This window comes from Mycobacterium sp. NGS41 (genome assembly GCF_059812725.1).
The window spans coordinates 1-56731 of the sequence record NZ_JCALDF010000010.1 but is presented as its reverse complement, the minus strand read 5'-3'; the positions used below and the strand labels follow the sequence as shown (position 1 = coordinate 56731).

Here is a 56731-nt window from a genome sequence, read left to right as displayed (position 1 = left end):
TTTCACGCATTCGAAGCGGAGAAACGCAATGGATTGGTTGGAAATCGACCATGAGGCCCGCGAGGACGCCGTCGTCGTGCGCGTCAAGGGCGATGTCGACTCCAGCGTGGTCGAGCGACTGACCGGTAACCTGCTCGACGCGCTGGATATGGCGAAAGCTCACCCGGCCCGGCTTCTGGTTGTCGACTTAGAGCAGGTGAGCTTCTTCGGAAGCGCCGGATTGAACGCGGTGCTCGACAGCCACCAGCAAGGTACGGCGACCGGGACGGCTGTTCGGCTGGTGGCCAGCAACGGTCAGGTGCTGCAACCGATCGAGGTCACCGAGCTGGACCGAATTCTTGACATCTACCGGACGCTGTCCGACGCGTTACGGGGCGTCAAACCTTTCGTCGACCCTGGGGACGACGATGAACGCGGATACGCCGGCTGACCTGGTCAGACCTCTTCCATCGCCTCGCCGAGCTCCTCCAGGAGCTTGTTGTGATGGTTGCTCGCCAAGATGTGCCCGGCCGCGATGACCAATGCGACCGGCCAGTCGATGAGTTCGAACGCGGCCAAAGCGGCCAGACCGGCGTAGTAGGCGATTTGCTCGGGCCGCGGTATCTCCACCGGACCGACCACCGGCAATTTCATGGCGAAGGTTTCGCCCTCGCGGATCTGCTGCACGGCGTCACGCTGTGACGTCGACTGTCGCGTCTTCTTTTCCGCCATCATTTCCCTTTCGGTAACTAAGGGTTTGCCACCGAGCCCGATCGTGCGGTCACCGTGGGACATATGTCGAGGACCGACCAACTGGCCGATCCGCTGATTTCGCCGATCGCGTCGCTGCTGAATGCCCCGTTGCTGCAACTTTATGCGCTGTTGTGGCGCGCGGGCGTGGTGGAGATTGTGGAGACTCAGCGGGAGGCTCCTCCTCGTCGCGCGTCGGGGCGGGAGCCGTCTGGCGAGGCGGAGGATCCTGAGGATGGTCGTCTGGTTGCTTCGGGGCGTCGAACACCCGGCTGAAGACGGCCACGCCGATGGTCGCGGCGGTGGCAGCGCCCAGCCCCTGGGCCCATCCGAGCGGGCCGAGCGGGGTGCAGCCGAACAGCTGACTGACGCCGGGAATGCTGATCAAGATCCCCACACCGGCAAGTGAGCCCAGCGCGGTGAGTACCACCATCGGCGCCTGGGACTCGAGCAGCGTCTGGCCCAATTCGGCCCCTATCAGCGCGACCAGAGCCACGGTGGATGCGCGTTGCGGCAGCGCGGTCAACGCGGTCAGCCCGGTGAGCCCGGGGGGCCCGTTGAAGCCCGCCATTGCCCATGCCGCGGTCGCTGCTGCAGCTGTAGCGACGCCGCGGATGGCGACGGCGTTCCACAGCGCAGGCTGATCCACGCCGCGCAGTTTGGGATCCACCGTGCTGCGTGGCTTGCTGACCGCGAGGGCGGCGGCCGGCAGCGCGTCGGTCATCGTGTTGACCAGCAGCAGCTGGCGAGTGTTCAGTGGCGAAGTCCCGGTGATCGCGCTGGCGATGATCGCGAAGATCACCTCACCGGCGTTGCCGCCGAGCAGCACCGAAACGGCTGCCTGCACCCGTCGCCAGAGCTGGCGCCCTTCTTCGACCGCTTCCAGAAGTGCGTCGATACGGCCGTCGATCAGCACCACGTCTGCCACCAGGTGGGCCGGGTCGCTGCCGTGTGCGACCACGCCGACCCCGACCGTGGCGGCCCGGATGGCCGCGGCGTCGTTGGCCCCGTCGCCGACCATCGCGGTCCGCACACCGGCGTTCTCCAGCGTCTGGACGACCTGCACCTTGTTCTCCGGTGTCATCCGGGCGAATATCACCCGTTCGGTCACGACGTGCTCTTGGTCCTTGCGCGACAGGGCATCCCATTCCGCGCCGGTGATGACCTGCTCGGGACTCACTGACAGGCCAAGCTCCGCGGCAATGGCCTTCGCGGTGATCGGGTGATCGCCGGTGATCAGTTTGATGCCCACCCCTTGCTCATGCAGGGTTGTGATCAGGCCGGCGGACTGCGGGCGCGGGGTATCGGACAAGCCGAGGAATCCGGTGAGGGTCAACCCGTCTTGGCAGTACTCGGCGATGTCGTCGGGGTTTTCCTTTATTGCCTCGGCCTGCTTGGCCGTCAGTGTGCGCTGCGCCACGGCAATAACCCGCAACCCGCGGGCAGCCATTTCAGCGACAGTGCTGTCCATCAACTTGTCATTGCCCGATGCGGCCAGGACCACTTCGGGTGCGCCTTTGACGGTCAGCTCTCTGCCCGTCGCCGACGCTGAGAAAGCCCTGCCGGAGCGGAACGGGAGGTGGGCGACAGGCGTGTCATCACCCTCGGCGAACGCGCCCGCCGCGCTAGCGCCCTCGACGATGGCGATATCCGTCGCATGCGCCTGCACGCCGCCCTTGGTCGCCGGCGCGGCGTGCGCCGCACAACGCAACACCTCCGCTTTCAAGGCGTCTTCCGTTTTTCCGGCGGCCCAGTCGCCCGACGCCGGGCGAACCTCCGACACCCGTAGCCGGTTCTCGCTGAGCGTTCCGGTCTTGTCGAAACAGACCACTTCGATGCGGCCGAGCGCCTCCACCGACCGCGGAACACGAACCAGCGCACCGAACTTCGTCAGTCGTCGGGCTGAGGCAGCTTGCGCCAGCGTCGCCACCAGGGGCATGCCTTCGGGGACCGCGGCGACCGCGATGGCGATGGCGCTGGACACCGCGTGCTGCAACGGGATGCGGCGCACCAGTCCGAGCGCGCCGACCAGCGCGCCGCCGGTGATGCTGACCGGGAGTGCCCGTGTGGTGAGCTGGCCGAGCTGGTGCTGCAGGCCGATGTCCGACGACAGCTCACCGGAGATGAGATCGGCGGCGCGACGTTGCTGGGTGTCGGCGCCGACCGCCGTCACCAGCGCGACCGCGGTGCCCGCCACCACTGTGGTGCCGCCGAAGAGCATGCAGCGACGCTCGGCAAGCGGGGCGCCGGGCGTGGCCTCGACCTGCTTGTCCACCGACAGCGACTCGCCGGTGAGCGTCGACTCGTCGACCTCGACGTCGACCTCGTCGATGATCCGGGCGTCGGCGGGCACCACCTCATGGGTGCGCACCTCGATCACATCGCCGGGCCGCAGGTGCACGGCATCGACATCGATATATGTCCGCTCGCCGTCGCGACCTGTGATCACCTTGCGCGCCGGCGGGATCTGCAGGGCCAGCAGATGGCTCAACCGCTTTTCGGCGCGCAGCCGCTGGGCGGCGGCCAGGATCGAGTTGCCGGTCAGCACCGTGCCGACCAGCACCGCGTCGACGGGCGAACCGAGTATCGCGCTGGCAGCCGAGCCGAGCGCCATCACCGGGGTCAGTGGGTCGGACAGTTCGGCCCGCACTGCCTTGGCAAGCTGCCAGAGCGCCTGCATCGGCGTCTGGGACGGTTGCGTGCCGCCCCGCCGATATGGCTGGTCAGTGGTGTGCTCGTCGGCCAGGACCTCGGGAAGGGTCTTGCGGACCTGCTCGACCGACATTGCATGCCATTCGTGCACCTCTGCCGGGCGTGGAGTGTCGGCATTGAGGATTCCGCGGGCGAGAAGATAGCCCGAGAGCAGCCCGGCCGCCGCGCCGACGTTGACCGTCTCGGATCCCAGATTGCCCCGGACGCCCGGAATCATGAAAAGCGAGCCCATCGCGGTGGCGCCGGCCGCAATCCCTGCGCCGCGCTGAGTCGCGGTTTTGGCCGCGGGCAGCGCGTGCAGGACCCGCCAGGCAGCCGTTAGATCCGGCAACAGCAGATCGGCATTCCAAGGTGGTGCGCCTTGCTTCGGCATCACACCCAGCGCCAGGTTCGCGGACGAAATCGCTTGCGCGGCAGACGATGACAATACGGCCACCGTCCGGCCGGCCTGCTGCAGGTCGGTTACCGTGCCGGCCAGCGCGTCGTCGATGGACTTGGTAGTCCCGCTTTTGAGGGGCCGGATGTCGTCGAACGCCGTTCGCAACTCGCCCAGTACGTCGACGTCGACGGTGATCAGTTCCGCGCCGCTGTGGTGTGCCTCGGCGACGACGCCCGCGGCCAGTGGGTCGTGGGCGGGCAGGAATTGCGCCTCGACCTTGCCATTCGGGCGGCTACCAGATATGCCGCGCACGGCGCGCCAGCCTGGGCGCACGTTGTTCTTCTCCAGCATGAGCTGGGCCTGGCTCCATGCCGCGGACAAATCGTTGTCGTCGGCGCCGCGGATGCTCGCCACCCGCACGATGTCGGTACACAAGACCCGCGGGTCGATGACGATCGCGTCGACTTTGTCCAGCCGGCGCAGGCTCTCGGGCCGCATCGGCAATACCGAGTGCCGGTCGGCCAGCCCGCGGGCAAGGTTCGCGGCGAATGCCTCGGGCGTGGTCCGGTTGGCCTTGGGGGTGGTCACCTGCACCGCGGTGGCGGCCATGTTCACGGTGCGGGTGCCGAAGCCGATCGCCCCGGCGCTGACGGCCTGGAGGAGGGCGAAACGACGCACGCTGCGTTCCATGCTCCTCGACGGCTGTGGCCGCGGCGACAGGTACGTGGGTGGCTGGTCTGCGTGTTGCGCCAGCTGCGGCTCATGCAACTCCCAGGCCTGCGCTTCCGCGCGGACCTCCGCGGCTTTCAACGACTGCATCGTCAGGCCTATCGCCAACGACGTCGGAGCTTGCGACAGGGTTTGGCTGGTCGCCTGGACCAGCGTCATCACCGTGTCGGTGGCGGGGCCGCCGATGCGGTCCTCGAGCCGGCGGCGTAGCCAGGGCTGGTAGTCGAAGAACGTGATGCCCGCGGCGATGGCGACCGGCAACCGCGGCAGGCGCGTCGCGCGACCGGCGAGCGCTATGCCCAGCCCGGCCGCGTTGGCGGCCACGGTCAACGCTCTGATGGCCATCACGACGCCGTCGCCCGGCAGACTGCCTGCCAGCATGGACTCGTCTTGCCTTGCAAAGGAACGTCTTTCGGCATCCTCGACGATGCGGCACAGGTCGCGCAGCGCGACGTCCTGATCGTCGAAGCCGACGACCACGCGCGACAGCGGGTAGTTCAGGCTGGCCGACGTGACCTTCGGGTGGGCCCGGACCGCGTCGAGCACGACGCGTCCGAGTCGACCGTCGTCGGTGCCGTCGAGCCCGCGCACCTCGATCCAGGCGCGGCTTTCGCCGCGCCAGCAATGGCGGCTGAGGGTCTCACGCGACAGTTCGCCGGAAAGAACCCTGGCCCCTTCGCGCAGCGGGATGGTGGCGATCTCGACGCTGGTCTTGGCTATGGTGCCTGCGGTCTTGCTCAGGGTGTCCGCGACGGCTGTCGCGGTTGTGACCGATGCGGTGGTGAGGGCGGTGGCGGTCTCGACGCCCGACGCGAAAACGCGCAGCGGCAAAGACCGGCTTATCGACGTGGCAATGCTCAATTGCTGTCTGCGCTGCCGATTAGTTGGTGCTGCGCAAGTTGGGGGCACCCGCCCGCCGACCGGTCGTCTTCTTGGCAGCAGACTTGGCCGGTGTCTTGGCGGGTTTCTTTTGCGGCTGGGCTTTTTCGGCCGCCGGTTTGTCGGGCACCGGGGCGAGTTTCGCCTTGGCCGGGGAGGCGGATTCCTCAGGCTTCTCGCTCAGCTTGCGCAAGACCAGCGCACCGCCACCGACCGCCAACAGAATCGGCCACTCGACGAGGCCGGTAAAACCAAGCGCACCGATGGCCAGCGCGGCCGCCGCCGTCGACTTGCTGCCGCTGCCGATGCCTTGCTGAATGCCCTCGGCGGCTCCCTTGACGCCGCCGACAACTCCATTAATCGCGGCGCCCCCGATAGCACCCGCGGCCGCCGTGGTCGCCGATGCAGCTTGATTAACTGTTCGACCAACAGTGCGGACCGCTCCGCCGACGAAACTCATGATCAATCACTCCCTGGCTTTAACCCTTTATATACCTCTGCGTCAAACGCCCACAGCAACAAAAGGTTGTTCCTGGCACGTTTCAAATAAAAGCCTGCCACGTTACAAACTTGCAGACAATGAAGGCCGGTCAGGGGCGTGCGCGCCGTTACGTGACTCAGCTGGACCGCACTTCGACCAGCACCGGCGCATGGTCGCTGGGGGCGTTGCCTTTGCGCTCCTCCCGGACGATCTGCGCATCGGTCACCCGGTCGGCCAACGCCGGTGACGCCAAGATGAAATCGATGCGCATACCGCGATTCTTCGGGAACCGCAGTTGGGTGTAGTCCCAGTACGTGTAGACCCCGGGCCCGGGGGTGAAAGGCCTTACCACATCGGTGAATTGGGCGTCGACGATGGCGTTGAACGCCGTCCGCTCCGGCTCGGAGACGTGTGTGCAACCGGCGTAGTACTCAGTGCTCCACACATCGTCGTCGGTTGGGGCGATGTTCCAGTCGCCGACCAGCGCGATCGCCGCGGTGGGATCGTCGCGCAGCCAGTTCTCGGCCGTATTACGCAGTGCGGCAAGCCAATTCAGCTTGTATGTATAGTGCGGATCGGCCAGGTTGCGACCGTTGGGCACGTACAGGCTCCATACCCGCACGCCTCCGCAGGTGGCGCCCAGCGCGCGGGCTTCGGCGGTCGCGGTCACCTCGGGCTTACTGCTCCACGTGGGCTGGCCGTCGAAGCCGATCTGCACGTCGTCGAGACCGACACGGGATGCGATCGCGACGCCGTTCCACTGGTTGAACCCGACGTGGGCAACCTCATAGCCGAGTTCGAACAACGGCAGGGTGGGGAACTGGCTGTCGGAGCACTTCGTCTCCTGCATGGCCAGCACGTCGACCTCGGCGCTGGCCAGCCAATCGACGACGCGGTCCAGGCGCGTGCGGAAGGAATTCACGTTCCAGGTGGCCAGCCGCAGATGCGACTGGCCGCCGTCAACCGTGCCGTCGGGCATGGCTAGAGATTATCGGGGGGCCGGACATAGCGGCGCCGATGGTGCAGCCGGAAACCGAGCGACTCGGCCATCGCGATCGCGTGCGTGTCGTCGTCGCCGGCTCGCAGGTAGGCGCGGGTAGCGCCGCGATGGGCTGCCCAGGCCAGCACTGCTTCGGCCGTGTGCACGTCGGTCAGCCCTACCCACCGCGTCCCATCGGGCGCATCGCTCACCGGCGGGCGCGTCGGGGTGGCGTCGCGATCGTCGTCGAGCGTCGCGGCCATGTGACGTTCGCCCACGTCGCGCACCAATATGCGTTCGGTGCGTTCGGTGGTCATGTCCCCGGGCAGTCGCAACAAACGATCGGGGAGGACCAGCCGCGGTGTCAGGTCGCGGTCCTCACACCACGCGACGATGGCCGGGATGGCAGCGGCGCGAGCCGAAATATCCAGCGGCACTGCCGAATTGGCTTCAAAGTCGGCGCCGCTTCCGGCTCGCAGCAGCCAGCCGTCCAGCCAGGTCTGTTCCACCCCGGGCCACGCCGCGGCCACGGCGTGTTCGAGCGACCGGATCTGCGAAGTGCGCACCGGTGCGTCGGTGAGAACCCGCAGCGCCACCGCGTCGGCGGGGGCAAACTCGACGACCGCACCTGCCTTGGTCCGCACCCGCACCACCGGATCGATCGCCAGCAGATGGCCGACCGCATCGGTCAGCGGCGGGACCGATCCGGCGGGACGTCGGTAGCGAACCGTCACCCGCGTTCCGAGGTCCGGCCACGAAATCATCAGTGACCGAACGGGTCGGGTCCTTCGCCCGGCGTCCACGACAGGCCGGGAACGCCCCAGCCGTGTGACTTGACGGCCCGTTTCGCGCTGCGGGCATGCCGGCCGATCAGGCGGTCCAGATACAGGAAACCGTCGAGGTGCCCGGTCTCGTGCTGCAGCATACGGGCGAACAGGCCGGTGCCCTCGATGGCGACCGGGCTGCCGTCGGCGTCGAGCCCGGTCACCCGGGCCCACTTGGCACGACCGGTGGGGAATGACTCGCCGGGAACCGATAAGCACCCTTCGTCGTCGTTGTCCGGGTCGGGCATGGTCTCGGGTATTTCGGAGGTCTCCAGGACCGGGTTGACGACCACGCCGCGGCGGCGGGCCGTCATTCCGCGGTCGTCGGCGCAGTCGTAGACGAACAACCGCAACCCGTGGCCGATCTGGTTGGCGGCCAGGCCGACCCCGTGCGCGGCGTCCATTGTCTCGTACATGGTTGAGATCAATCCGGCCAACTCCGGCGGGAGCGATCCGTCGGCGGCGACCTGAACCGGCGTCGTAGGAGCGTGCAGGACGGGATCTCCCACAATGCGGATCGGAACGACTGCCATGGTCGGCTAGCTTAAGGCGTGCCCGCGGCGGGGAGCGGCGGCGGGCAATCCAAGTAAGTCTGCCGACTCGCGGGTCTGCATTCCGGCGCAACACTTGTCGGCGTGGTTCAATATTCGCCGAAACGTGCCCGTATGTAGGTCAAGTCATAGAGCAAGAGATTCGCCGGAAGGGCCCAGGGGAAGCGATATGGACAGCGCCATGGCGCGGGCAAATCGATCGGGGGACGACGCTGACATCGCCGACGGGCTGACCCGCCGCGAACACGACATTCTGGCGTTCGAAAGGCAGTGGTGGAAGTTCGCCGGTGTCAAGGAAGAAGCCATCAAAGAGTTGTTCTCGATGTCGGCGACCCGCTACTACCAGGTGCTCAACGCGCTGGTGGATCGGCCCGAAGCGCTGGCCGCCGACCCGATGTTGGTCAAACGGCTGCGGCGGCTGCGCGCCAGCCGCCAGAAGGCCCGCGCGGCGCGTCGCCTGGGCTTCGAACTGACCTGACACCCGTGCGTCTTCGCAGGCGCTTTTGCAGGTTCTGGCCGTCTGCTGGCTACAGTGAACTCGATGAACACGCGTGTGCCCGACTCTTCGGGGCTGCCCCTGCGAGCCATGGTGATGGTGCTGTTGTTCCTCGGCGTCATCTTCCTGCTGCTCGGGTTTCAAGCGCTGAGTTCGTCGGGGAACTCCGATGAAAACTCCTCGTCGCCGTCGTCGGCGAGCAGCAGCGCCGCCCCGGCACCGAGCTCGACCAGCGCCAAGCCCGCCGCGACTCAGGTCGAAGTGAGGGTGCTCAACGTCACTCAGATAGAGGGCGTGGCGCGGCGCACCGCTGATCAACTCAAGGCTGCCGGTTTCAACGTCGCCGAGCCTGGCAACCTGACGCCGTCGCCCCCTGATGTGACAGCCACCACGGTCTACTACGACGCCGAGAGCGAAAAGGCCACGGCCGATGCGGTGGGACAGAAGCTGGGTGCACCGGTCCAAAAGCGAATCCCCGCACTCGCCGATCAGCCGCCCGGCGTCATCGTCCTGGTGACTGGCTGAGGCTTCTCGGCTTTTCGTGTGAACTGACGGCGTTCGGTGTGAACTGACGGCGTTCGGTGTGAATTGACGGCGTTCGGTGTGAATTGACGGCGTTCGGTGTGAACGTAGGGCGGGATCCAGCCGATTTTTGCGCCGTGGTTTCACTCGCGAAGCCGTGGTTTCACTCGCAAAGCCGTGGTTTCACCCGCAAAGCCGTGGGTTCACGCGCAAAGCCGTGGGTTCACGCGCAAAGCCGTGGTTTCACTCGCAAAGCCGTGGGTTCACGCGCAAAGCCGTGGACTCACTACGCAGAACGCTTCGGCGCGCATCGTCGCCAGGCTAGGCTGCTCGCTATGCCTATCCTCGCCGGTCACCGCACTGCCGCCATGTCCGCGCTGGCCGCGGCCAGTTGTGTCGCGCTGCTCAGCGCGTGCTCGTCACCCCAACAGCCGTCGACGACACCGGGCACCACGCCGCCGGTGTGGACCGGATCGTCCGCGCCGTCGTCGGAGCACTCGGCCACCCCGAGCACATCGGCTGCGCCGGCGGGGCAGAGCTTGACCGCGCATCTGAAGGCCGCCGATGGCGGCGAGGTCGCGACGGCCGAGTTCGTGTTCAACAACGGCTATGCCACCATCACGATCAAGACGACCGGCACCCAGCTGAGCCCCGGCTTCCACGGCGTGCACATTCACAAGGTGGGCAAGTGTGAGGGCGACTTCTCGTCCGCCGGTGGTCACTTCCAAAAGCCTGGACACACTGGACACCCCACCAGCGGTGACCTGACCTCATTGCAGGTGCGTGGGGACCATGGCGCACTGTTGGTGACCACCACGGACGCCTTCACCATGAACGATCTGGTGACCCCTGAGAAGACCTCGATCATCATTCATGCCGACGCCGACAACTTTGCCAACATCCCGCCGCGCTACATCCAGAAGCAAGGTGGGGCAGAGGGTCCCGACGAGGCCACGAAGAGTACCGGTGACGCCGGCAAGCGGGTGGCGTGCGGTGTCATCGGTGCCGGCTAGCGGACCGGTCAACAGGGCAACTGCCCATATCGATTTCGCCAGCTCACCGCGGCCGACGGTGGGTGTGGAGTGGGAGTTCGCGCTGGTCGACGCGCAGACTCGTGACCTGAGCAACGAAGCCACCGTGGTCATCGCCGAGATCGGCGAAAACCCGCGCGTACACAAGGAATTGCTGCGCAACACCGTCGAAATCGTCAGCGGCGTCTGTGAATCCGCCGCCGAAGCGATTGACGATCTGCGCGACACCTTGGGCCCGGCCCGCCGGATCGTCCGCGACCGCGGTATGGAGCTGTTCTGCGCCGGCACGCATCCGTTCGCGCGGTGGTCCAGGCAGGAGCTCACCGACGCCCCCCGCTACGCCGAGCTGATCAAGCGCACGCAGTGGTGGGGCCGCCAGATGCTGATCTGGGGAGTACACGTGCATGTCGGAATCTCCTCGGCGGCAAAGGTAATGCCGATCATGACGTCACTGCTCAACTACTACCCGCATCTGTTGGCGCTGTCGGCTTCGTCACCGTGGTGGGGCGGCGACGACACCGGCTATGCCAGCAATCGGGCGATGATGTTTCAGCAGTTGCCCACCGCCGGTCTGCCGTTCCACTTTCAGACTTGGTCGCAGTTCGAAGGCTTCGTGTACGACCAGAAGAAGACCGGCATCATCGACCATATGGACGAAATACGTTGGGACATCAGGCCGTCGCCGCATCTTGGCACGCTGGAGGTGCGGATCTGCGACGGCGTGTCGAACCTGCGCGAGCTCGCCGCCCTGGTCGCGTTGACGCATTGCCTGATTGTCGATTTGGATCGCAGGCTCGACGCGGGCGAGAAACTGCCGACCATGCCCCCTTGGCATGTGCAGGAGAACAAGTGGCGTGCCGCCCGCTACGGCCTGGACGCGGTGATCATCCTGGACGCCGACAGCAACGAGCGACTGGTCACCGACGATCTCGACGACGTGTTGAACCAGCTGGAGCCGATTGCAAAGTCGTTGCACTGCACCGACGAACTCGCGTCGGTGGCCGACATCTATCGGCAGGGCGCGTCGTATCAGCGGCAGCGGCGGGTGGCCGAGGAGCATGACGGCGATTTGCGCGCGGTCGTCGACGCATTGGTCGCCGAGTTGGAGGCCTAGCCATGGCGGAAGTTGCCGCGCGCGCGATGTTTCCGCTCGAGACGGCGTTGCTGCCCCATCAGGATCTGCCGTTGCGCATCTTCGAGCCGCGTTACAGCGCGTTGGTCCGGCACTGCGTTGAGACCGGCGAGCCGTTCGGTGTGGTGCTGATCTCGGCGGGCCGCGAAGTTGGTGGCGGTGACGCGCGTTGTGACGTCGGAGTGCTGAGCCGGATCGCGGCCTGTGTCGATCGCGGCGCGGGCCGGTACTCGCTGCAGTGCCGGACCGGTGAGCGGATTCGGGTGCTCGACTGGCTGCCTGACGATCCCTTCCCGCGTGCGACGGTCGAGCTCTGGCCGGACGAGCCTGGTGATCCCGTGATCGAAGCCCAACTCCTGCAGCTCGAAGACCGGGTGATGGCGTTGTTCAAGCGGATCGCGACTGCCCGCGGCGCGCAGCTGCCGGGCCGCGACGTGCTGCTGGACTACGGTGAAATCGACCGCCACGACGCGGGGGAGCGGCTGTTCGCGCTGGCGTCCCGGGTTCCGATCGGGCCGGCCGACCGCTACGCCGTGCTATCGGCGCCGTCGGCCGCCGATCGGATGGTCGCGCTGACCGAAGCCGTCGAATCCGTGGCCGCGGCCGTGGAGTTCCAGCTGTCCGACTAGTCCGGCGAGCAGAGGCAAAAGCCCCCTCACGCCCGGCGTGTCAGGGGCTTTTGCCTCTGCTCGGCCAGCGACTTCAAGGTGAGCAATTGCTTGCGCATCATCACCAGGTCGCCCAACGCGAGCACACGCGCCAGCGGGCGGGGCCCGGCGAACAGCACACGCGCGTGCAGCCGAGCGCCGGCGCCGTCGGGCCGGATCGCATAGGTCACGGCAACACCTTTGGACACCAGGGTGATGTGCTCGTCTTCGACGAACGATTGCAGCGCGAACAAGGTCATGAAGCGCTGTCCGACTTCGAGGTGAACCAGTTCCGGGTCACGCTCCGCAGGACTGCGTCGGCCGAAGTTGTCCAGAAGGTCGTAGCTGTAGGGCGCCACGCGAAGCTGACACAGCCAGGCGAACACGATCGACGGCGAAGCGTCGATGCTGATCGCGCGGTCCGCCTGGAAGCCGCGACGACACAGCGCATCGCAGGGCAGCGCGCCGGTTCGTTCCGATACCCTGGTGCCCCAGGTAGCGCCGGGAATCACGACAACGATCTCCTAACTTGCAGCCATCCGAGTCAGGCCACGACGAGCGCTGCGCTCCATCAGCCGCGGTGCAACGATCCGATGCAGCGGGCCGATCATCGCCCACACCGTTCGGGCGGCGATTTTGTGACAAAAATGCAGGCGAGTGGTGAGTACGGCGCGCCCGTCCTGGCGTCGTAGCGTCAGTTGGCCGCGCATGAGCGGCCCGCCCGTCGTTAACACGATCTCATCGTGATCCGAACGCGTGATCGGCCAGCCGATTATGTGCTCAGGTGAGGAATACGGACCCAGGCGAAATCTCAGTATGTGGCGGTGAATCCACAACACAAGGTTCCCCAACGCGCCTGGCTCCTGACCCAGCGCGTCACGGAACGCCCGTTCGGCACTCCGCACGTCGCCATGAAGGATGGGGACCTCGAAGACGTCCACGTAATCGGCCTCGCCGGTTGCTGCCCGCTCGGCGAGCGCTTGTGCCGCAACCCTTTTCAGCGTCCAGCGCACCGCGACGCGGTGTCCGCCACTGCCGATGACCAGCGCGCGATAGACCTTGCCGTGCAGCCCGGGAAAGGCGGCCCAGGTCAGCGCCCGCAGGCAGGTGCCGTCGCCGACGCCGTCCATCTCGAACACCCAGCGGTAGATCGCGAACGGGTGTCGCCCCTTGAGCTCCAACCGTTCGGGCGCCGTCGCTTCGTCGAGCACAAAACCGAATGGCACGGTCGACGGGTCTTGCGGATCGCGGCACATCACACGCAGCAGGGCCGACCACACTTCCTCCGGCGATGCGTCGATTGAGATAGCATGCTCATCGATATAGGGCAATCGTTCCATATAGAAGGACTGTACTAGATCGTGGCACCTCCGCGGAAGCATGAGACCGATGTGATCCTCGACGCAACGCGGGATCTGGTGCTCACGCACGGCCCGCGGGCGGCCAGCGTGGCGGCGATCGCCAAGGCGAGCGGCGCGCCGGCCGGGACGCTGTATCACCGGTTCGGCAACCGCGACGGTGTGGTGACCGCTGCCTGGCTTCGCGCACTCGAGCGCTTCCAGTCACTGGCGCTGGCTGCTCAGGCGAAGACTGCGCTGGATACCGCGACGGCAATGGCCGTGTCGGCAGTCAGTTTCGCGCGTGAGCTTCCGGACGACGCGCGACTGCTGTTGAGCATCCGGCCCGACGATCTGCGCGACGGCAAGCCGGACGCGGCGTTCCGGCAGACCCTCGCCACGATGAACGCGCCGCTCATCGAGCGGGTGCGCGAGCTGGCCCGCGACCTCTACGGCAACAGCGATGCGCGGGCGGTCGATGCGGTGAGCAGAGCCGTCGCCGATCTGCCGTACGCCGTGGTGCGGCGTCATGCCCACGACGATCCGATGCCTGACTGGCTGGAGTCCGATGTCGCGGCGGCCGCCCGGGCGGTGCTACAGAGCTTTGGCGGGACCGGTCGGTGACCGATCTTGATCGCCCCGACCGGGCGGGTCCTCTACCGGCACCAAGGGCAGTGCGGCCAGCGGGAACAAGCCCGACACCGCGAACGCCAGCGGGTAACCGGCCACCATGATCAGCTCGGCGAACACCGGTGGCGCGACGGCTACTACCAGGCGCTCAAAGGTGTTCTGCTTGCCCAGTGCCCAGCCGCTCCAAAACGGCCCGGCGATCTCCGGGATCTTGGTGAACGGCAGCCCATTGTCGCCCGTCAGCGCCGCGGCGACGACCATGACCGCCACGCTCAACCCCACGTCCAGCTGATCGGTGAGCGCCAACGCCATCATCACCGCTGCGGTGACCACCGCGAGCTTGCGTACCGGCCGCATCCGCGAGCCGATCCGGTCCGCCCATCGCCCGGCCGCAATGCGGAACAGGGCGCCCAGCAATTGCGACAGGCCGATCAGCACGCCGGCCCAGGTCATCGACAGGTGATGCTTGGTGGTGAACCAGATCAGCATGAATGTCAGCACCACGGGTTGCGGCATCATCAGCATTGCTGAGGCAAAGTGGATGCGCCACAACGCTGTTCCGCGGTAAAGCTCAGCCAGTTCGTGCATGTCGACATCGGATCGCTCGTCGCGCGGCGGGTCGTGAATGCTCAAAGCGCTCGCCACCGCCGCCAGCGCACACAGGCTCGCGGGAAATAACAGCGCCACCGCGAAGTTTCGTCTCCCCAGCTCGGGAATCACCAACGCGGCCACGGCGATACCCAGCGGCTGTGCGGTCTGCCGTATCCCCATGGCCAGGGCCCGCCGATGCTCGGGGAACCAGCCGGTGACCAGCCGGCCGCTGGCCGTGATGCAGCTGGCGGCGGCCATGCCGCCGAGCACCAGAAACGTCCCGACCAGCACCATCGAATGCACGGACGCCGCGGTGAAGCCGGCCACGGCGGTCAATCCCAAGCCCAGCGAGAGCACTATCCGCTCGCCGAAACGATCCAGCAGGTGACCCCAGCCGATCAAAGTGAGCATCATTCCGACACTCGGCATCGATGACAGCAGAGCTGCCTGTGCCAGGCTGTGGCCTTCTTTGGCGAGCAACGGAATCAGGAAGGCTACGCCGTTGATGAAGACGTTGGCCGACAGTGTCGCGGTCTGCGACACCAGCAGCATCGACCAGCGCCGGGCCGCGCTTACTTCTCGTGCGGCTTCTTCCGTCGTCATCGCTGGCTGCTCTCTTCAAAGTGCGCCATTGTGCGCCGAGTCGCGTAGGCGACCGCGCTGACGGCGAACATCGCGGCCGTGAGCATTAGCCACCTACCGAGAAACGGCTCTTGGGTGAGTCCAGTGTCCTGGAAGTACTTCGTCGCGCCCTGCTTGATGATGTCCGGCAAGAAAATAAGCATCAGCAGCGCGGAGCCAAGCGCCGGAACCCGCACGTAGTTGAGCGCCGGCACTCGAGATTCGCGCCGCTGTTTCGTTCCGATGCCTAGGAATCGGTCTGCCAACGCGTACAGCGGAAACAGCACCAGGTCATGGAAGATAATCGCCGCGGCGAACCACAATGTCATCGATTTCCACCACGTACCTTCCGGCTTCCACAGGGTGGATGGCTGGGCCGTGACAACCAGGTAACCCAATAGCGCGAATCCGGACAGCATGGTCAGTAGGTGTACCGGGCCAGACCCATACAGGTCGCGGAAAACACTTGTCGCCCGGGACATCTCAGCCCACCTCGAAGTTGATGGAGCTCACCCATTTGGTGTTGTGCACTCCAGGAAGGGCGGGCACGATGATCCGCGCCGGGTAACCGTGATCGAGTGATAGGTCGGCGCTGTTCACCCGCAGCGCCAGCATGGCATCGGGATCGGCGATCTGGTTTCGCTGCAGGGTGGCACGGTTGAAGTAGCCTTCACGTCCGAGCGACGACACCAACGCCGAACGCGGTGCGGGCACACCGGCCAACTTAGCCAGCTCGGCCAGTCGCACTCCGCTCCACTCTTGCGTGGTCGACCAGCCCTGCACGCACGCGATAGGCAGGCGCGCGCTGTGTTGGTTCATCGCGAGCAGTTCGGCACGCTGCAACACCACCGGCATCGGACCCCCGCGAAGGGTAAGCCGCCAGCTCGCACCGGTCTCTGCAGGGTCGACGTCGACACCGGCAGCCGTCTTGTTGATCCGAAAGTCGTTGGGCCCCTTCCCGGTCGTGTCGCCGGTGGGGAGCATCAGCGGTAGGTGGCGAGCGACACCGCCGATCGTTTGCCCCGCGGTAACCAGGGCCGTCAGCAGTACGCCACCGCCGACCAGCCCGAGTGCACCGCGGCGGCTCATCGTCGGCGGTGCCGGGTCGGTGGCGACGAGCTCGTCGGGATCGGGCGGCTCGGGACGGGTGTCAGCCCGACTGGTGCGCAAAACTTCTCGCATCGACATCGACCGCAGAGCAGTAATCATGCGCGAAACCTTGAGGGTGATGTGCATCGTGAAGCCGGCGATGAATACCCACGCGCCGTAGTAGTGCGCGGGGAAGAAACTGAATCCGAAGATGTAGTCGTATTGGATGTACAGCACACCGGTGACAATTTCGAACAATATTCCGCCGACCAGCATTGCGATCGAAAGTCGTTCCAGCACTTGAGCTATCGACCGGCTCGGTGGCCATGCGAACAGCCGCGGGATCACCGACCAGAGCTTGGCCAACACCACGGGAATGAGCACTAGTCCTAGACCGACGTGCAGGCCCTGGCTGAGTTGGTACAGCCACAGCGGGTGCGTGGGCCAGTCGAAGCTCGGCAACTTGAGCCAACCCACATGGACCGGCAGCGCCTGACCGAACTGAGGTCCATAGGCAATGTAGGAGAGCAAGCCCGTCAGAATCACGATCGGCAGCCCCACCAACAGCACTAAACCGAAGACCGCCGTCAGCCAGGGTCCGCGCAGCGGGCTGCGCCAACGATGAAGCCGGTCGAAGCCGGGTGGAGGACGCATCGAGGAGCGATACCCTAGACGACGGCGAGCAAACGTTACAGAGCTTTGGCGAACGCGCGTAGCGAATCGACCTGCAGTGCATCCAAAGACGGGCGCACCGTGTTGTGGGCGGCTGCCAAGTCGGCGGCAGTCACGTCGGCGGCGTCGATGGAACGCCGCATCGCGGTCAACGCGGCCTCGCGCAGCAGAGCCACGCAGTCGGCCGCGCTGTAGCCGTCCAGCCCGGCGGCCACCTCGTCGAGGTCGACGTCGGAACTCAGCGGAATCGATTTCCCTGCGGTGCGCAGGATTTCCCGCCGGGCGTCGGCGTCGGGGGGTTCGACGAACACGAGGCGCTCCAGCCGGCCTGGCCGCAGCAGGGCTGGGTCGATCAGGTCGGGCCGGTTGGTCGCGCCCAGCACGACGACGTCGCGCAGCGGGTCGATGCCGTCGAGCTCGGTGAGCAGTGCGGCTACCACGCGATCGGTCACGCCGGAGTCGAAGCTCTGGCCGCGCCGCGGCGCCAGCGCGTCGACCTCGTCAAGGAACACCAGCGACGGCGCCGAATCGCGGGCCCGTCGAAACAATTCGCGAACCGCTTTCTCCGAAGAGCCCACCCACTTGTCCATCAGCTCGGAGCCTTTGACCGCGTGCACGCTGAGCCGTCCGGTGCTGGCCAGCGCGCGGACCACGAAAGTCTTGCCGCAGCCGGGCGGGCCGTATAGCAACACCCCGCGCGGCGGGTCGACGCCCAGCCGGGCGAAGGTGTCCGGATGTTGCAACGGCCACAGCACCGCTTCGGTCAGGGCCTGCTTGGCGTCCGCCATGTCGCCGACGTCGTCGAGCGTGACGTTCCCGACGCTGACCTCTTCGCCGGCCGAACGGGACAGCGGCCGGATGACGGTCAGCGCACCGAGCAGGTCGTCCTGGCTGAGCGCCGGCGGCTGGCCGTCGGCGCTGGCCCGCGCGGCCGCCCGCAGCGCCGCCTCGCGCAACAGCGCAGCCAGGTCGGCGACGACGAAACCCGGTGTGCGGCTGGCAATCTCGTCGAGATCCAGGTCGCCGGTGGGGACCGGCTTGAGCAGCGCTTCCAGCAGCGCCTTGCGGGTCCCGGTGTCGGGCAGCGGCAAGCTCAGCTCCCGGTCGCACAGCTCGGGTGAGCGCAGGCGCGGATCGAGCTGGTCCGGTCGCGCGGAAGTGGCGATCAGCGCAACACCGTCGGTGGCCACCGCGGTGCGCAGCTCGGCCAGGACCAGCGCGGCGACCGGCTCCGCGGTAGCCGGCAGCAGGGCGTCGACGTCGGTGATCAGCAGCACCCCGCCGCCGTCTCGCACCGTCGTCACCGCCGAGCTGACGGCTTTGAGGCGGTCTTCGGCGGCCAGCGCGCCGGCCTCGGGGCCGTCCAGCTCCACCAGCCTGCGTCCGGCGCACACCGCGCGCACCAACGTCACCTTGCCGACACCCGCCGGCCCCGACACCAGCACGCCCAGATTGGTGCCGGCGCCCAGCGTCTTGAGCAGGTGCGGCTCGTCGAGCGCAAGCTTGAGCCATTCGGTGAGCTTGGCGGCTTGCGGCTGTGCGCCCTTGAGCTCCTCGACCTGGATCTCGGGACTGGCCCGGAAGGTCAGGCTGACCTGTTCGTGGGTGGACGTCGCGGCGTTGCGTGGGCCTCCCGGAACCCCAGCACCCCAGGTGACCAATGAGTTGGGCTGCACGCTGACCGGTCCGGCGGGGTCGACGCCGGTGACGGTCAGCAGCTCGGATGTCCAGCTGATGCCGACCGATGCCGCCAGCGCGCGGGTGGCAGCCGACGTCGACGTGCCCGGACCGAGGTCGCGGGGCAGGAGTGACACGGCGTCGCCGACGGTCATCACCTTGCCGAGCAAGGCCTGCCGCAGGGTGAACGACGAGATCGACTGGCTGGCCAGCGCCGAACCGCTCAACGTCACCGACCGGGCGCCGTAGACGGTGACCGGGCTGACGATCACCTCGGTGCCCTCCCGCAGTCCGGCGTTGGACAGCGTCACGTCGTCCAGCATCACGGTGCCGACCGGGATGTCCTGGGCGGACATGCTTGCCACCGCCGCAGTGGTCCGCGACCCGGTCAGCGACACCGCATCCCACTCCCGGATGCCAAGGGCGGCAACGGCGCTCGGGTGCAACCGGATGACGCCGCGGCGCGAGTCGACCGCTGAGGTGTTCAGCCGGGCGGTGAGCGTTAGTTGACGGCCCGTGTCTCCCGATTGGGGGGAGGTCGGGGAAGTCACTGCAATCGCCCACCCGGTTTGCGCAGTCCCAGCCGTGCCATCGACCGCCCGCTCGGCTTACGCAGCCCCAGCCGAGCCATCGATCTGCGGTTCGGCTGTGCCCGACGGTCCGCGCGCCGCAACGCGCGGCGCTGCTTGGAGGTGTCTTCCCATACTTCGGGGTGCCGGTCGAGCCAGTGCTTGGTGCGGATGGCGAACGGAACGTGCAACAGGTAGGCGATGATGATCACCCAGATCGTGATGAAGGGCTCCAACACCGCAGCAGCCGCAAAGATCACCAGCAGTGCCAGCAGGGCGGCGGCATACTTCGGCGGCACTCGCACGGCGTGCATCTTTATCATCGGGATCCCGCTGACCAGGAGTATCGACGTTCCCGTCACCCAGATGCACAGGAACCACACCGAGCTCCACCAGCCGTCGCCGAACTGCAGTTTGAGCCCCATCAGACCGATCAACGAGATAGCGCCGGCGGGCGCGGGCATCCCGACGAAGAATTCGTGCGCGTAGGCGGGCTGGGTCCCGTCGTCCTGAAGCGCGTTGTAGCGCGCCAGCCGCAACACCACGCACACCGCGTACAGCAACACCACCACCCAACCGACCGGCCACCGCGACAGCGTCGACACGTAGAGCACCAGGGCAGGCGTCACGCCGAAGTTCACCGCGTCGGCCAAAGAGTCGATTTCGGCGCCCATCCGGGACTGCGCGTCGAGGGTGCGGGCCACCCGGCCGTCGAGCCCGTCCAGGATGGCAGCAGCGGTGATCAGCGCCAGCGCGGGCACCAGCCGGTGCTCCAGCGCGAACCTGATCGCGGTCAACCCCGCGCAGATGGACAGCACCGTCATAGCGCTGGGCAGGATCTGCAGGTTGACCGATCGCCTGCTCCGAGGCTTGTCGATCATGGCAGCTCGGCCAGCACGGTTTCGCCGGCAAGCGCACGCTGCCCCACCTTGACGAGCGGCTCCGCGTCCGGCGGCAGGTAGGTATCCAGCCGGGACCCGAATCGGATCAGCCCGTAGGTGTCGCCGATCGACAGCTTGTCCCCGATATGCGCGTCGCACACGATACGGCGCGCGACCAGCCCGGCTATCTGGACCGCCACCACTTCGGCCCCGCTGGCAGTGCGGATCCGGATGCTGGTGCGCTCGTTCTCGTCGCTGGCCGCGGGCAGGTCGGCCGACCCGAAGCGGCCCGGCCGGTGCTGTACCGCGATCACCTCACCGCTGATCGGGGCGCGCTGCACGTGGGCGTCCAGTATCGACAAGAAGATGCTGACCCGTGGCAGCGGCTTGTCGCCCATGCTGAGTTCGGCGGGCGGTGCGGCCGAGTCGATCAGGCAGACCAGGCCGTCGGCGGGCGCGACGACCGCCCCGGGGCGGGTAGGTGGCACGCGCGGCGGGTGGCGGAAGAACCCCGCGCAGGCCCCGGCGGCCAGCAGGCCGCCCCGGCGCAGCCACCGGTAGCGGCGGCCGCCCGCGGCGCCGGCCAGCGCCACGGCCAGGCCGGCCGAGATGAATGGCAGTCCGGCCCGATGGACCGGCGGAACGGTGGAGCGCACCAAGTCCAGCAGGTGCGCGGGGCCCTCCGTAGCGGACGGGCCGGAAGGGCGGGGAGGGCGGGGTGCCACGCGGTCATCTTACGGAGCCAACGGCGAGGTTGGTCCGCGCCCGTGTGGGGAACAGCGATGTCGGGGCCGGGCGCCACGGTCCTAAACTGACGCAGTCGAGGGGGTCTGGCGAATTTTCAGGCAATGGCTGGGTCGCGACGCCGGACAGCTGCGGCGCGCAAAGGTAGGGGTTACCGCTGCCTTTATCGCCCATGCCGTGGTGTTTTCGTCGTGGGCGGCCCACATCCCGCACATCAAGGCCGAGCTCGGTTTGTCCGACGCGGCGCTGGGGACGGCGTTGTTCGGTGCGCCGGTCGGATCTTTGGTGGCCGCGGTCCTGTGCCACTGGGCGCTGCCGCACTGGGGTAGCCAACGCTTGGTTCCCATCACCGTCGCGGGCTATGCGTCCGTCGGAGTGACGGTTGGGCTGGTCAAGTCGGGCCCGATGTTGTTTGCGGCGCTCGCTCTGTGGGGGATGTTCCAGAGCGCTCTCGACGTCGCGATGAACACCCAGGCCGCCACGATCGAACGAGCCGCGCAGGCTCCCATCATGGCGCGCTTTCACGGGATGTGGAGTCTTGGTGCGTTGCTGGGAGCCCTGATCGGTGCGGCGTCCGTCAGTGCGGGCGTCGGTCTGACCGCTCAGCTGGTGGTGCTGGGGGTGGTCGTCGTGGTCGTGGTGGAAGCGCTGACCCGGCAGCTGCTTCCCGACGCCAGGGCGGCCGCTGCTCCGTCGGAAGCGGGCCCCGGGAAGCGGTCCTGGATGACGCCGACGGTTGCCGTCCTGTGCGCGGTGGTGTTTGCGTCGTTCCTGTGTGAGGGCGCCGCGACCGACTGGTCGGCCAATTATGTGCACGAGGTCGTCGGCGCCGGGCCGGGCGTATCCGCGCTGAGCTATGCGGCATACACCTTGACGATGGTGGTGACCCGGTTCGCCGCACTGCGACTGCACTCGCGGGTGTCCGCCCGTCTGTTGCTTCCCGCGCTGGCGCTGCTGGCCGCGGTGGGGATGAGCGTGACACTGGCGACCGCCAACCCGGTGGTCAGCGTGATCGGGTTCGCCAGTTTGGGAGCCGGGGTGGCACTGCTGGTGCCCACCGCCTTCAGCGCGGCGTATTCGGCCAGCAGCGCCGGATCGGCGATCGCGATCGTCGCAGCGACCGGCTGGGTGGGCTACCTGCTCGGTCCGCCGCTGATCGGTCACCTTGCCGGGTGGGTCGGATTGTCGACGGCTCTCATCACCATCCCTGTGATGGTCTCGCTCGCCGGAATTGTCATCCTCTGCGGCCGCGCCTTTGATGCCGCCGACGAATTCCACCGCGACGTGTCCGTCCCGAACAGGGCCGCCGCCTAGCTCAGATCCCAGACCTGTACCTGAGTCCCGGCCGGCACTTCCACGACGTCCTCCGGGATGTCCAGCAGGCCGTTGGCCGAAGCCAGCCAGCGCAGGTGGTGTGAAGCCGGTGGGCCGTAGCTGGTGACGCTGGCAGCTTCAGTGTCGAGCACCGCGCGACGGAACTGCCGCTTGCCGCTCGGTGAACGCAACGACTCGCCGAGAACCGCGAGCCGGTGCGGCCGCTCCGGATCCGGAAATCCCATCGCCCTGCGCAGCGCGGGACGGATGAACACCTCGAAGGACACCTGCGCGCTGACCGGGTTGCCGGGCAGGGTGACGATCGGTATGCCCGCAACGCGGCCGACGCCCTGCGGCATGCCGGGCTGCATCGCCACCTTGACGAATTCCACGCCCTGGTCACCCTCGCGGCCGAACGCGTCTTTGACCACCTCGTAGGCGCCGGCGCTGACACCCCCGCTGGTGATGATCAGGTCCGAATCGGCGGCGTACCGGTCAAGGACCTCGCTGAACTGCGCGACATCGTCTTCGGCGGTCGGGCTGGCGACTACCTCAGCACCCGCATCGCGAACCGCCGCGGCCAGCATGACCGAGTTGGACTCGTAGATCTGACCGGGCCGCAGCGGGGTGCCCGGCGGCACCAGCTCTGTTCCGGTGGAGATCACCAGCACCCGCTGTCGCGGGATCACCGTCAACCGGTCCATTCCCAGCGCCGCGACCAGACCGAGCACCGCCGGCGTCACGACCTGGCCCGCGCTCAGCACCGTGGTGCCGGCAGCGACGTCTTCGCCCGCGCGGCGGATGTGCTTGCCGGGCGGTTTGGTCTGCCGGATCGTCACCGACTCGGCGCCGCCGTCGGTGTCTTCGACCGGCACGACGGTCGTCGCCCCGGCCGGCATCGGTGCGCCGGTCATGATCCGGTGCGCCGTACCGGGCTTCAAGGTCAGCTCGTCGGTGCGCCCGGCCGGTATGTCCTCGGCGACCGGCAACACCACGGGGAGTTCCGGTGTCGCAGCCGAGATGTCCTCGGCGCGTACCGCATAGCCGTCCATCGCGGAGTTGTCGAAGACCGGCAGCGACAGCTGCGCTACCACGTCGTCGGCCAGTACCAGGCCCTGTGCCTCTGCCAGCGGAACCGCGATCGGTGGACGCGCGCCGATCATCGCGGCGACGACACGCTGATGTTCCTCGACTGACCGCATGACTCAGACCGGGAAGCTCACGCCGGTGAGTTCTTCGGAGACGGTCCAGAGCCGACGTTGCAGGTCCACGTCATGGGACTGCGCGCTGGACTGGACGAGCTTCGGGTGTCCGCGCTGTTCACCTAGCCCGTCGGGGCCGTAATACTGCCCACCTTCCACGGTCGGATCGGTGGCGGCCCGCAGCGTCGGCAGGGCACCCGCCTCGGCGCTCTGGAAGAACAACGGCGCGAACACGTTCAGCGGCCGCAAGATTCGCGGAACGTTGCGGGCCAGCTCGGTGCTCGAACCTCCGGGGTGGGCGGCGACGGCGATGGTGGCGGCCTTCGGAGCCCGCTCTTTCGAGGCGAGCCGGCGCTGCAACTCATAGGTGAACAGCAGGTTGGCCAGTTTCGACTGCCCGTACGCGGCGACCCGGCTGTAGTCGCGTTCCCAGTTCAGATCGTCGAAGTGGATCGCGGCGCGAATCCGGTGGCCGATGCTGCTGACCGTCACCACCCGCGACCCGCGCACCGGCAGCAGATGGTCGAGCAGCAGCCCGGTCAACGCGAAATGGCCGAGATGGTTGGTGCCGAACTGGAGCTCGAACCCGTCCTTGGTGACCTCCTTGGGCGTCCACATCACCCCGGCGTTGTTGATCAGCAGGTCGATCCGCGGGTAGGTGCTGCGCAGCGCATCGGCGGCGGCGCGTACCGAATTCAGCGAGGTCAGATCGAGTTCCTGCAGCGTGACATCTGGCTTAGGGGCTTTTGGTTTGGCGGCGATGATGCGGGCCAGCGCGGTGTTGCCCTTCTCGAGATTGCGTACCGCCAGCACCACGTGCGCGCCACTCAAGGCCAGCATTTCGGCGGTGTGATAGCCGAGGCCGGTGTTGGCGCCGGTGACGATGGCAATCCGGCCGCTCTGATCCGGGATGTCGGCGTCCGACCACTTACGGGTCGTTCTACCGGCATTTGTGGCTTTCGAGCTCATGGCCGCGAATCTACCCACTCGGGTCGGGTGGCGCGCAGGTGCGGCACCCGGCTGGCGAGCAGACGCAGAATCGCGCTTTTTGAAGTTAAAAAGGGCGATTCTGCGTCTGCTCGCCGTGGACTAGACCCAGTAGTTGTCGTGGCCGACGAAGAATTCGCGGCGCTCGTCGTCCGTCATGTCGGCCAGGCTGGGCAGGCCCTCGAAATAGCCCTCGCGGGGTCCGCCAGGAGCGAACAGCATCAGGATCGATGCGGTTTCGTCGGCCTCGTTGCGGAAGCCGTGAATGCCGCCCGGCGGCACATACAAGTAGTCGCCGGCGGACGCGTCGACCCAGTCCCGGCCGTCGTACATGCGCATTGTTCCGGACAGCACGAAGAACGACTCGGACATCGTCTTGTGGAAGTGCGGCCCGGGCCCGCCGCCGGCCGGGGGGATGTCGACGCGATACAAACCGAAGTCGCCGTCGGTGGACTTCTGGGTGGCCAAGTAGTGGTATTTGGTCCCGCCGAGCCGGTAGTCGGACGGCTGGTCGGCACGTCTGAGCCAGGCGGTGACTTCGCCTGCGTCGCCGGTGTAGCGGGGTGGTGGATAGTGCGGAATGGCGAGGGACATACCTCCCAGTGTGGCGGCGATAGCATCGCGAGCGTGGGTGGGCTGACGAGAGAGGAACAAATCCGAGCTGAACGGCTCGTCGACGCTGAGCAGAAGGCGGCGCAGTTGTTCGACGAAATCGAACGGCGCGCCATGGTTCGCCCCGGCGTCGGGGAGCAGGAGTTGTCCGACGACATTCGTGACCTCGCCGCGGACATGTTCGGAGTGACCCGCCACTGGCATCGACGGATCGTGCGAGCCGGCGAGAATACGCTGCAGCCTTTCAAGGAGCGCCCGCCGGATCGGGTGATTGCCGATGACGACATCGTTTTCCTCGACCTGGGACCGATTTTCCAGGAGTGGGAGGCAGACTTCGGCCGAACATTCGTCCTGAGCGACGATCCGGACAAAAAGGCTCTCCGCGACGCACTACCGCGGGTGTGGCAGGCCGGTCGCGACTACTTCGAGAGCCGCCCCCACATCACCGGCGCCGAGCTGTTCGACTTCGTCGTCGGGGTGTCCCACGCCGAGGGCTTTGAGTGGGCCAGCCATATCGCCGGTCATCTGGTCGGGGAGTTTCCGCACAGGAAGATCGCCGGTCCTGGCATCGAGTGGTACATCATGCCGGGGTCGGACAAGCCGATGCGGCGCGAGGACCCAACCGGCCGAATCTGCCACTGGATCCTGGAAATTCATCTGGTCGACCGCATCCGTGGCTTCGGCGGTTTCTATGAACAGTTGCTCGACCTGCCCTGAACCGGGGCGCCCTGTCCTTGCACTCGGCATAGGCGAGTGCTAAGAATGACGTTGGCACTCGCGACCGGTGAGTGCTAGGTCGGGACGGTGAGGCCAGCTCTGGTCGTCCGTCGCGGGCACTGCGCCCGGCCAGCGTAAGTAATAGGGTGGCCGCCACATGGCCATCCGGTGCCATCCCCAAATTCGGAGGAATCACTTCGCAATGGCCAAGACAATTGCGTATGACGAAGAGGCCCGTCGCGGCCTCGAGCGGGGCCTGAACAGCCTCGCCGACGCGGTAAAGGTGACGTTGGGCCCCAAGGGTCGCAACGTCGTCCTAGAGAAGAAGTGGGGTGCCCCCACGATCACCAACGATGGTGTGTCCATCGCCAAGGAGATCGAGCTGGAGGACCCGTACGAGAAGATCGGCGCCGAGCTGGTCAAGGAAGTCGCCAAGAAGACCGACGACGTCGCCGGTGACGGCACGACGACGGCCACGGTGCTGGCCCAGGCGCTGGTGAAAGAGGGCCTGCGGAATGTCGCGGCCGGTGCCAACCCGCTGGGTCTCAAGCGCGGTATCGAGAAGGCGGTCGAGAAGATCACCGAGACCCTGCTCAAGGGGGCCAAGGAGGTCGAGACCAAGGAGCAGATCGCTGCCACCGCTGCGATTTCGGCGGGTGACCAGTCGATCGGCGACCTGATCGCCGAGGCGATGGACAAGGTCGGCAACGAGGGCGTCATCACCGTCGAGGAGTCCAACACCTTTGGCCTGCAGCTCGAGCTCACCGAGGGCATGCGGTTCGACAAGGGCTACATCTCGGGCTACTTCGTCACCGACGCCGAGCGTCAGGAAGCGGTCCTCGAGGACCCCTACATCCTGCTGGTCAGCTCCAAGGTGTCGACGGTCAAGGACCTGTTGCCGCTGCTGGAGAAGGTTATCCAGGCCGGCAAGCCGCTCCTGATCATCGCCGAGGATGTCGAGGGCGAGGCGCTGTCCACCCTGGTCGTCAACAAGATCCGCGGCACCTTCAAGTCGGTAGCCGTCAAGGCCCCCGGCTTCGGTGACCGGCGCAAGGCGATGCTGCAGGACATGGCCATCCTCACCGGTGGTCAGGTCATCAGCGAAGAGGTCGGCCTGACGCTGGAGAACGCCGACGTCTCGCTGCTGGGCAAGGCCCGCAAGGTGGTCATCACCAAGGACGAGACCACCATCGTCGAGGGCGCCGGTGACTCCGACGCCATCGCCGGCCGGGTGGCGCAGATCCGCGCCGAGATCGAGAACAGCGACTCCGACTACGACCGCGAGAAGCTGCAGGAGCGCCTGGCCAAGCTGGCCGGCGGTGTTGCGGTGATCAAGGCCGGCGCCGCTACCGAGGTCGAGCTCAAGGAGCGCAAGCACCGCATCGAGGACGCGGTCCGCAACGCCAAGGCGGCCGTGGAGGAGGGCATCGTCGCCGGTGGCGGCGTGACCCTGCTGCAAGCGGCCCCGGTCCTCGAGGAGCTGAAGCTCTCCGGTGACGAGGCCACCGGTGCCAACATCGTGCGCGTCGCGCTGGAGGCCCCGCTGAAGCAGATCGCGTTCAACTCCGGGCTGGAGCCAGGCGTGGTGGCCGAGAAGGTGCGCAACCTTCCGGCGGGCCAGGGCCTCAACGCCGCCACGGGTGAGTACGAGGACCTGCTGAAGGCCGGCGTTGCCGACCCGGTGAAGGTGACCCGTTCGGCGCTGCAGAACGCGGCGTCCATCGCGGGCCTGTTCCTCACCACCGAGGCCGTCGTCGCCGACAAGCCGGAGAAGGCGGCCGCTCCCGCGGGCGACCCGACCGGCGGCATGGGCGGTATGGACTTCTAGTCCTGGTACGAAAAAGCCCGGCTCCCTCGTGGGGCCGGGCTTTTTCGTGTCTCGTGTCTGCGGCTCGGCGATGTTCGCCGAGCGTGGGTGAAAAGTACGTTCACACATTGAAATTCGTCCACACGCTCGATGCACACGTCATCGCTGCCGCACGCTCAACATGAGGCCATGGACGGCGCGCCATTTCTCGGTAGTCAGGCGCTCAGACGTGGCGCCGTCACACGCAACGACCTGCGCACGCGATATCGAGCGGTGTTCCGCGACGTGTACATCTACGTCGGCGAGGCAGGGACGCTGGAGCTGACGGCAGCCATCAAAGCTCGGGCGGCGTGGTTGTCGACGGGCGCGACCTTGGCCGGCCTATCCGCCGCTGCTGTTCATCGCACGAAGTGGCTCGACGCGGCTGCGCCCGCTGAGATCGTCCGTGCTGACCGCCACGGCCAGCGAGGCATTGTGGTGCGCAGCTATCAGCTGGCTGAAGACGAGGTGCATTCGGTCCGTGGAATGCGGGTAACGACCCCTGCCCGAACTGCATTCGACATCGGTCGCGTCGTGCCCGCTGCCAAAGCGATACCCATCCTCGACGCTTTGCTCAATGCGACAGGTATCAAACCTGCAGACGTTGTCGACTTGGCTGACCGGCACCCGGGAACCCGCGGCATCCGGCGGCTGCGGTCCGCGCTGCAGTTGGTCGACGGTGGTGCGGAGTCGCCGCAGGAGACGAGGGTGCGGCTGCTACTAGTAGCCGCAGGACTGCCAAAGCCGGAGACTCAGATCGAGTTTCGGGACCTGCGCATCCGGGTCGACATGGGGTGGCGCGAGTGGAAGGTCGCTGTTGAATACGACGGTATACAACATTGGGACGACCCATATCAGCGGGCGTGGGATATCGAGCGAATCGCCCTGCTGGAAGCGGCCGGTTGGACGGTGATCAGAATCAGCGCGGCGATGCTGTCGCGGCCGCAGATAATCGTTGAGCGCGTCAGGGCGAAGCTCGCCGAGCGTGGGGCCTATGGACCACAGCGAGGCAGTTCCCGTACATAAAACCCACACTCGGCGGCTGTAGGTTCGAACCCGTGGCTCTTCCGACTCCATCACCCACCAGTACCGCCGTCGTGACCGGCGCATCGTCGGGCATCGGCTCCGACATCGCGCGCGAACTCGCCGATCGCGGTCACGGCGTCACGCTGGTCGCCCGCCGGGAAGACCGGCTGCGTGACCTGGCCGACGAACTCGCAGGCCGCGTGCGCATCGAGGTGATCGGCTGCGACGTCGCCGACTCCGTGGCCCGCGCCGGCCTATTCGACGAGGTCGAACGCCGCGGGCTGACCATCGACATCCTGGTGAACAACGCCGGCATCGGCACTATCGGGTCGGTCACGAAGACTTCCGTCGACGAAGAGATCGCCCAGGTGCGGGTAAATGTCGAGGCCGTCATCGATCTGTCCACCCGCGCGGTCCAGCAGATGGTGCCGCGGGGACGCGGCGCGATCCTCAACCTGGGATCCACCGCGGGCTATCACCCCTTCCCGGGGCAAGTCGGCTATGCCGCCACCAAGGCGTTCGTGAAGACGTACACCGAAGGACTGCGGGGTGAACTCGCCGGCACCGGCGTTACCGTCGCGATGCTGGTGCCGGGGCCGGTGCGCACGGAGTTCCTTGAGAAGGCGGGCATGGATGAGCGGATGTTCGCGGACGCGTTCCCGAAGTTCATGTGGATGCCCTCGCGGGAGGTGGCGCGTATCGGAGTCGACGCGCTCGACGGCGACCGCGGCACGGTGATCGCCGGGCTGCCCAGCCAGCTCAGCACCCGGCTGTTTCAGTTCATGCCGCGACGGCTGCTGCTGCCGCTATTGAAAAACCAGCACCCCGGCCTGCGCAGGGACCGGTCAGCGAGCTGACCCGGGCCAGGGCCGCATCCACCCTTCCACCGGAAGCGCGAGCGCGTTGCACAGCGTGCAGATCGTGCGGTACCAGCCGACGGCTGTGAGCAACTCGATGCGTTGCTCGTCGTCGAGGTCGCGGCCCAACGCCGCCCAGGTCGCCTCCGACCACGAGCCGGTGCGCTCCAGTTCGTCCACGGCCTCGATCAGCGTCCGCTCGGTAGGGCTCCACCGCGAATCGTCGGGGCCGCCCAAAACCAGCGCATCGCACTCCTCGTCGCTGACGCCCGCGATCGGACCCCAGAACGCCGACTGACCACCCCACTCGTACTCGCAGCCCACCAGCGCGCAGATGCGCAGGATCGCGATTGTCCGCGTCCGAGGTGGCAACAGCGCTGCGACGTAAAGGGATTCGCCGAGTTTGCGCAGCCGGTTGGCCAGCGCCGGATGGCGCTGCAGGCAACGCACCAGCAGCAGCGGCTCGTAGGTGCGGCCCGGGTGACCCCAACTGTTGATGCTCGCGGCGTCTGTCTCGCTCCAGGGCGGAGCGAGCGGTGCGACGCGGCTCACGCAGGCTCCGCGAAAACCACGCAGTCATGCAGGCAACCCTTGGCCGCCGACGGTGAGTCGGCCTCGCGGTGCAGCAGCGCGCGGGTCGGCACCACACCCCACCGCGCGGACTCCGAATCCGAGTCCGCGGGATCGGAGATTTCGGCGTGGCCGTCGACGATCAACGAGTACCCGCCAGGCTCGGGCGGAGGCCACAGCAGCGTCACGTCGCGGCGCTCGGCGAGGTTGGCGCGGGTGCGGCCTCCGATGAGCCCCACGTCGAGAAATGCCGGGGGTCCCTCGGCGCTCTCGGGAAGTTCGCGCAGCGTCGGCTCGACCGTCACGGTGTGCACGCGGTAGCCCTCATCGACGGTGATCAGGTAGCCGAACGGATAGTCGCTGAGAGCGGCGGCCAGCCGCTTGAAGTCCACCTTCTTCTTCGTGCGCATATTTCGAGAATAGGCGGCGGCCTCCGGGCGCGCGTCAGTCCGATGAGCCGGACGGCTTACCCCGGGCAGCGCCGACGAGGTTGTCGAAGAAGTCGACGCTATCCATCCCCGCGGCGGGAGTCGCGACGCTCGCGGTCGCGGCTGAGCCGGAAACGTCCGGGGTGGTCGAGACCAGGCTGTCGAGGGAGGCGTTGAGGTCCTCCGGGGCCTGATCCCACGACGGCAGCTGGGCCAGCAGCGCCGACGCGTCGGCTTGATAGCCGGACATCGCCGCCACGTCTATCGCCCACATCTGCTCGTATGCGGCCTCGGTGTCCGCGATCGCCGGGGCATTCTGGCCGAGCCAATTCGTGGCCGCCAATACCCGCACCAGGCCACGGTTGGCCGCCACCAGCGCCGGCTGCACCGCAGCCGTCAGCGCGTTCTCGAACACCCCTGCGACGGCCTGAGCTTTGGTGGCCGCCCCCTCGGCCTGAGCGGCCGCAGCGCGCAGCCAACCCGCGTATTGGGACGCCAAAGCCATCATCTTCGCCGACGATGCACCCAACCAGGAACCCTTTACCAGCCCGGACGTGACAGACGCGAACGACGCCGCGGACTGCTTCAACTCGTCGGCCAAACCCTTCCACGCCGCCGCAGCTGCAAGCAGCGGCCCGGCGCCGGGTCCGGTGAACATGAGTGCCGAATTGATCTCTGGCGGCAACCACGCAATATGCGGGTTTGTCACTAATCCAAACTATCGGGGAAGGCTCTTGGCCGTGGCCGTTTCAGCCGGACACAGGGATTGGTTGCCTGCCGCGGACCAACTTGCCGGGACGAGCATCGGTCGGAACGCCGTTCTCCGCGATCACCTGACCGGACACCACGGTAGCGACATAGCCGTCCGCCGTCTGGTCCAGTCGACGGCCGCCGGCCGGTAGGTCATGACTGATCACCGGCTTGTGCAGGCGCAGCGCGGCGTGGTCGATGACGTTGAGGTCGGCCTTATAGCCGACCTCGATGCGTCCACGATCGGCTAGCCCGGCGACGCGGGCCGGCACGGACGTGAGTTCGCGGACGGCGTCGGGGACGGTGAACCGTCCGGACTTGCGGTCGCGTGCCCAGTGGGCCAGGAAGAACGTCGAGTAGCTGGCGTCGCAGATCATCCCGTAGTGGGCGCCGCCGTCACCGAGGCCGAGCACCACGTCGTCGCGATGCAGCAGTTCGCCGACGGTGTCGAGCGAGTTGTTCTCCAGGTTGCTGGTCGCTACCAGCAGCATGGCCCGGCCGTCGTCGTCGAGCAGCCGGTCGTAGGCCTCCTCCATCGGGTTCACGCCCTTGGCGCGGGCCCGCGTCCCGATGCTGTCCGACGGGTCCGGCTCGTAGTTGGGGTTGTCCCCCAGCGGGAAGATCCAGTCCCACATCTGCGCGACGTACAGAATCGGGTGCCCGATGCCGGGCTGGTCGGCCAGAATGCGGGCGCGAACCTCGGGCTTGCGCATCTCCGCGACGCGCTCGGCCAGCGGTAGGTCGGCGATTTCGCGGTAGCTGGGGTAGAGCACGAACGGGTTGGCGGACAGCTGTAGCCCGATGATCAGCCCGATCGGCCGCGGCAGCAGCTGCGCGGTAACAACGGGACCAGCCGCCGCCGCCCTTTGATTCGCTTTTTCCACCATGGTGATGGCGTCCGGCCACGTCGCGTCGCCCTTATTGGCGACGACGAGCGTGAAGGTGACCGGCAGCCCGACGTCCTCGGCGACGTCGAACACGGTCTGCAGCACCGGCTGGTAGCCGCCGGCCGGGATGTCGGGCACGAACTGCAGCAGACCACCGCCCCCGTCGACGACACCGCGGGCGATCTCCTCGATCTCCTCGCGGGCGGCGTCGTAGCTGGGGATCGGAGCACCGCTCTCGGTCTTGTGGATGGTCAGCCGCGACGACGCAAAGCCCAGCGCCCCGACCTCCATCGCCTCCGTGGCCAGCTCCCGCATCTTGGCGAGGTCTTCGGCGGTGGCCGGCTCGCGGTCCGCGCCCCGCTGGCCCATCACGTACACCCGCAGCGGGGAGTGCGGCAGATAGGCGGCCACGTCGATATCGCGTTTGCCGGCGTCCAGCGCATCCATGAATTCGGGGAATGTCTCCCACGTCCACGGCAGGCCGTCGGTCATCACGACGCCGGGGATGTCTTCGACCCCCGCCATCACGTCGACGAGCACGTCGTGGTCTTCCTGCCGGCACGGCGCGAACCCGACCCCGCAGTTGCCCATCACCACAGTGGTGACCCCGTGCGCCGACGACGGCGTCAGCCGCTCCGACCAGATGGCCTGGCCGTCGTAGTGGGTGTGCAGGTCGACGAAGCCCGGGGTGACCAGCAGACCGGTCGCGTCGATCTCCCGCTCGGCCGTGTCTCCGTTGACGGCACCCACCGCCTTGATGACGCCGTCGCGGACGGCTACGTCGCCGACGTACGGCTCACCGCCTAGCCCGTCGACGATGATGCCATTGCGGATCAGGAGGTCATAGCGCATCTAACTAATCTACGACCCTGTCGGTGCGACATGCCAGGATCAGTGGCGTGCGCGCCGACGACGATGCAGTGGGGGCACCCCCAGCCGCGCAGCGGCGAGGGGGATGTAGCGATGAGGTGGGGGCACCTCCCGCTTGCGGGGGAGAGTGGCGCTGATGATCGACCACTTCGGAATCAACTGCGCCGACTATCCGCGCTCCCAGGAGTTCTACGACACGGTGCTCGGTGTGCTCGGCTATTCCCGGCAGCTGGATTTCGGCGTGGCCATCGGATACGGGCGGGACGGCAAGCCGGTCTTCTGGATCGCTGACCTGTCTGCGGGCACCGCGGATGGCCCCAACCGGGAAGTCCACATCGCGTTCCGGGCGGCCGACGAAGACGCGGTACGCGCGTTCCACGAGGCCCATCCAGTCTCAAGGTAGGGCCTGGGCGCCGAGTCGTTGCATGAGCCACGGCTCTGGCCGGAATATCACCCCGGGCTATTTCGGCGCCTTCGTGCGCGACCCCGACGGCAACAACGTGGAAGCGGTCTGCCACCACGCGTAGGGTCGCCGAGTATGCCGAGCCCCGAAAAGAACCCCGCCGACGCAGCCGCGCAGGAATTGCTTCGGGACGCCTTCACCCGGTTGATCGAGCACGTCGACGACCTCACCGACGGCCTGAGTGACGAGGTGTCCAACTACCGCCCGACGCCGGAGGCCAACAGCATCGCGTGGCTGATCTGGCACAGCGCGCGGGTGCAGGACCTGCAGCTCGCCGACGTCGCGGGCGTCGAACAGGTGTGGACCCGCGACGGATGGGTGGACCGATTCGGGCTGGACCTGCCGCGCAACGACATCGGCTATGGGCACAGCGCGCAGGACGTGGGGAAGGTGCGCGCATCCGCCGACCTGCTGTCCGGTTACTACCACGCCGTGCACGAGCTCAGCCTCGAGTACATCGCGAACGTCACCGCCGACGAGTTGTCGCGGGTCGTGGACACCAACTGGGATCCACCGGTGACCGCCAGCTCGCGATTGATCAGCATCGTCGACGACTGCGCACAGCACCTTGGCCAAGCCGCCTACGTGCGCGGCATCGCCGGGTAAGTTCCCGGCGTGCGATTCGCGCTGACGGTGTTGTTGTGGCTGGCCACCACGGCCGCACTGGCAGTGCTGGTCCCCGCCTCGTGGTTGCAGAAGTACGTCATCGACGTCGACGGCTACGCCGCGCTGGCCCAGAAGGCGGCTGCCGATCCCGCGCTGCAATCCGCCATGGCAGCCGAACTCACCACGCGGGCGATGACGCTGATCACCGAGCACGGCGGCGCTGCGGCGGACAGCTCCCAGGTGCACGACGTCATAGCCAAGTTCACCGCCGGCCCGGCTTTTCCGCCGATGTTCGCCCAGGCGAACAGGGCCGCCCACAGCTGGTTATTCGCCAATCCGCAGTCCGGGCAGGACCCCGAGTGGGTGATAGACCTGGCCCCGATGCTCAACGAAAGCTCGGTGCGGCAGATGCTGAGCAGGCACAACGTGAAGGCGCCCGAAAAGCTCACGGTTCCGCTGACGGTATCGGTGCCGGCCATGTCGCAGTCGCTACGGCAGGGACAGCTGAACCCGCTCGCCACGTGGGGTCCCTGGGTCAGTATCGGCGCCGCAGCCGCCGGCGCCTTGTTCGGCTTCCTGCTGCTGGCCGCCGCGCGCCGCCGCGGCAAGGCGCTGACCAGCATCGGCGTCTCAGCGCTGCTGGTCGGCGGGGCCGGATGGGCGGGCATCGAGCTGGCCCGGCAGCGCATTGACAGCGCGCTCAATCGAACCACCGGCGATATCCGTCAGGTCTGCGAAGTGATGGTTCGCTACGGCGAGGCGAGCCTGCACGAATGGCTCAACTGGACGCTGACCGGCGGCGCCGCGCTGGTGGGACTCGGGATGGTCGTCGCGGTGGTGGGCAGCCTGCGCAAGCGGTCAGCCTAGCGGCAACTCGGCCAACACCGGGCTGGTCGGCTGCCGCGAACCGGTGCCCGGTTCCACGGTGAACGCCAGCGCCGTCGACGCTCCGATCTTGGGAACCGTTGCTTTCGTCGAGGGTGCGACGGCCGCGGTATCCATCGTGCCCGCTGACGCCGGTGGCCCGGTATTGCCCATCAGCCACATTTGATACACGGTGCCCGGCGACGGCGGCGCCACATTGTTCATCACCAGCACACCCGCGTTGCGGTCGCGGGAGAACATGAACGTGGCCGTTCCGGTGCCCAGTGGCCGAGAGACCGTCTGCACGTCGGGGGCCGCCAGGATCTGCTCGGCGACCGTCTGCTGAGCCGGCGGCCGCACCAGCACGCCGAGGCCGAACGCCGACAACCCCACCAAGACCGTTAGGATGGCCGCGGCCGCAGCCAAAACGGCGGTGCGCCAACGTCGTTGCCGCCGCGTGGCGAGCTGCGTGGGCTCGGCCAGGGCCAGCACGGCCGTCCGCAGCTGCGCCGGTGGTTCGACGGCCGTCGCTGCCGACACGACCGCCATCGTCTCGCGCACCCCGCGCACTTCGTCGCTGAAGGCCGCTGCCACGGACGAGGGCGCGGCAGCGACCCGCCGATCGACATCGGCTCGTTCTGCGTCGGTCAGGGCGCCCAGCGCATACGGTGTGGCCAGCTCGAGCAGGTCGAATTCGTCGGGGGCGGTCATGACACGTCCAGGCAGTTACGCAGACCGCGCAGCGCGTCGCGCATGCGGGATTTGATCGTCGACAGGTTGGCGGCCAACCGCTGCGAGACTTCGGCATAGGTCAGCCCGCCGTAGTAGGCCAGCTCGATGCACTCGCGCTGCGCCTGGGTCAAGCCGTCCAGGCATTCGGTCACCCGGCGCCGCTCGTCGACGGCGATCGCCGAGTCGGCCACGGGGTCGTGCGCCGCGGCGCTGGGCGCTACCACAGTTGCCGCGCCATACCGCGATTCCCGCTGGGTGCCGGCCTGTTCGGCGCGCACCCGGTCGACGGCGCGCCGGTGCGCCATGGTCAGCAGCCAGGCGAGGGCCGATCCCTTGGCGGAGTCGAAGTCCGACGCGCTCCGCCACACCTCGAGATAGATCTCCTGGGTGGTTTCCTCGCTGTAGCCGGCGTCACGCAGCACCCTGATCACCAGTCCGTACACCCGGCTTCTGGTCAGGTCGTAGACCGTGGCGAACGCGTCGCGGTCGCCACCGGCGACGCGGCGCAGCAAGGCATCCAAGTCGCCGCTCAGGCCTGACGGTCCGGTCATCGATCGGTAGCCTATCGTCAGCTGGCGTCAGCGGCGGCAAACTGTTCATCGCCGATTTGCCGATCGCGGCGGCCAGGGCACGAAATATGCTGTCCGCTTCTGGTATTCGGCAAATCCGGGCCGGTCTCTCATGTATTTCTCGGCGAGCCGCGCGCCGCTGACATGAACCAGGAAGTAGGTCATCACCAGCGGCGAGCCCACCGTGGCCAGTGCCACCCAGCCGTTGATGCTGACCAGCCACAATCCCCACCAGACACACGCGTCGCCGAAGTAATTGGGGTGGCGCGTCCAAGTCCACAGGCCGCGGTCCATGACGACGCCGCGATTCGCCGGGTCCGATTTGAACGCCTTCAGCTGCCGATCCCCGACGGCTTCGAAGGCGAAGCCGATCAGCCACACCGCCAAGCCCAGCACCGTGACGGCCAGCAACGGCTTGGGCGTCGGCCCGGTGGTTCCGGACAGCTGCAGTGGCAGCGAGATGAACCAGCCCAGGAAGCCCTGCAGCAGGAAGACCTTGCGCACCGCCTGAGCGGGCGTCGCGTCGCGCAGCAAGTCGGCGTAGCGGGGATCCTCGCCCTTGCCGACCGTCTTGCGCTGGATGTGCCAGCTCAGCCGCAGGCCCCAGATCGCCACCAGGGCCAGCAGTAGCCACCGCCGGGTCGGATCACCGTGACCGAGCACCGCGGCGACAGCGGCGACGACGATAAAGCCGACGCCCCAGGCGACGTCGACGACGTTGTAGCGGCCGATCCGCCGGGCGATCACGAACGTCACGGAATGCACCACGACGAGGGCCAGCGCCGACGCACCCGATACCAGCAAGAAGTTCACGACGCGACCTCGCGTTCGAACGTCCACTGGTAGACGTCCAGATAGCCCGACCGGAAACCAGCCTCCGAATACGCCAGATACAACTCCCACATCCGGCCGAACACCTCGTCGAAGCCCAAGTGCGCCAGCTCGTCTCGGCGCTGCGTGAACCGTTCCCGCCACAGCCGCAGCGTCTCGGCGTAGTGCGGACGCAGCGAGAGAACATCGACGGTGCGTAAACCGGTGCGTCGCTCCGTGATACCGGCGATGGCCCGGGTGGACGGCAGCAGTCCGCCGGGGAAGATGTACTTCTGAATCCAGGTCTGCGTGTGGCGGGTGGCCAGCATCCGCGCGTGCGACATGGTGATGGCCTGGATCGCCACCCGGCCACCCGGGCGCACCAGCCGGTCCAGCGCCGCGAAATACCGCGGCCACGAGTGATATCCCACGGCTTCGATCATCTCTACCGACAACACTGCGTCAAAGGAGCCGCCGTGGCGCGCCTCGATATCGCGGTAATCGCACAGCTCGATCTGCACCAGGTCGGACAGGCCCGCCGCGGCGACCCGCCGGCGGGCCAGCCGCTGCTGCTCGACCGACAGGGTCACCGAGCAGACGTGGGCGCCGCGGGCGGCCGCGCGGATGCATAGCTCGCCCCATCCGGTGCCGATCTCGAGCACCCGGCTGCCCGGCCGGACACCGGTCATGTCCAGCAGCCGGTCGATCTTGAGCCGTTGCGCCGCAGCCAAATCCGGCCACGCGGCGGGCAGCTCGGTGAACAGCGCGCTCGAGTACGTCATGGTCTCGTCGAGGAATTGAGCGAACAGCTCGTTGGACAGGTCGTAATGCTTGGCGACGTCATCTCGCGCCCGATCGCGGCTACTCCCTCGCCAGCGGGGCCGGAAGGCGGGGGCGATCGGCCGTAGCCAGTGCAGCGCGCTCGGAACCAGGTCGGTGACCGAACCTGCCAGCACCGTCAGCACCCCGGTGAGGTCATCCGACGACCAGTCGCCAGCCATGTAGGACTCGCCGAACCCGATGAGACCGTCCCGTCCTATCCGGCGTGCCAGCGCGTCGGGCCGGTGCAGAAACAGGCCCGGCAAGTCGGGCGCGCCGACCATCGTGCCGTCGGGGTAGACCAGCCGCAACGGCAGCCGGTCCGCCGCGCGGCGGAGCAGCCGGTCGGCGATCAACGCCGACGCCGCGGCGACCGGACCCGACGGCACCTTCGCGACCGCCGGCCAGCGCTCGGAATCTATTGCCGCCGCAGAGCTTTCGAGAGTCTCCAAGCTCATCGGGTCACCACCGGAACTCCGCGCAACCACAACTTGATCCCCTGGATCCGGATCCGCGCTGCCACCACCAAAGGCGCCAGCGGTGCGATTAACTGCATGACCGCAACCTCTCTGGTGGTTGCGGGCCGGCGCTCACCGCGCAGGTTGGCCCGGAATACCGGGAACCCCGGCCCGTGGTCACGGTGCAGCGACACCGTGATCTCGACTTCGCTGTCGGGACGCGGCGCCTGTACCAGATAGTGGCCGTCCACCTCGAGAAATGGTGAGACGTAGAAGTTCTTGGCCGTCGTAACGGGCAGATCGGCGGGCGGCAACAGGTAGGCGTGGCGCTGGCCGTAGGTGTTGTGCACCTCGGCGACCACATGCCGCAGCACGCCGTCGCGGTCGTGGCACCAGAAGACGCTCAACGGGTTGAAGACATAACCGGCGACGCGGGCTTGCAGCAGTGCGGTGACGCGGCCGTCGGGCAAGGCTTCATCGCGCTCGGCGAAGAACGCTTCCAGCCGGTCGCGCAGTGAGTCGCATGCGGGGCCGGCGAAGTGGTCGTCGGCGCGGAAACGTGCGAACGGTCGCAGCCACCGCGGCAGCGTGGGCAGGTCGTCGATGTCGACATACCAGCTGTAGCTTCGGTATTCAAACGAATGGCCCGCCGGGGCCCGCCGGCAATGCGTGATTGTGGTGCGGTAGATCGCGGGTGTCCGCAGTTGCGTCAGCATCCGACCACCGCCTCGCGGTCGCGCGGGTTGGTCGGCGCCGGCCAGTCGGCGCCGAGCCGTCGTGCCGCGCGCAATCCCGAAGCGGCACCGTCTTCGTGGAATCCCCAGCCGTGATAGGCGCCCGCGAACACCACCCGATCGTCGTTGAGCGTCGGCAAGGCGCATTGCGCGGCAACCGATTCCGGTGTGTAAAGCGGGTGACTGTAGGTCATCTCGGCGATCACCGCCCCGGGGTCGACGCGGTCTTCGCCGCCGAGGGTGACCAGATATCGGCGGTTGCCGTCCAGTCGCATCAGCCTGCTGACGTCGTAGCTGACCACCACGTGGTCGGTGCCCGGAGCCACCAGGTAGTTCCACGACGCGCGGGCGCGGCGGTGGCGGGGCAGCACCGACTCGTCGGTGTGCAGTTGGGCGCGGTTGGTGGAGTAGGCGATCGAGCCGAGCACGTGCCGCTCCCAGGCATTCGGCTCGTCGAGCAGCAGCAGCGCCTGGTCAGGATGGACGGCGATGACGGCCGCGTCGAAAAGCCGCGGCGGGCTGCCGCCCGCTTGCACCAATACGCCGTCTGGCATCTTTCGCAGCGAGCGCACCGGTGTCGCAGTCGAGACCTCGTCGAGCCGAGAAGCGATGGCGTGCACGTAGTTAGCCGAGCCGCCGGTCACTGTCCGCCAGGTCGGCGAGCCGAAAACGGACAGCATGCCGTGATGGTTGAGGAAGACGAACAGATAGCGGGCCGGGTAGCGCAACGCGTAATCGCCGGCGCACGACCACACCGCGGCCACCAGCGGCGTGATGAAGTAGTCGACGAAGTACGACGAGAAGCGGTGCCGGTACAGGAAGGCTTCCAGCGTCTCCAGGTTGTCGCCGGCCTGGTCGGCATCATCGGCCAGCATCCGAAGCGCAGCGCGGTGGAAGCGGAGGATCTCGGCGAGCATCAGCAGATAGCGCGGCCGAAGCGACTGCCGACACGCGAACAGCCCGCGGGCGCCGAGGGCTCCGGCGTATTCGAGTCCGATGTCGTCGGCCCGCACCGACATCGACATCTCGGATTCCTGGGTGGCGATGCGGAGGTCGCTGAACAACCGGCACAGCGTCGGATAGGTCCGGTCGTTGTGCACCAGAAACGCGGAGTCGACGCCCACCACCCTGCCGTCGCCCTCGTCGACGAAGTGGGTGTGGGCGTGGCCGCCGAGCCGAACGTCGGCCTCATATAACGTGACCCGGTCCTGACCAGACAAGACGTAGGCGGCGGTGAGGCCGGCCACGCCACTGCCGATGACCGCGATCGAGCGTCCAAACTTCTGCTGCACATCAACTATTCGGAGCCGCCGCCCGACCGGACGGCAGCGCCGGGCTGGCCGTTACCGGACGGGAACGCAGCGACCTGCAAATCACGCCCTGTGCGTTATACAAATCACACGACGTGCGTTATCGTCAGCCAGTGGCGCAGCTCACCTTTCGGCGATGGCCGGTACCGGCGCGGTGGTGACGTCCGCGGACCTGGTGTTCGCCGCGACCATGGCGTCCTTCGTCATCAGCCCTTTGATAGTGATGGTGGCAGGTTGGTACCACGATTGCCCTAGGTCTGTTGTTCGACACCTTGATCGTGCGTTCGTTCATGATGCCGTCTGTCGCAGCCCTGATGGGCCGCTGGTTCTGGTGGCCGACGCAGGTGCGCACGCGTCCCGCGAGCCGGATGCTTCGGCCCTACGGATCTCGTTCGGCCGTACGCGCTTTCGTGCTGCCCAAGGAAGCTGCGGCACCTAAGGATGATTCGACGGCGACCACCGATCGGTTCCGGACGGCCACTCCGCACGACTGAAGGACAGCCGCGAAATCGCCTGGCGCGCAGAATGATTCCAGTATGCGATAGTGCGGCAGCCGGCACGTCGACGGTGGAGTCCGCTTGCGACGGGCCCCTTAGGTCAGTGTCGTGAAATTCCGGACCGCGGATCGGTTCGCTCGATTAGTCTGCAAAGACGCAATGGCGACCAGGAGAAAGGCGCATTATGCCACGCATAGACGGTGCCGCCCGGGCGCGCACGACCGCGGGTGTGTTCACTAGTTTGGCGGCCTTGCTACTGACGGGAGGTACCGCGACCGCAGCACCCGAGGGGGCGGCACCGAAGGTCGTAGCGACTGACCCAGCCGCGGGCGCCACGGTGCCAGCCGGCCCGTTCAAGCTGAAGGTCACGTTCGACCAGAAGATGATGGCGAATTCCTATTCGTTTGTGATCCTCCAGGACGGCACCTATCCCCCTTGCCAGAAGACGCCGACCGTCTCGGCCGACGGCATGAGCTTCTCGCTGGACTGCACGCTGGAAGCGGGCAAGTCCTATGCGCTGGGCTTCAACGGCGGCAATTACATGAACTTCAAGAACGAGGCGGGCGTTGCCGCCGTTCCGAGCCAGCTGCACTTCTCGACGGCACCCTGATCCTGCGCAGCTATGACGTTGCCGACACCTCAGCGGTGAATGGCCCTGTGTTGCAACAGGTTTGGAAGCCGGGCCGAGAACACATACTAAGGATGTACAGGATACGTATTGATACGCCGAGGTCGGTCGTCGCCGCTTCGTGGCAGCCATCGCGCAGACGTCCACATCGAATTACCCTGTGTGCAAAGGGAATAACTGCTGAGTCTCGCTCGGGCCGACCACTTCTTTCGCGAATAGCCATCTGAGGCGCAGTCTGATTAGCGAAGGGGACTTCCCCGCGGGTGTTCTCAGCCACTTCAGAACAGCATTCCTTGTTCGGATGCGCGAACGGGGCCGCTGCGAACGTGGTAGGCAGACACCCTATGAGTTGAAACCGCAGCTCAGAGGAGGTCAAGATCATGATTATCACACGAGGGCTAACCGCAGCCGCGATGCTGGCAGCCTTTGCTGTCGGTGCAGCTAGCACAGCGTGGGCTGACACAACGATGAGCGGCCACTACACCTGGACTTCGACAAACCCCGCCGGTCGATCGACCTCCGGCGATTTTTACTTCACCCCCTGCGGCGACGGATGTGCTTCAGTAGCAACCACACCCGGTGGATCGCCCATTGGGCAGGCGCGGATCGTCAACGGACAATGGGCAATGGATGGCACCTGGCCCCTAAGCTGTGCCGACGGTTCCCCTGGCGCCTCTCAGCCATACCGCGACACGTGGGACCCAAACACCTTGGCGGGCACAGAGGTATATACCTAAAACGTGCCAGCCTGCGGCCACCCGGCGGGGTATCAACAGACCTTTACTCTCCAGCTCAGGCAGGCTGGCTAGTCGCAGACTGCGCCTGATAAGTAACGGGCTGTGCGCTTTGCCCGGCCCGCGCCGACGGTCGCATGTTGACCAGCGCGACCGCCAACTGAATAGGCCTGCTCCCCACTACCCGATGTCGGTTGGAGAGCATCCAGTGACACGGCGAAACTTGTCAGTGGGCTCTACTAGATTCGAACACATGGGCGATACCCGGTTGCACGAGTCCTTCGAGCCCTCCAAGAGTGAGCGGTCGCAGGCACTGGTCGAGGTGATGAGTGCCGCCGGGCGCGCCGAGGCCCGGGCTGGCGCTGAGCGGCTGGACGCGATCGGAGCGCTCTTCGAGCTGCGCCGCACCGAGCGCGGCGAGCACGAGGACTGGGCCGTGGATACCTGGGCGGCAGTCAGCGGCGAGGTGTCGGCTGCGTTGTGCATCAGCCCGGCGCTGGCCGGTAGTTATATGCACTACGCGCTGGCCATGCTCCACCGGTTGCCCAAGATTGCGCAGGTGTTTCGGGCTGGGGACATCGACTACCGCACGTTTCAGACACTGGTGTATCGCACCGACTTGATTACCGAGGCCGACCTGCTGGCCAGAGTGGATGCGGATCTCGCGGTGCGGGTGCCGCGCTGGCCATCGATGACCCAGGGCAAGCTGGCGGCAGCCATCGACAAGATCGTGGCCCACGCCGATGCCGATGCGGTGCGCCGCGTGCGCGAGCGAGCCAGTGAGCGCGAGGTGCGAATCTGGGAATCCGAACCGGGCATCTCCGAGCTGTTTGGCCGGCTATTTGTGATCGATGCCGCCGCGCTGGATCAGCGACTGGACGCCCTGGCCGCCACCGTGTGCGCAGGCGATCCGCGCACCATGCAGCAGCGCCGCGCCGACGCGTTGGGGGCGCTGGCCGCCGGTGCCGACCGGTTGGGCTGTCAATGCGGCACCGGCTGTCCGGCCGGGGGGCGGCGGGCCAGTGCGTCCCTGGTCATTCACATCATCGCCGAGCAAGCCAGTGTCGAGGGCCGCGGCGACGCCCCGGCGGCGGTACTGGGCGCTGACCAGTTGATTCCGGCCGAGTTGGTGGCCCAGTTGGCGAAGTCCGCCAAATTGGCGCCCCTGACCACATTTGTGGATGTGCCGCCGGAGAAGGGCTACACCCCGTCAGCCAAGCTGGCCGCCTTTGTGCGGGCCCGGGATCTGACATGCCGCGCCCCGGGCTGTGACCGGCCCGCGACACATTGCGATCTGGATCATACGATTCCCTATGCCGACGGTGGCGCGACGCATGCGTCAAATATCAAGTGTCTGTGCAGGTTTCACCACTTGCTGAAGACGTTTTGGGGCTGGCGCGACAAACAACTAGCCGATGGCACGGGAATTCTTGTAAGACACACCCCAGCGGGGTGGTGTTCGCGAATTTCCTCATTTCCAAAGCCTGGCTGGTTGGCTTGAATTTTTTCGCATGGCTAAGGCGTCAGTCGATCAATTTGCCCTCCTCGTCAGAGCTTCAAGGATTTGTTGAGGATCCGGCAAGGGGTTGCCTCAAGCCTTTTAGCAACCCATCCCGGTCGGGTCGGCCGCCGTCAGAAAGGAAGACTCATGTGGACTCGGATTGTGCTCAAGCCCTGGTGGGCGCGCGCGTTAGCAGTGGCGGGCGTGTCAGCCATCGTCGTGATGGCGGGCTGGCGCACACGTGGGTTGGCAGCCGATCCACACCAGACGTGGTTGGTCACGCTTGCGGGGCACGTCGCGCACATCGTGATTTTCGGTCTCCTGGTGGCCGCGTTCACCAGCGACTCACATCGGGCCTACACCTACGCCCTCGCTGGGCTCGATCCCGCGCAGCGGTCGGCGGCCGTCGACGCAAGCTTCCGCGGCCCAGTCCCGATCGATGCACCCGTCCGCGATGCGGCGATCCGGGTCGCCGGGCGCAGGTTCTATTCGGCTCGGTGGTGGAAGGTGATGTTGGTCTTAGTAATGCTTGCCGCCTGTTCGGCGCTGGCGAGTGGCGTTTGGCGATCTTGGGACCCTGAAGACTGGATCTATTCCGCAGTGTTCCTCGGTTTTACGGTGGCGGCCTGGTACGAATGGCGACGCGCCAAGCACCGTCTCCAAACGCTCAGGTAGCCGGGCGATTTCGACGTAAGTCGACGGGCGAGGCCCGCTGAGGTCGCGCGGAACGCTGTGGCTGTCGGGCTCGGTCGCCACCATCAGCAGGCATGCCTGCATCGTATGGACGGCACGATCATATGGAACCTGCCCTCCGGGCAGACGTATGTCACGACCCCGGCAGTGCATTGTTGTTCCCCGCCTTGTGTGCGCCGACCGGTGACCTGCCCCTACCGCAGCCGAGCGACGGCGAGCGGTGCGGCGAGCGCACCGCCATGATGCCGGTCCGGAAAACCACCCGCGCCCAAAACCGCGCCCACTACATCACCACTGAACGCCGTCACAACTAACGGCTCCGAGCATGCAGGAAAGAACCACGACGCGACGAAACCCCAACCGTCGCAAACGACGAGCCCCCGCCTTTCTAAAGGACTGATTCGTCAGCCCGGAGGCGCGTAAGGTCCCAGTCATGCCTGACGGGAAACCCAACATCCTGGTGATCTGGGGCGACGACATCGGGATTACCAATCTGAGTTGTTACAGCGACGGCCTGATGGGCTATCGCACGCCCAACATCGACCGCATTGCCAACGAGGGAATGCGGTTCACCGATTCCTACGGCGAGCAAAGCTGCACGGCGGGCCGCGCCGCGTTCATCAGCGGGCAGAGCGTATACCGCACCGGAATGAGCAAGGTCGGCGCACCTGGATTCGACATCGGTTGGGCCGCAGAGGATCCGACGATCGCCGAGCTACTCAAACCGCTGGGCTATGCCACCGGCCAGTTCGGCAAGAACCACTTCGGCGACCTGAACAAGTATCTGCCAACAGTGCATGGGTTCGACGAATTCTTCGGCAACCTCTATCACCTCAACGCCGAAGAGGAGCCCGAACAACCGGATTATCCGCACGCCGATCAGTTCCCACGGCTCTACCAGCTGGCGCTGCCGCGCGGGGTGCTCAAGTGCAGGGCCACCGACGATGTGTCCACCGAACCCGACCACCCGAAGTTCGGCCCGGTCGGCAATCAGGTGATCGAGGACACCGGGTCGTTGAACACCAAACGCATGGAAACCATCGACGACGAAATCACCGATGTCACAATCGACTACATCAAACGCCAGCAGGCGGCCAGCACCCCGTTCTTCGTGTGGATGAACACCACCCACATGCATCTCTACACCCACACCAAGCCCGAGAGCCGGGGCCAGGCCGGGCTTTGGCAGTCGCCCTACCACGACACGATGATCGATCACGACCGCAATGTCGGGCGGGTGCTGGACTGTCTCGACGAGCTCGGCATCGCCGAGGACACCATTGTCATCTACTCCACCGACAACGGACCCCATCGCAACAGCTGGCCGGACGCGGGGACCACGCCGTTTCGCAGTGAGAAGGACACCAACTGGGAGGGCGCGTTCCGGGTGCCGGAGATGATCCGCTGGCCCGGAAAGATCAAGGCCGGCACGGTTTCCAACGAGACCATCCAGCACCACGACTGGCTGCCAACGTTATTGGCCGCCGCCGGGGATCCCGATGTCAGCGAAAAGCTCAAGGAGGGTTACCAGATCACGCTGCAGGGCGAGGAGAAGGAATTCCGGTCCACATCGACGGCTTCAACCTGCTGCCATATCTGACTGGCGAGGTCGAGACCAGTCCCCGTCGCGGCTTTTTCTACTTCTCCGACGACGGCGATCTGGTCGCGCTGCGGTTCGAGAACTGGAAAGCGGTCTTCATGGAGCAGCGCTGCCAGGGCACCATGCGGATCTGGGCCGAACCCTTCACCCCGCTGCGGCTACCGAAGCTGTTCAACCTGCGCACGGATCCCTTCGAATACGCCGACATCACCTCGAACACCTACTACGACTGGTACATCCACCACGCGTACTTCGTTTTCTACATGATCGCGATGGCCACCAAGTTTCTGGAAACCTTCAAGGAGTTCCCGCCGCGGCATCCTCCGGCCAGCTTCACCATCGACCAGGCGGTCGAGCGGCTGCAGCACTTCCTGGCCAAGGACTAAATGCTCGAGTCATGGCGCGACGGGTCCGCGAAGGCGGCCATCACCGACTTCGTGGACCGCGTCACGACGCGGGGCGGCCCGGAATTCGTTGCGCCAGAAGAGCGGATCGCGGTATTCGACAACGACGGCACCCTGTGGTGTGAGAAGCCGGCCTACATTCAGCTGGATTTCCTGGTTCGCCGGCTGGCCGAGCAAGCCGCGGCGGACGTCGCCCTGACGGACAAACAGCCCTACCGGGCCGCCGCGGCTTACGACCTGTCGTGGTTCGACGACGCCGTTACCAAGCACTACAACGGTGACGACTCCGACGTCAAAGTCGTTGCCGGGGCGATCCTTTCGGCCTTCGAGGGGATGACCGTCGAGGAGCACGCAAAGCGGGTACGGCGATTCTTCGCCGAGGCCCGACATCCGACGCTGAACCGCCCCTACACCGCCTGCGGGTATGCACCGATGGTCGAGGTGCTGCGCTACCTGGAAGCCAACGGGTTCACCAACTACATCGCCTCCGGCGGCGGGCGCGACTTCATGCGGCCGGTCACCGGGCAGATGTACGGGCTGCCGCCGGAGCGAGTCATCGGCAGCTCGGTGGGTCTGGACTTCAAGGACGGCCAGCTGTTGACGACGTCGCGGCCGGAGTTCCTCGACTTGTCTAGTTGGAGCCCGGTCAAGCCGGTGCGGATCTGGGGCCGCACCGGACGGCGCCCGATCCTGGCGGTGGGCAACTCCAACGGCGACCTCGCGATGCTGCAATACACGCACGCCGCAGCGCCGTCGCTATGTGCGCTGGTCCGCCATGACGATGCCGACCGTGAATTCGACTATGTCGCCGGCGCGGAAACCGTCCTCGACCAAGCCAAGGCGAACGGCTGGACCGTCGTGAGCATCCGCGACGATTGGGTCACGGTCTTCGGGTGAGATCGTCGGCGATTTAGACCCAGTCCCACACCACTAGAAATTAGGGTCGGTATCAAGTCGGGATATAGAAGTGCGACACTGGGTCGGGTACCTGCAAACCCGCCGTTACCCCTCCTCAGCACTCTCGGTGGTCGCAGCTCTCTAAACAGTGCGGTTCCCCAAAAGGTCAGCAGATGAAAGCATTCGGGATTGCGGCGGCAGCCGCCCTGGCTTTCGCACCGTTCTCGGTGGTAGCCAGCGTGCCCGGTGTCGCACAGGCGGCTCCATGTGCCGGCGCCGGGGCAAACCCCGGGGCCTGCCAGGCATGTCTGCATTACGTGGCGATATATGGCATTCCGACGCCACGCTCGTGCTACGAAGCTGCACCGTCCCGCCCGGCCCAGGCGTCCCCGAGCAGCGTGCCACTGCCGGCTCCGGTGTTTCCGCCGCTACCCCCGCTTCCGAGCCTGACGCCGGCGCAGACCGCACAGGTCGTTCCGCCAAGTCCCCCGCCACCGAGCACGACGATCAATCCTCTGCCCTCAGGGACGCCGAGGAATGCCTCGGTGGTGAAACCGCCTAAAGGGCTGGATGCCCCAATGGACGCGGTCGCGGCTGCCAAGTCCGCTCCGGCGACGCGGGTTAATCCCGCGATTCAGCAGATGCTGCAGGTGGTGGACTTCGACCGTCAGGTGCGCGATGCAGTCACTGCCCACAGCGGCAACGTTGACGTCATTAAGGCCGACAACCAAGCACTGACGCGCCCCCGTCATTGGGACTACATCGAGTACGACGCCTTCCACCGGCCGACCCTGTATAACCCGCTCAAGCAGGCGGTGACCTTCCGCTTCTCCTACAACGGCGCCTACCGGGAGGCGTACGTGCCGGCCGGTGGGCGGATCGTGCTCGATGCGGCCACGGTTGGCCTATTCCCGTTTACCGCGGTAGGCGACAGCTATGTGGCGTCGGGCAGCTTCCACGGCGGAGCCTGGATACCGCCGCCCGATGGGAACGGCTCACCGCCGCCGGACTACATACCGCCGAAACCCCCGCAGGTGTACCAGGACGTCTTGGCCTATGTCCCTGCCAATGACCAGGTCGTGCAGGTGGGCCACGTGGAGGTGGTGGCGCACGACGATAAGCAACCCGCGGGGAGTCAGGACACCTTCCTGCTCGACGACTCCACCTTGGCCTGGGGTCAGATCAACGATCCCAGCAATGGCAGCCAGATCACGGTGACCAAAACTCAGTCGCTACCGGGCGTCGGGCCGACCGACAATGGCAGCTTCTTAGTGGCGCTAGCCGCTTACCAGGAGCCCGTCGCATCAAAACCCTGGTGGCCTTCGGTGCTGGGTTACGGAGGGTTGGCGATAATAGTGTGCCTTCTCGCCTGGCTGATCAGTCGCTTTCAGATTGGCGGTTAGTCATGACCAGAGTGCCGATGCGATGACCAACGAAATTCAGCAGCTGCAATCGTCCTAGGGCGGGCCAAACCGATCGCAGATCGCCACACACATTCCTGCAGCAGGAATGCGCACCCAATGCAGCGGCTCATTGCCCTCGCGCGTGCACAGTATCGGGCCGCTGTCGCCCCATAGTTTCGTACCTTCCACCGAGCAGGGCTGAAAGTCGGCATGCGCTGGGCTACTTTCGATGAGAGCCACGCATGGGGCGACCGCCGTCAACATCGCCAAGCCGACCAACCTCAGTGCGTTCATGATCACCTTCCTGTAGCAACAGCGCCAAACGACTAAATTGACGATACAAGCAAACGGGATGGAGCAGCGGAAAGCTCAGTGAGAGGACCTGAACAGGTACACCAGTTCAAGGGCTCGCACTGCAAGGGGTACTCGTCGAAGCCGAAGCGAGAGGCTGGACCCTCTTCAGCATCGGGCGACCAACTATCCCGAAAAAGCCTTATGCCCAGTTCCACACCGACATGTCGCCGGCCGGGTAGCCGTTGCACACGTCGGTCGCTTTGGCCACCACACCCTTGTTGTTGAAGAAGATCTTCATGTGGTTGACCCACGCGTAGGTCAGCGGATCGCCATTGTAGAAGTTTTCGGAATACTCCCTGCGCTCCGCAGGCGACAACGAGAAGAACCAATGCGCCTTATTTATCGTCGCTTCCTGAAGGTTCGCGTGGTTGTTGTAGTCGATCATGTAGCGCTGGTAGTAGACCGGGCTGGTATCCCGCACGGCCGCCAGATACTGCTCGGCGTCGCAGGTGGTCGCGATCATTCGGCGGGGTACCGGAAAGTCTTCGGTGGAATCAGCCGCCGCGGTCTTGGGGAAGGTCGCGGCCCCAATGCCGAGGCTGACGAGAAGGGCCAGGGATAACGCGCCTGCACGCAGGCTAGAAGACAGCCGAGTCATATCGAGTACGGTAGCACTTTCCAGATCTGCACGGACATAAATCGTGATCAATAGCTTATCTTACTAGGCGCTGCTATCAGGAACGATGACGTGCCTGGGGTTAGGCCGCAGCTCAGGCGGAGCCTGGCTGTAGTCGCCGAAGGGGCCGTCGCGGCGCTCAACCGCGGCCCGCACGCCCCGCGTCTCGGCCGTCCGGATGAAGTCGAGCGCGTCCGGGGTGTTGCGCATCAGGCCGTCGAGGATGCCGCCCAGCAACTGCGTTGACGCCAGTCCCATGTTCTCGTAGGCCTGGTTGACGATCAGCTTCTGCGCCCGCAACTGGGACAACGGAATTCGCGCCAGGTCGGTGGCAACCTCGGCCACTCGGGCCTCCAGCCGCTCGAACGGCACCGCCTCGTTGATCAGCTCTACCTCGGCGGCCTGCACGCCGGTCAGCGGCCGGCCCGTCAGCGAGTGCCACTTGGCCTTGGCGAAGCTCAGCCGATAGAGCCACATCCCGGTCAGGTACGCGCCCCACATCCGGGCGTAGGGCGTGCCGATCACGGCGTCATCGCTGGCGATGACGAGGTCGGCGCACAGCGCGTAGTCGCTGCCCCCGCCCACACACCAGCCGTGCACCTGCGCGATCACCGGTTTGGACGCCCGCCAGATGGCCATGAACTTCTGATGCGGCCCGGTCTCGCGCGCGGTGATCGTCGCGAAATCCTTCCCCGGATCCCACTGCCCGTCGGTCATCATGGCCTCACCCCACTGCGCAAAGCCGCCGCCGAAGTCGTAACCGGCGCAGAAGGCCCGGCCGGCGCCGCGCAACACGATGACCTTGATGCCCTGGTCTCGCTCGGCCAGCCCGATGGCCGCCTCGATCTCGTCTGGCATGGGCGGAACGATGGTGTTGAGTTGCTCCGGGCGGTTGAGCGTGATGGTGGCCACCGGACCCGCGGTCCGGTAGAGCAGCGTTTCGAATTCCGGACTCGGCTCGAATATCGGCATAGCCGAAGCGAAGCCGTTGCTGGACTCGGGTGTCAAGCGTCGGCCCGGCGACCGGGGCTGGTTCGCCGGAGAGCGTAGGGGGTACCACCGACGGCGAGGGTGTCCCGTCGGAGGTGGGTGAGCGAACTATGCGCCGGACGTCAGGAAGGTTGCGTCCGAGGCGGGAGAGTGGATGGCGACGGGCGCTGCAGGAGTTCCTCGCGGTGCCACTGGCAATCATCGTTGCGTTCACCGTGCTGGGGGTCGTCACAAGCCTGATGGACGGCACCGACGTGGGCTGGCTGCGACCCGTTGGGCACGCGTTGTCGAAGCTGGCGCCGCCGCAGGAAAACCAGTCGATGCTGCGCACGGTGGCACCCGGGATGCTCACCTTGATGACGATCACCTTCGTCCTGTTGCTGACGTTGATCCACCGGATGGCCGACGTGTTCACCTGGGTTGTGGTGGAGCAGTTTTTTCGCCGCCTGGTCAACCAAGCCTTCTTCGGCTACTTCGCCGGGCTGTCGGCCTTCTACGTGGTGGTCTTGGCGTTGGTCGACCCGCAGCAAGCCGTGTTCAGTACTGCGGTCGCGCTGATCCTCAGCGTGCTGGCCATGGCCGGACTGGTCGTCTTCGGATATCTGGTGCTCGACCAGCTACGTCCTCCTTCGGTGGTGGAGCGCATCGTCCAGCTCACCATCGCCACGCGCGCCCGCCAGCTGAAGTGGCTGCGGAATGTTCGGAAGGAACCACTTCTCGAACACCTCCCGGCGACAACCGTCTGCGCCCAGTGCAGCGGCTATCTCGTCGACATCGACTTCGACACCCTCCGTCGCGCGCTCGGCTCCGCGACCGGCCCAGTAGAGATCGAGTTCTCGGCCAAGCTGGGAACGCACATGGTCGCCGGCACTGAATTGGCCACGATCCGTGCCGAGGATAAGGACGAACGTGACCGGCTGGCCGAAGCCGTCCTCGATGCGTTGCGCTGCGGCAGAGAACGGCAACTCGACCGGGAACCGTCCTACGGTGTGCATCAGCTATCCAGCATGGGGTGGGCCGCTGCGACTCAGCGGGATCCGGAAGCAGCCTTGGTGACGGTCGACGGGTTGCACGAGCTCTTGGCGTATTGGGCTCAGGAGTCTCCGCCGCAAGGCGGGCCTGACGATGAGGACCGACTGCCGGTGGTCTACCGGGATCGCATTATTCCGTTGGTGTTGACCGCGCTGGCGAGCATCGCGGTGGGCGCCATCGAGGGCGGGCAACATCAGACCTGTGCCCAGGTGCTGAATGTCTTTGCCATGGCGATTCCGCGCCTGTCGCCCGACCACCAACTGTCGGCAACTGCGCAGTTGCGCTACGCGCTGCCGACGGCCACCAGGCACCCGTTTACCGAAGAGCTCGATCGGGCGCTGACTGAGCTGGGCCGGGTGCTTTCGGAAAACGGCCACCTCGGCGTGGCGGCGGAACTGGACCGCGTCGAGTCACGGCTGAACGATCGACTGCCGGGCTGACACTCAGGCCTGCTGCCGACGCCGGTAGAGCCACCGCGCCACCAGCGCGACCAGCACGACTGCCAACCCCACCAACAGGTAGGTCTGGTACTGCACAGACTTGGCGTAGATCACGGGAATGTGCGTTTGGGCCAGGTAACCGACCAGAACCCAGACACCGACCCACGCGACGGCGCCCACCGCGTTGTAGGTCAGGAAGCGCCGCCACTGCATCTCGGCCAGCCCCGCGACGATCCCGATGGCCTGACGCAGCCCGTCGACGAACCGCCCGACCAGCACGACCGTGTTGCCGCGGCCGCGGAAAAAGCGCTCGGTGGCGGCTACCCGGTTCTCGGTGAGGAGGACGTACCGCCCGAAACGACGCACCAGCGGTCGCCCACCGTAATAGCCGATGGCGTAGCCGAAGTTGTCCCCGATCACCGCCGCCAGCAACGCGCATATCAGCACCGCGGCGAGGTTCAAGTGCCCCGACGCCGCGTAAACACCGGCCGCGATCAGGATGATCTGGCCAGGTGCCGGAACGCCAATCCCCTCCACGCAGACCACGCCCACCAAGGCCAGATAGCCGTAGTGGTCCAGGACTGTCGCGAGTGGATTGAGGACCCCCGGCAATTCCGACGACATGATCACCCGTGGGTGCCCGATTGGCACCGTCGGTAAACGCTCAGGCCCGCAGCATCCGATGCAAGAACGCGTAGCTGAGCGCCGACTTGAATGCGACTTGTTCGTTGTCGGCCGCGCCGGCGTGCCCGCCTTCGATGTTCTCGTAGTACCAGACCCGATGGCCGGCCGCCTCCAGGGCCGCTGTCATCTTGCGGGCATGGCCCGGATGCACCCGATCGTCTCGGGTGGACGTGGTGATCAGCACCGGCGGGTACTTGCTATCCGCCGAAATATTCTGGTACGGCGAGTATTTGGAGATGAATTCCCAGTCGGCCGAGTCGTCGGGATTGCCGTACTCGGCCATCCACGAAGCGCCCGCCAGCAGCAGGTGATAGCGCTTCATGTCCAGTAGCGGCACGTCGCACACCAGCGCGCCGAACTTCTCCGGGTACTTGGTCAGCATGATGCCCATCAGCAGCCCACCGTTGCTGCCGCCCTGCGCGCCGAGCTGCCCGACGGTGGTGATACCCCGATCGACCAAATCGGTTGCCACTGCGGCGAAGTCCTCGTCTACCTTGTGCCGGTCCGCCCGCATCGCCTGGGTATGCCAGGCGGGCCCGTACTCGCCGCCGCCGCGGATATTGGCCAGCGCGTAAGTCCCGCCGCGGGCCAGCCACAGCCGGCCCAGCACGCCCGCATAGCCCGGTGTATTGGACGACTCGAATCCGCCGTAACCGCCGAGCAGTGTGGGCCCCGGCCCGCCGGCTCCATCCGGCCGCACCAAAAAGTAGGGGATCGACGTCCCGTCCTTGGATGCCACGAAATGCTGTGACACGGTGAGGTTCTCGGCGTCGAAGAACTCCGGCGCCGCCTTGATGGGCTCCAGCTGACCGTCGCCGCTGCCACGCAGCAATCGCGACGGACTGTCGAATCCACTTGAGTCAAGGAAGAACTCGTCGCCGGTGTCGTCGGCGGCGACGATCACGGTGTTGGTGGCGGCGGGGATACCCGACAACGGTTGGCGCTGCCAGTCGCCGGGTGTGGCGATCTCGACGCGGCTGGCCACGTCGGCCAGTGTCACGATCAAGAGCCGATCGCGAGTCCAGGCGTAGTGATATAGCGCGGTGTGTTCGTCGGGCTTGAACACCACGCTCAGCTGTATTGCGCCGGAGAGGAATTCGTCGTAGTCGGCGGCCAGCAACGAGCCTGCGGTGTATGTGGTGTCGCCGACGGTCCAATCGCTGCGCAGGTCGATCAGCAGCCAGTCTCGGTGAATGGACAGGGACGCGTCGGTGGGTGCTTCGATGCGGATCAGCTCTGAGCCGCGCAGCTCGTAGACTTCCTCGTTCCAGAAGTCCAGCGCTCGGGCCAGTATGGTCCGCTCGAAGCCGGGGGTGCGATCCACTGACGCCATCACGCGGACGTCGGTGCGCGTTCCCTCGAAGATCGTTTCTGCCTCGGCCAGCGGAGTTCCCCGGCGCCACCGCTTGATGATTCGCGGGTAGCCGGACTCGGTAAGCGAGTCGTCGCCGAAGTCGGTGCCCACCAGGACGGTATCCAGGTCGGCCCAGCTGGTCTGCGACTTGGCTTCCGGCAACTCGAACCCGTCGGGGACGAATTCGCGTGTCAGCATGTCGAATTCACGCACGAAGGCCGCATCCGAGCCGCCGGGGGAGAGGGTGATCAGCGCGCGGGTGCGGTCGGGCCTGATGACGTTGGCGCCTTGCCAGACCCATTTCTGGTCGTCCGCGCGGCCCAGTTCGTCGACGTCGATCAGGACGTCCCACTCGGGGGAGTCGGTGCGGTAGCTGTCCAGCGTGGTGCGCCGCCACAGCCCGAGCGGGTTGTCGGCATCGCGCCAGAAGTTGTAGAGGTAGTCGCCGCGCCGGGCCACGTACGGGATTCGAGTGTCGGTGTCGAGCACTTCGAGCGCCTCGGCGCGCATCTGCTCGAACTCCGCATCACAGAACTCCGCTTTTGTCGGGCCGTTGCGTGCGCGGACCCAATCCAGCGCCTCCTCGGCGGTGACGTCCTCGAGCCACAAATACGGGTCCTGGGCAGCGGGCGCTGAAGTCATGGAAGCCATGAGAAAACATTGTGTCCCCGGCGGTAGTGTGAGGTGTATTACATGAGGTCAAATGAGGGAGTCGAGCCAATGACCGTCTTCGCACGTCCGGGTGCTGCCGGGGCGCTGATGTCGTATGAATCCCGCTACCAGAACTTCATCGGGGGCCAGTGGGTGGCGCCCGTCTCGGGCCGCTACTTCGAGAACCCGACGCCGGTGACCGGCGAACCGTTCTGCGAGATACCGCGCTCCGACGAGGCCGACATCGACAAGGCGCTCGACGCCGCGCATGCCGCGGCGCAGGCGTGGGGCAAGACCGCCCCCAGCGAGCGGGCGGCGGTCCTGAACAAAATCGCCGACCGCATCGACGAGAACACCGCCGCGCTGGCCGTCGCCGAAGTCTGGGACAACGGCAAGCCGATCCGGGAGGCGCTGGCCGCCGACATCCCGCTGGCGGCCGATCATTTCCGGTACTTCGCGGCCGCGATCCGGGCCCAGGAAGGCGCGCTGTCCCAGATCGACGAGGACACCGTCGCCTACCACTTCCACGAGCCGCTGGGCGTCGTCGGGCAGATCATCCCGTGGAACTTCCCGATCCTGATGGGCGCCTGGAAACTGGCTCCGGCGCTGGCGGCCGGTAACGCGGTTGTGCTCAAACCCGCCGAGCAGACCCCGGCCTCGATCCTCTACCTGATGTCGCTGATCGGCGATCTGTTGCCGCCCGGTGTGGTCAACATCGTCAACGGATTCGGCGCCGAAGCCGGCAAACCGCTGGCGTCCAGCGACCGGATCGCCAAGGTCGCGTTCACCGGCGAGACCACCACCGGGCGTCTGATCATGCAGTACGCGTCGCAGAACCTGATCCCGGTCACTCTGGAACTCGGCGGCAAGAGCCCCAACATCTTCTTCTCCGACGTGATGGCCGCCAACGACGACTTCCAGGACAAGGCGCTGGAAGGCTTCACCATGTTCGCCCTCAACCAGGGCGAGGTGTGCACGTGCCCGTCGCGCAGCCTGATCCAGTCCGACATCCACGACGAGTTCCTGGAACTGGCGGCGATCCGCACCAAAGCCGTCCGGCAGGGCGACCCGCTGGACTCAGAGACCATGCTGGGATCGCAGGCCTCCAACGACCAGCTGGAAAAGATTCTGTCCTACATCGAAATCGGCAAGGGTGAGGGCGCCAAGCTCATCACCGGCGGCGAGCGCGCGGAGCTGGGCGGTGACCTGTCCGGCGGTTATTACGTGCAACCCACGATTTTCACCGGAAACAACAAGATGCGGATCTTCCAGGAGGAGATCTTCGGGCCCGTCGTCGCGGTGACACCGTTCAACAGCTACGACGACGCGATGGGCATCGCCAACGACACCCTCTACGGCCTGGGCGCGGGCGTGTGGAGCCGCGATGGCAACACCGCTTACCGGGCCGGCCGCGAGATCAAGGCCGGACGGGTGTGGGTCAACTGCTACCACGTGTATCCGCCGCACTCGGCGTTCGGCGGCTATAAGCAGTCCGGATTCGGCCGCGAGGGCCACAAGATGGCGCTCGAGCACTACCAGCAGACCAAGAACCTGCTGGTGTCCTACTCCGACAAGGCGCTGGGATTCTTCTGATGAACGCGAGCGCTCCGCCGGGCGCGCTCATCACCACCGACGCCGCTGCGCTGTTGGCGGACCTGCAGGGCCGGCACGGCCCGGTGATGTTCCACCAGTCCGGCGGCTGCTGCGACGGGTCCTCGCCGATGTGTTACCCGCGCGCCGACTTCCTGGTCGGTGATCGCGACGTCCTGTTGGGCGTGCTCGACGTCGGAGCCGACGGGGTGCCGGTGTGGATTTCGGGTCCGCAATACCAGACCTGGAAACACACCCAGCTGATCATCGACGTGGTGCCCGGCCGTGGCGGCGGGTTCAGCCTCGAGGCGCCCGAAGGCGTGCGGTTCC

53 protein-coding genes and 4 pseudogenes are annotated in these 56731 nt (G+C 66.4%); 26 read left to right on the top strand and 31 right to left on the bottom strand.

Features of this window, described 5'->3' with window-relative positions:
• The first annotated feature begins 28 nt into the window (after positions 1–28).
• Complete coding sequence (locus AC5Y21_RS11945; RefSeq protein ID WP_499912485.1) at positions 29–430, top strand: STAS domain-containing protein; 402 nt, start codon at positions 29–31, stop codon at positions 428–430.
• 5 nt (positions 431–435) lie between these two features.
• Here AC5Y21_RS11945 and AC5Y21_RS11940 read toward each other — a convergent pair whose 3' ends face one another.
• The gene (locus tag AC5Y21_RS11940) at positions 436–711 is read right to left on the bottom strand and encodes a hypothetical protein (RefSeq protein ID WP_499912483.1); all 276 of its coding nucleotides are present in this window, start codon (positions 709–711) and stop codon (positions 436–438) included.
• 63 nt (positions 712–774) lie between these two features.
• On the opposite strand from AC5Y21_RS11940, the gene AC5Y21_RS11935 reads away from it, so the two are divergent.
• The gene (locus AC5Y21_RS11935; RefSeq protein WP_499912657.1) at positions 775–1005 is read left to right on the top strand and encodes an Rv1535 domain-containing protein; all 231 of its coding nucleotides are present in this window, start codon (positions 775–777) and stop codon (positions 1003–1005) included.
• Between the two features lie 19 nt (positions 1006–1024).
• On the opposite strand, the pseudogene AC5Y21_RS11930 reads toward AC5Y21_RS11935, so the two are convergent.
• The 5 genes and pseudogenes from AC5Y21_RS11930 to AC5Y21_RS11910 all read right to left on the bottom strand — a co-directional run.
• Positions 1025–3343: pseudogene (locus AC5Y21_RS11930) on the bottom strand (cation-translocating P-type ATPase); the annotation flags it as partial.
• A 2086-nt stretch (positions 3344–5429) separates the two neighbouring features.
• Positions 5430–5888 (bottom strand): hypothetical protein, encoded by a 459-nt coding sequence (locus AC5Y21_RS11925; protein WP_499912482.1) that lies wholly within the window; start codon positions 5886–5888, stop codon positions 5430–5432.
• 157 nt (positions 5889–6045) lie between these two features.
• Positions 6046–6852, bottom strand: a complete 807-nt coding sequence (locus AC5Y21_RS11920; protein WP_499912655.1) for an exodeoxyribonuclease III — start codon at positions 6850–6852, stop codon at positions 6046–6048.
• Positions 6853–6890: 38 nt separating this feature from the next.
• The gene (locus AC5Y21_RS11915; protein WP_499912480.1) at positions 6891–7652 is read right to left on the bottom strand and encodes a GNAT family N-acetyltransferase; all 762 of its coding nucleotides are present in this window, start codon (positions 7650–7652) and stop codon (positions 6891–6893) included.
• Positions 7652–8245: a peptide deformylase gene (locus AC5Y21_RS11910; RefSeq protein WP_499912479.1), complete on the bottom strand. Its 594-nt coding sequence runs from the start codon at positions 8243–8245 to the stop codon at positions 7652–7654. The genes AC5Y21_RS11915 and AC5Y21_RS11910 overlap by 1 nt, the downstream gene beginning before the upstream one ends.
• 187 nt (positions 8246–8432) lie before the next feature.
• On the opposite strand from AC5Y21_RS11910, the gene napA reads away from it, so the two are divergent.
• The 5 genes from napA (at position 8433) to AC5Y21_RS11885 (ending at position 12073) form a co-directional block, all read left to right on the top strand.
• Positions 8433–8741, top strand: coding sequence for a nucleoid-associated protein NapA (napA, locus tag AC5Y21_RS11905; RefSeq protein WP_499912477.1), 309 nt, complete (start codon positions 8433–8435; stop codon positions 8739–8741).
• Between the two features lie 63 nt (positions 8742–8804).
• On the top strand, positions 8805–9284 hold the full coding sequence (locus AC5Y21_RS11900) for a LytR C-terminal domain-containing protein (RefSeq protein WP_499912476.1): 480 nt from the start codon (positions 8805–8807) through the stop codon (positions 9282–9284).
• Positions 9285–9616: 332 nt separating this feature from the next.
• Entirely contained in the window at positions 9617–10294 is a 678-nt protein-coding gene (gene sodC, locus AC5Y21_RS11895; protein ID WP_499912474.1) for a superoxide dismutase[Cu-Zn], read from the top strand.
• Positions 10275–11426 carry a glutamate--cysteine ligase gene (locus AC5Y21_RS11890; protein ID WP_499912653.1) on the top strand — a complete coding sequence of 384 codons (1152 nt, stop codon included), beginning with the start codon at positions 10275–10277 and terminating at the stop codon, positions 11424–11426. The genes sodC and AC5Y21_RS11890 overlap by 20 nt, the downstream gene beginning before the upstream one ends.
• Positions 11427–11428: 2 nt before the next feature.
• Positions 11429–12073, top strand: a complete 645-nt coding sequence (locus AC5Y21_RS11885) for an LON peptidase substrate-binding domain-containing protein (protein ID WP_499912473.1) — start codon at positions 11429–11431, stop codon at positions 12071–12073.
• Positions 12074–12099: 26 nt separating this feature from the next.
• Here AC5Y21_RS11885 and AC5Y21_RS11880 read toward each other — a convergent pair whose 3' ends face one another.
• Positions 12100–12603: a hypothetical protein gene (locus tag AC5Y21_RS11880; RefSeq protein WP_499912471.1), complete on the bottom strand. Its 504-nt coding sequence runs from the start codon at positions 12601–12603 to the stop codon at positions 12100–12102.
• A 12-nt stretch (positions 12604–12615) separates the two neighbouring features.
• The gene (locus AC5Y21_RS11875) at positions 12616–13431 is read right to left on the bottom strand and encodes a DUF2867 domain-containing protein (protein WP_499912469.1); all 816 of its coding nucleotides are present in this window, start codon (positions 13429–13431) and stop codon (positions 12616–12618) included.
• A gap of 21 nt (positions 13432–13452) precedes the next feature.
• Between AC5Y21_RS11875 and AC5Y21_RS11870 the strand changes: the two genes are divergently transcribed.
• Positions 13453–14052 (top strand): TetR/AcrR family transcriptional regulator, encoded by a 600-nt coding sequence (locus tag AC5Y21_RS11870; RefSeq protein WP_499912467.1) that lies wholly within the window; start codon positions 13453–13455, stop codon positions 14050–14052.
• Here the strand turns inward: AC5Y21_RS11870 and AC5Y21_RS11865 are convergent.
• Genes AC5Y21_RS11865 through AC5Y21_RS11840 form a run of 6 tightly spaced genes read right to left on the bottom strand, consistent with a single transcriptional unit; the run spans position 14023 to position 20883 of the window.
• Positions 14023–15252 (bottom strand): MFS transporter, encoded by a 1230-nt coding sequence (locus AC5Y21_RS11865; protein WP_499912465.1) that lies wholly within the window; start codon positions 15250–15252, stop codon positions 14023–14025. The two genes, AC5Y21_RS11870 and AC5Y21_RS11865, sit on opposite strands and share 30 nt — an antisense overlap.
• On the bottom strand, positions 15249–15752 hold the full coding sequence (locus AC5Y21_RS11860; RefSeq protein WP_499912464.1) for a hypothetical protein: 504 nt from the start codon (positions 15750–15752) through the stop codon (positions 15249–15251). The genes AC5Y21_RS11865 and AC5Y21_RS11860 overlap by 4 nt, the downstream gene beginning before the upstream one ends.
• A gap of 1 nt (position 15753) precedes the next feature.
• Complete coding sequence (locus AC5Y21_RS11855) at positions 15754–17013, bottom strand: molybdopterin-dependent oxidoreductase (protein WP_499912462.1); 1260 nt, start codon at positions 17011–17013, stop codon at positions 15754–15756.
• Positions 17014–17048: 35 nt separating this feature from the next.
• On the bottom strand, positions 17049–19259 hold the full coding sequence (locus AC5Y21_RS11850; RefSeq protein ID WP_499912460.1) for an AAA family ATPase: 2211 nt from the start codon (positions 19257–19259) through the stop codon (positions 17049–17051).
• Positions 19256–20158: a CDP-diacylglycerol--serine O-phosphatidyltransferase gene (gene pssA / locus AC5Y21_RS11845; protein ID WP_499912458.1), complete on the bottom strand. Its 903-nt coding sequence runs from the start codon at positions 20156–20158 to the stop codon at positions 19256–19258. The genes AC5Y21_RS11850 and pssA overlap by 4 nt, the downstream gene beginning before the upstream one ends.
• Positions 20155–20883, bottom strand: a complete 729-nt coding sequence (locus tag AC5Y21_RS11840; protein WP_499912456.1) for a phosphatidylserine decarboxylase — start codon at positions 20881–20883, stop codon at positions 20155–20157. The genes pssA and AC5Y21_RS11840 overlap by 4 nt, the downstream gene beginning before the upstream one ends.
• Before the next feature lie 148 nt (positions 20884–21031).
• Here AC5Y21_RS11840 and AC5Y21_RS11835 point away from each other — a divergent pair, with 148 nt between their 5' ends.
• Entirely contained in the window at positions 21032–22216 is a 1185-nt protein-coding gene (locus AC5Y21_RS11835) for an MFS transporter (protein ID WP_499912651.1), read from the top strand.
• Here the strand turns inward: AC5Y21_RS11835 and moeA are convergent.
• The 3 genes from moeA to AC5Y21_RS11820 all read right to left on the bottom strand — a co-directional run bounded on the left by moeA (position 22213) and on the right by AC5Y21_RS11820 (position 24999).
• Positions 22213–23418: a molybdopterin molybdotransferase MoeA gene (gene moeA / locus AC5Y21_RS11830; protein ID WP_499912455.1), complete on the bottom strand. Its 1206-nt coding sequence runs from the start codon at positions 23416–23418 to the stop codon at positions 22213–22215. The two genes, AC5Y21_RS11835 and moeA, sit on opposite strands and share 4 nt — an antisense overlap.
• A gap of 3 nt (positions 23419–23421) precedes the next feature.
• Positions 23422–24387 carry an SDR family NAD(P)-dependent oxidoreductase gene (locus AC5Y21_RS11825; RefSeq protein WP_499912453.1) on the bottom strand — a complete coding sequence of 322 codons (966 nt, stop codon included), beginning with the start codon at positions 24385–24387 and terminating at the stop codon, positions 23422–23424.
• Positions 24388–24507: 120 nt separating this feature from the next.
• Complete coding sequence (locus AC5Y21_RS11820) at positions 24508–24999, bottom strand: cupin domain-containing protein (protein ID WP_499912451.1); 492 nt, start codon at positions 24997–24999, stop codon at positions 24508–24510.
• A gap of 42 nt (positions 25000–25041) precedes the next feature.
• Between AC5Y21_RS11820 and AC5Y21_RS11815 the strand changes: the two genes are divergently transcribed.
• The 4 genes from AC5Y21_RS11815 to AC5Y21_RS11800 all read left to right on the top strand — a co-directional run bounded on the left by AC5Y21_RS11815 (position 25042) and on the right by AC5Y21_RS11800 (position 29463).
• Complete coding sequence (locus tag AC5Y21_RS11815; protein ID WP_499912649.1) at positions 25042–25734, top strand: M24 family metallopeptidase; 693 nt, start codon at positions 25042–25044, stop codon at positions 25732–25734.
• Between the two features lie 202 nt (positions 25735–25936).
• Positions 25937–27562: a chaperonin GroEL gene (gene groL / locus AC5Y21_RS11810; protein WP_499912449.1), complete on the top strand. Its 1626-nt coding sequence runs from the start codon at positions 25937–25939 to the stop codon at positions 27560–27562.
• 168 nt (positions 27563–27730) lie between these two features.
• Positions 27731–28606 carry an endonuclease domain-containing protein gene (locus tag AC5Y21_RS11805; RefSeq protein ID WP_499912447.1) on the top strand — a complete coding sequence of 292 codons (876 nt, stop codon included), beginning with the start codon at positions 27731–27733 and terminating at the stop codon, positions 28604–28606.
• Positions 28607–28638: 32 nt separating this feature from the next.
• The gene (locus AC5Y21_RS11800) at positions 28639–29463 is read left to right on the top strand and encodes an SDR family NAD(P)-dependent oxidoreductase (RefSeq protein WP_499912445.1); all 825 of its coding nucleotides are present in this window, start codon (positions 28639–28641) and stop codon (positions 29461–29463) included.
• On the opposite strand, the gene AC5Y21_RS11795 is transcribed toward AC5Y21_RS11800, so the two are convergent.
• From AC5Y21_RS11795 to AC5Y21_RS11780, 4 genes are read right to left on the bottom strand one after another with little or no spacing between them, the layout of a single operon-like run.
• Complete coding sequence (locus AC5Y21_RS11795) at positions 29452–30015, bottom strand: carboxymuconolactone decarboxylase family protein (RefSeq protein WP_499912443.1); 564 nt, start codon at positions 30013–30015, stop codon at positions 29452–29454. The two genes, AC5Y21_RS11800 and AC5Y21_RS11795, sit on opposite strands and share 12 nt — an antisense overlap.
• Positions 30012–30443 (bottom strand): pyridoxamine 5'-phosphate oxidase family protein, encoded by a 432-nt coding sequence (locus AC5Y21_RS11790; protein WP_499912442.1) that lies wholly within the window; start codon positions 30441–30443, stop codon positions 30012–30014. The genes AC5Y21_RS11795 and AC5Y21_RS11790 overlap by 4 nt, the downstream gene beginning before the upstream one ends.
• Before the next feature lie 34 nt (positions 30444–30477).
• On the bottom strand, positions 30478–31170 hold the full coding sequence (locus tag AC5Y21_RS11785; RefSeq protein WP_499912440.1) for a PPE family protein: 693 nt from the start codon (positions 31168–31170) through the stop codon (positions 30478–30480).
• A gap of 40 nt (positions 31171–31210) precedes the next feature.
• Entirely contained in the window at positions 31211–32950 is a 1740-nt protein-coding gene (locus AC5Y21_RS11780; protein WP_499912438.1) for an N-acyl-D-amino-acid deacylase family protein, read from the bottom strand.
• Between the two features lie 154 nt (positions 32951–33104).
• On the opposite strand from AC5Y21_RS11780, the pseudogene AC5Y21_RS11775 reads away from it, so the two are divergent.
• The 3 genes and pseudogenes from AC5Y21_RS11775 to AC5Y21_RS11765 all read left to right on the top strand — a co-directional run bounded on the left by AC5Y21_RS11775 (position 33105) and on the right by AC5Y21_RS11765 (position 34904).
• Positions 33105–33495, top strand: a pseudogene (locus AC5Y21_RS11775) (VOC family protein).
• An 11-nt stretch (positions 33496–33506) separates the two neighbouring features.
• The gene (locus tag AC5Y21_RS11770; RefSeq protein ID WP_499912436.1) at positions 33507–34037 is read left to right on the top strand and encodes a mycothiol transferase; all 531 of its coding nucleotides are present in this window, start codon (positions 33507–33509) and stop codon (positions 34035–34037) included.
• Positions 34038–34046: 9 nt separating this feature from the next.
• Positions 34047–34904 (top strand): hypothetical protein, encoded by an 858-nt coding sequence (locus AC5Y21_RS11765; RefSeq protein ID WP_499912434.1) that lies wholly within the window; start codon positions 34047–34049, stop codon positions 34902–34904.
• On the opposite strand, the gene AC5Y21_RS11760 is transcribed toward AC5Y21_RS11765, so the two are convergent.
• Genes AC5Y21_RS11760 through AC5Y21_RS11735 form a run of 6 tightly spaced genes read right to left on the bottom strand, consistent with a single transcriptional unit; the run spans position 34896 to position 40315 of the window.
• Positions 34896–35612 (bottom strand): anti-sigma factor, encoded by a 717-nt coding sequence (locus AC5Y21_RS11760; RefSeq protein WP_499912431.1) that lies wholly within the window; start codon positions 35610–35612, stop codon positions 34896–34898. The genes AC5Y21_RS11765 and AC5Y21_RS11760 overlap by 9 nt on opposite strands.
• Positions 35609–36184, bottom strand: a complete 576-nt coding sequence (locus AC5Y21_RS11755) for a sigma-70 family RNA polymerase sigma factor (protein ID WP_499912429.1) — start codon at positions 36182–36184, stop codon at positions 35609–35611. The genes AC5Y21_RS11760 and AC5Y21_RS11755 overlap by 4 nt, the downstream gene beginning before the upstream one ends.
• Before the next feature lie 45 nt (positions 36185–36229).
• Positions 36230–37003: a DUF1295 domain-containing protein gene (locus AC5Y21_RS11750; RefSeq protein ID WP_499912647.1), complete on the bottom strand. Its 774-nt coding sequence runs from the start codon at positions 37001–37003 to the stop codon at positions 36230–36232.
• A gap of 8 nt (positions 37004–37011) precedes the next feature.
• The gene (locus AC5Y21_RS11745) at positions 37012–38289 is read right to left on the bottom strand and encodes a class I SAM-dependent methyltransferase (protein WP_499912426.1); all 1278 of its coding nucleotides are present in this window, start codon (positions 38287–38289) and stop codon (positions 37012–37014) included.
• Positions 38286–39005 carry a DUF1365 domain-containing protein gene (locus AC5Y21_RS11740; RefSeq protein ID WP_499912424.1) on the bottom strand — a complete coding sequence of 240 codons (720 nt, stop codon included), beginning with the start codon at positions 39003–39005 and terminating at the stop codon, positions 38286–38288. Before AC5Y21_RS11740 ends, AC5Y21_RS11745 begins: the two co-directional genes overlap by 4 nt.
• Complete coding sequence (locus tag AC5Y21_RS11735; RefSeq protein ID WP_499912422.1) at positions 38999–40315, bottom strand: NAD(P)/FAD-dependent oxidoreductase; 1317 nt, start codon at positions 40313–40315, stop codon at positions 38999–39001. The genes AC5Y21_RS11740 and AC5Y21_RS11735 overlap by 7 nt, the downstream gene beginning before the upstream one ends.
• A gap of 148 nt (positions 40316–40463) precedes the next feature.
• Here AC5Y21_RS11735 and AC5Y21_RS11730 point away from each other — a divergent pair.
• The 7 genes and pseudogenes from AC5Y21_RS11730 to AC5Y21_RS11700 all read left to right on the top strand — a co-directional run.
• A pseudogene (locus AC5Y21_RS11730) lies at positions 40464–40827 on the top strand (MMPL family transporter); the annotation flags it as partial.
• A 187-nt stretch (positions 40828–41014) separates the two neighbouring features.
• Positions 41015–41440, top strand: coding sequence for an Ig-like domain-containing protein (locus AC5Y21_RS11725; RefSeq protein ID WP_499912419.1), 426 nt, complete (start codon positions 41015–41017; stop codon positions 41438–41440).
• 1005 nt (positions 41441–42445) lie between these two features.
• Complete coding sequence (locus AC5Y21_RS11720; protein WP_499912417.1) at positions 42446–43693, top strand: HNH endonuclease signature motif containing protein; 1248 nt, start codon at positions 42446–42448, stop codon at positions 43691–43693.
• 147 nt (positions 43694–43840) lie between these two features.
• A complete protein-coding gene (locus tag AC5Y21_RS11715; RefSeq protein ID WP_499912415.1) occupies positions 43841–44368 on the top strand; it encodes a hypothetical protein in 528 nt (175 codons plus the stop codon).
• Between the two features lie 451 nt (positions 44369–44819).
• Positions 44820–46372 (top strand): annotated as a pseudogene (locus tag AC5Y21_RS11710) (arylsulfatase).
• Positions 46373–47287: an HAD family hydrolase gene (locus AC5Y21_RS11705; protein WP_499912413.1), complete on the top strand. Its 915-nt coding sequence runs from the start codon at positions 46373–46375 to the stop codon at positions 47285–47287.
• Positions 47288–47460: 173 nt separating this feature from the next.
• Positions 47461–48690, top strand: a complete 1230-nt coding sequence (locus tag AC5Y21_RS11700) for a hypothetical protein (RefSeq protein WP_499912411.1) — start codon at positions 47461–47463, stop codon at positions 48688–48690.
• A 493-nt stretch (positions 48691–49183) separates the two neighbouring features.
• Here AC5Y21_RS11700 and AC5Y21_RS11695 read toward each other — a convergent pair whose 3' ends face one another.
• Complete coding sequence (locus tag AC5Y21_RS11695) at positions 49184–49642, bottom strand: DUF5078 domain-containing protein (protein ID WP_499912646.1); 459 nt, start codon at positions 49640–49642, stop codon at positions 49184–49186.
• 63 nt (positions 49643–49705) lie between these two features.
• On the bottom strand, positions 49706–50632 hold the full coding sequence (locus AC5Y21_RS11690; RefSeq protein ID WP_499912409.1) for a crotonase/enoyl-CoA hydratase family protein: 927 nt from the start codon (positions 50630–50632) through the stop codon (positions 49706–49708).
• Between the two features lie 203 nt (positions 50633–50835).
• Between AC5Y21_RS11690 and AC5Y21_RS11685 the strand changes: the two genes are divergently transcribed.
• Positions 50836–52122, top strand: a complete 1287-nt coding sequence (locus tag AC5Y21_RS11685) for a DUF2254 family protein (RefSeq protein WP_499912406.1) — start codon at positions 50836–50838, stop codon at positions 52120–52122.
• Between the two features lie 3 nt (positions 52123–52125).
• On the opposite strand, the gene AC5Y21_RS11680 is transcribed toward AC5Y21_RS11685, so the two are convergent.
• Positions 52126–52773, bottom strand: coding sequence for a DedA family protein (locus AC5Y21_RS11680; RefSeq protein ID WP_499912404.1), 648 nt, complete (start codon positions 52771–52773; stop codon positions 52126–52128).
• 13 nt (positions 52774–52786) lie between these two features.
• Positions 52787–54802, bottom strand: a complete 2016-nt coding sequence (locus tag AC5Y21_RS11675; protein ID WP_499912402.1) for a prolyl oligopeptidase family serine peptidase — start codon at positions 54800–54802, stop codon at positions 52787–52789.
• 78 nt (positions 54803–54880) lie between these two features.
• Between AC5Y21_RS11675 and exaC the strand changes: the two genes are divergently transcribed.
• Positions 54881–56404 carry an acetaldehyde dehydrogenase ExaC gene (gene exaC / locus AC5Y21_RS11670; protein WP_499912400.1) on the top strand — a complete coding sequence of 508 codons (1524 nt, stop codon included), beginning with the start codon at positions 54881–54883 and terminating at the stop codon, positions 56402–56404.
• A partial coding sequence (locus tag AC5Y21_RS11665; protein ID WP_499912398.1) for a DUF779 domain-containing protein occupies positions 56404–56731 on the top strand: 328 nt, incomplete at its 3' end. The genes exaC and AC5Y21_RS11665, both read left to right, overlap by 1 nt.

Excerpts from the sequence above, each read along its gene's own strand:
- AC5Y21_RS11715 (WP_499912415.1), top strand. The coding sequence starts at position 43,841 with ATGTGGACTCGGATTGTGCTCAAGCCCTGGTGGGCGCGCGCGTTAGCA.
- AC5Y21_RS11760 (WP_499912431.1), bottom strand. The coding sequence starts at position 35,612 with ATGACCGCCCCCGACGAATTCGACCTGCTCGAGCTGGCCACACCGTAT.
- exaC (WP_499912400.1), top strand. The coding sequence starts at position 54,881 with ATGACCGTCTTCGCACGTCCGGGTGCTGCCGGGGCGCTGATGTCGTAT.
- AC5Y21_RS11935 (WP_499912657.1), top strand. The coding sequence starts at position 775 with ATGTCGAGGACCGACCAACTGGCCGATCCGCTGATTTCGCCGATCGCG.
- AC5Y21_RS11790 (WP_499912442.1), bottom strand. The coding sequence starts at position 30,443 with ATGCGCACGAAGAAGAAGGTGGACTTCAAGCGGCTGGCCGCCGCTCTC.
- AC5Y21_RS11700 (WP_499912411.1), top strand. The coding sequence starts at position 47,461 with ATGAAAGCATTCGGGATTGCGGCGGCAGCCGCCCTGGCTTTCGCACCG.
- AC5Y21_RS11780 (WP_499912438.1), bottom strand. The coding sequence starts at position 32,950 with ATGCGCTATGACCTCCTGATCCGCAATGGCATCATCGTCGACGGGCTA.
- AC5Y21_RS11910 (WP_499912479.1), bottom strand. The coding sequence starts at position 8,245 with ATGGCAGTCGTTCCGATCCGCATTGTGGGAGATCCCGTCCTGCACGCT.
- AC5Y21_RS11885 (WP_499912473.1), top strand. The coding sequence starts at position 11,429 with ATGGCGGAAGTTGCCGCGCGCGCGATGTTTCCGCTCGAGACGGCGTTG.
- AC5Y21_RS11875 (WP_499912469.1), bottom strand. The coding sequence starts at position 13,431 with ATGGAACGATTGCCCTATATCGATGAGCATGCTATCTCAATCGACGCA.
- AC5Y21_RS11690 (WP_499912409.1), bottom strand. The coding sequence starts at position 50,632 with ATGCCGATATTCGAGCCGAGTCCGGAATTCGAAACGCTGCTCTACCGG.
- sodC (WP_499912474.1), top strand. The coding sequence starts at position 9,617 with ATGCCTATCCTCGCCGGTCACCGCACTGCCGCCATGTCCGCGCTGGCC.
- AC5Y21_RS11695 (WP_499912646.1), bottom strand. The coding sequence starts at position 49,642 with ATGACTCGGCTGTCTTCTAGCCTGCGTGCAGGCGCGTTATCCCTGGCC.
- AC5Y21_RS11745 (WP_499912426.1), bottom strand. The coding sequence starts at position 38,289 with ATGAGCTTGGAGACTCTCGAAAGCTCTGCGGCGGCAATAGATTCCGAG.
- AC5Y21_RS11940 (WP_499912483.1), bottom strand. The coding sequence starts at position 711 with ATGGCGGAAAAGAAGACGCGACAGTCGACGTCACAGCGTGACGCCGTG.
- groL (WP_499912449.1), top strand. The coding sequence starts at position 25,937 with ATGGCCAAGACAATTGCGTATGACGAAGAGGCCCGTCGCGGCCTCGAG.
- AC5Y21_RS11705 (WP_499912413.1), top strand. The coding sequence starts at position 46,373 with ATGCTCGAGTCATGGCGCGACGGGTCCGCGAAGGCGGCCATCACCGAC.
- AC5Y21_RS11865 (WP_499912465.1), bottom strand. The coding sequence starts at position 15,252 with ATGACGACGGAAGAAGCCGCACGAGAAGTAAGCGCGGCCCGGCGCTGG.
- AC5Y21_RS11675 (WP_499912402.1), bottom strand. The coding sequence starts at position 54,802 with ATGACTTCAGCGCCCGCTGCCCAGGACCCGTATTTGTGGCTCGAGGAC.
- moeA (WP_499912455.1), bottom strand. The coding sequence starts at position 23,418 with ATGCGGTCAGTCGAGGAACATCAGCGTGTCGTCGCCGCGATGATCGGC.
- pssA (WP_499912458.1), bottom strand. The coding sequence starts at position 20,158 with ATGATCGACAAGCCTCGGAGCAGGCGATCGGTCAACCTGCAGATCCTG.
- AC5Y21_RS11725 (WP_499912419.1), top strand. The coding sequence starts at position 41,015 with ATGCCACGCATAGACGGTGCCGCCCGGGCGCGCACGACCGCGGGTGTG.
- AC5Y21_RS11945 (WP_499912485.1), top strand. The coding sequence starts at position 29 with ATGGATTGGTTGGAAATCGACCATGAGGCCCGCGAGGACGCCGTCGTC.
- AC5Y21_RS11855 (WP_499912462.1), bottom strand. The coding sequence starts at position 17,013 with ATGCGTCCTCCACCCGGCTTCGACCGGCTTCATCGTTGGCGCAGCCCG.
- AC5Y21_RS11825 (WP_499912453.1), bottom strand. The coding sequence starts at position 24,387 with ATGAGCTCGAAAGCCACAAATGCCGGTAGAACGACCCGTAAGTGGTCG.
- AC5Y21_RS11755 (WP_499912429.1), bottom strand. The coding sequence starts at position 36,184 with ATGACCGGACCGTCAGGCCTGAGCGGCGACTTGGATGCCTTGCTGCGC.
- AC5Y21_RS11805 (WP_499912447.1), top strand. The coding sequence starts at position 27,731 with ATGGACGGCGCGCCATTTCTCGGTAGTCAGGCGCTCAGACGTGGCGCC.
- AC5Y21_RS11900 (WP_499912476.1), top strand. The coding sequence starts at position 8,805 with ATGAACACGCGTGTGCCCGACTCTTCGGGGCTGCCCCTGCGAGCCATG.
- AC5Y21_RS11860 (WP_499912464.1), bottom strand. The coding sequence starts at position 15,752 with ATGTCCCGGGCGACAAGTGTTTTCCGCGACCTGTATGGGTCTGGCCCG.
- AC5Y21_RS11925 (WP_499912482.1), bottom strand. The coding sequence starts at position 5,888 with ATGAGTTTCGTCGGCGGAGCGGTCCGCACTGTTGGTCGAACAGTTAAT.
- AC5Y21_RS11820 (WP_499912451.1), bottom strand. The coding sequence starts at position 24,999 with ATGTCCCTCGCCATTCCGCACTATCCACCACCCCGCTACACCGGCGAC.
- AC5Y21_RS11770 (WP_499912436.1), top strand. The coding sequence starts at position 33,507 with ATGCCGAGCCCCGAAAAGAACCCCGCCGACGCAGCCGCGCAGGAATTG.
- AC5Y21_RS11720 (WP_499912417.1), top strand. The coding sequence starts at position 42,446 with ATGGGCGATACCCGGTTGCACGAGTCCTTCGAGCCCTCCAAGAGTGAG.
- AC5Y21_RS11915 (WP_499912480.1), bottom strand. The coding sequence starts at position 7,652 with ATGATTTCGTGGCCGGACCTCGGAACGCGGGTGACGGTTCGCTACCGA.
- AC5Y21_RS11740 (WP_499912424.1), bottom strand. The coding sequence starts at position 39,005 with ATGCTGACGCAACTGCGGACACCCGCGATCTACCGCACCACAATCACG.
- napA (WP_499912477.1), top strand. The coding sequence starts at position 8,433 with ATGGACAGCGCCATGGCGCGGGCAAATCGATCGGGGGACGACGCTGAC.